This is a genomic window from Dermacoccus sp. NHGro5 (assembly GCF_017565385.1).
Lineage (GTDB): Bacteria > Actinomycetota > Actinomycetes > Actinomycetales > Dermatophilaceae > Dermacoccus > Dermacoccus nishinomiyaensis.
The window spans coordinates 230,687-287,512 of sequence record NZ_JAGEKQ010000004.1; the positions used below are offsets into that span (position 1 = coordinate 230,687).

The 56,826-nt window shown below is 69.9% G+C and carries 52 protein-coding genes and 1 riboswitch (2 of these 53 only partly in view); of the genes, 4 read left to right on the plus strand and 48 right to left on the minus strand.

What is annotated here, in order from left to right; genetic code table 11:
• Positions 1-248, minus strand: partial view of an NAD(P)H-binding protein gene (locus J4Z35_RS02040; protein WP_083603773.1) — the beginning only. 451 nt of this gene lie to the left of the window's left edge; the window shows 248 of its 699 coding nt (coding positions 1-248); its start codon is at positions 246-248; its stop codon lies beyond the left edge, outside the window.
• Positions 249-882: 634 nt separating this feature from the next.
• On the opposite strand from J4Z35_RS02040, the gene J4Z35_RS14330 reads away from it, so the two are divergent.
• Positions 883-1,170, plus strand: coding sequence for a WYL domain-containing protein (locus J4Z35_RS14330; RefSeq protein ID WP_050786432.1), 288 nt, complete (start codon positions 883-885; stop codon positions 1,168-1,170).
• 99 nt (positions 1,171-1,269) lie between these two features.
• Here the strand turns inward: J4Z35_RS14330 and J4Z35_RS02050 are convergent, their stop codons facing one another.
• The gene (locus tag J4Z35_RS02050) at positions 1,270-3,090 is read right to left on the minus strand and encodes an ABC transporter ATP-binding protein (RefSeq protein WP_074039433.1); all 1,821 of its coding nucleotides are present in this window, start codon (positions 3,088-3,090) and stop codon (positions 1,270-1,272) included.
• A complete protein-coding gene (locus J4Z35_RS02055; protein WP_074039435.1) occupies positions 3,087-5,168 on the minus strand; it encodes an ABC transporter ATP-binding protein in 2,082 nt (693 codons plus the stop codon). The genes J4Z35_RS02050 and J4Z35_RS02055 overlap by 4 nt, the downstream gene beginning before the upstream one ends.
• A 47-nt stretch (positions 5,169-5,215) precedes the next feature.
• Here J4Z35_RS02055 and J4Z35_RS02060 point away from each other — a divergent pair, with 47 nt between their 5' ends.
• The gene (locus tag J4Z35_RS02060; protein ID WP_006943812.1) at positions 5,216-5,860 is read left to right on the plus strand and encodes a TIGR03085 family metal-binding protein; all 645 of its coding nucleotides are present in this window, start codon (positions 5,216-5,218) and stop codon (positions 5,858-5,860) included.
• Positions 5,861-5,881: 21 nt separating this feature from the next.
• On the opposite strand, the gene hisF is transcribed toward J4Z35_RS02060, so the two are convergent.
• Entirely contained in the window at positions 5,882-6,634 is a 753-nt protein-coding gene (hisF, locus tag J4Z35_RS02065) for an imidazole glycerol phosphate synthase subunit HisF (protein ID WP_006943747.1), read from the minus strand.
• 49 nt (positions 6,635-6,683) lie between these two features.
• Here hisF and J4Z35_RS02070 point away from each other — a divergent pair, with 49 nt between their 5' ends.
• Positions 6,684-7,298 carry an AAA family ATPase gene (locus tag J4Z35_RS02070; protein ID WP_006943823.1) on the plus strand — a complete coding sequence of 205 codons (615 nt, stop codon included), beginning with the start codon at positions 6,684-6,686 and terminating at the stop codon, positions 7,296-7,298.
• A gap of 7 nt (positions 7,299-7,305) precedes the next feature.
• Here J4Z35_RS02070 and J4Z35_RS02075 read toward each other — a convergent pair whose 3' ends face one another.
• From J4Z35_RS02075 to efp, 29 genes are all read right to left on the minus strand, one after another.
• Positions 7,306-7,779, minus strand: coding sequence for a PH domain-containing protein (locus tag J4Z35_RS02075; RefSeq protein ID WP_006943810.1), 474 nt, complete (start codon positions 7,777-7,779; stop codon positions 7,306-7,308).
• 21 nt (positions 7,780-7,800) lie between these two features.
• Complete coding sequence (hisG, locus tag J4Z35_RS02080) at positions 7,801-8,646, minus strand: ATP phosphoribosyltransferase (protein WP_006943808.1); 846 nt, start codon at positions 8,644-8,646, stop codon at positions 7,801-7,803.
• 14 nt (positions 8,647-8,660) lie between these two features.
• Positions 8,661-8,924, minus strand: a complete 264-nt coding sequence (locus J4Z35_RS02085; protein WP_006943831.1) for a phosphoribosyl-ATP diphosphatase — start codon at positions 8,922-8,924, stop codon at positions 8,661-8,663.
• Positions 8,925-8,983: 59 nt separating this feature from the next.
• Positions 8,984-9,475: a 6,7-dimethyl-8-ribityllumazine synthase gene (ribH, locus tag J4Z35_RS02090; RefSeq protein ID WP_006943795.1), complete on the minus strand. Its 492-nt coding sequence runs from the start codon at positions 9,473-9,475 to the stop codon at positions 8,984-8,986.
• Positions 9,476-9,559: 84 nt separating this feature from the next.
• Positions 9,560-10,795 (minus strand): bifunctional 3,4-dihydroxy-2-butanone-4-phosphate synthase/GTP cyclohydrolase II, encoded by a 1,236-nt coding sequence (locus tag J4Z35_RS02095; protein ID WP_074039570.1) that lies wholly within the window; start codon positions 10,793-10,795, stop codon positions 9,560-9,562.
• Positions 10,796-10,855: 60 nt separating this feature from the next.
• Entirely contained in the window at positions 10,856-11,548 is a 693-nt protein-coding gene (locus J4Z35_RS02100; protein ID WP_074039436.1) for a nicotinamide mononucleotide transporter family protein, read from the minus strand.
• A complete protein-coding gene (locus J4Z35_RS02105) occupies positions 11,545-12,201 on the minus strand; it encodes a riboflavin synthase (protein ID WP_074039440.1) in 657 nt (218 codons plus the stop codon). The genes J4Z35_RS02100 and J4Z35_RS02105 overlap by 4 nt, the downstream gene beginning before the upstream one ends.
• The gene (ribD, locus tag J4Z35_RS02110) at positions 12,201-13,223 is read right to left on the minus strand and encodes a bifunctional diaminohydroxyphosphoribosylaminopyrimidine deaminase/5-amino-6-(5-phosphoribosylamino)uracil reductase RibD (protein ID WP_074039442.1); all 1,023 of its coding nucleotides are present in this window, start codon (positions 13,221-13,223) and stop codon (positions 12,201-12,203) included. Before ribD ends, J4Z35_RS02105 begins: the two co-directional genes overlap by 1 nt.
• Before the next feature lie 189 nt (positions 13,224-13,412).
• Positions 13,413-13,543: riboswitch (FMN riboswitch) on the minus strand.
• A 92-nt stretch (positions 13,544-13,635) separates the two neighbouring features.
• The gene (rpe, locus tag J4Z35_RS02115) at positions 13,636-14,310 is read right to left on the minus strand and encodes a ribulose-phosphate 3-epimerase (protein ID WP_074039444.1); all 675 of its coding nucleotides are present in this window, start codon (positions 14,308-14,310) and stop codon (positions 13,636-13,638) included.
• Between the two features lie 5 nt (positions 14,311-14,315).
• Entirely contained in the window at positions 14,316-15,785 is a 1,470-nt protein-coding gene (locus J4Z35_RS02120) for a transcription antitermination factor NusB (protein ID WP_006943819.1), read from the minus strand.
• A 181-nt stretch (positions 15,786-15,966) separates the two neighbouring features.
• A complete protein-coding gene (gene fmt, locus J4Z35_RS02125; RefSeq protein ID WP_074039446.1) occupies positions 15,967-16,902 on the minus strand; it encodes a methionyl-tRNA formyltransferase in 936 nt (311 codons plus the stop codon).
• A 75-nt stretch (positions 16,903-16,977) separates the two neighbouring features.
• Entirely contained in the window at positions 16,978-17,823 is an 846-nt protein-coding gene (locus J4Z35_RS02130) for an HAD family phosphatase (RefSeq protein WP_235006162.1), read from the minus strand.
• A 35-nt stretch (positions 17,824-17,858) separates the two neighbouring features.
• A complete protein-coding gene (locus tag J4Z35_RS02135) occupies positions 17,859-20,291 on the minus strand; it encodes a hypothetical protein (protein WP_074039449.1) in 2,433 nt (810 codons plus the stop codon).
• 112 nt (positions 20,292-20,403) lie between these two features.
• The gene (gene metK, locus J4Z35_RS02140; protein WP_038568493.1) at positions 20,404-21,621 is read right to left on the minus strand and encodes a methionine adenosyltransferase; all 1,218 of its coding nucleotides are present in this window, start codon (positions 21,619-21,621) and stop codon (positions 20,404-20,406) included.
• A gap of 58 nt (positions 21,622-21,679) precedes the next feature.
• Positions 21,680-22,993 (minus strand): bifunctional phosphopantothenoylcysteine decarboxylase/phosphopantothenate synthase, encoded by a 1,314-nt coding sequence (locus J4Z35_RS02145; protein WP_074039451.1) that lies wholly within the window; start codon positions 22,991-22,993, stop codon positions 21,680-21,682.
• Positions 22,994-23,006: 13 nt separating this feature from the next.
• Positions 23,007-23,270 carry a DNA-directed RNA polymerase subunit omega gene (gene rpoZ, locus J4Z35_RS02150; RefSeq protein ID WP_006943764.1) on the minus strand — a complete coding sequence of 88 codons (264 nt, stop codon included), beginning with the start codon at positions 23,268-23,270 and terminating at the stop codon, positions 23,007-23,009.
• A gap of 76 nt (positions 23,271-23,346) precedes the next feature.
• Positions 23,347-23,913, minus strand: a complete 567-nt coding sequence (gene gmk, locus J4Z35_RS02155; protein WP_074039452.1) for a guanylate kinase — start codon at positions 23,911-23,913, stop codon at positions 23,347-23,349.
• Between the two features lie 182 nt (positions 23,914-24,095).
• Positions 24,096-24,980: an orotidine-5'-phosphate decarboxylase gene (pyrF, locus tag J4Z35_RS02160; protein ID WP_074039454.1), complete on the minus strand. Its 885-nt coding sequence runs from the start codon at positions 24,978-24,980 to the stop codon at positions 24,096-24,098.
• Positions 24,981-25,206: 226 nt separating this feature from the next.
• Entirely contained in the window at positions 25,207-26,145 is a 939-nt protein-coding gene (locus J4Z35_RS02165) for a hypothetical protein (protein WP_074039455.1), read from the minus strand.
• Positions 26,142-26,999: a hypothetical protein gene (locus tag J4Z35_RS02170; protein ID WP_241724445.1), complete on the minus strand. Its 858-nt coding sequence runs from the start codon at positions 26,997-26,999 to the stop codon at positions 26,142-26,144. The genes J4Z35_RS02165 and J4Z35_RS02170 overlap by 4 nt, the downstream gene beginning before the upstream one ends.
• A gap of 65 nt (positions 27,000-27,064) precedes the next feature.
• On the minus strand, positions 27,065-30,373 hold the full coding sequence (gene carB / locus J4Z35_RS02175; RefSeq protein WP_074039458.1) for a carbamoyl-phosphate synthase large subunit: 3,309 nt from the start codon (positions 30,371-30,373) through the stop codon (positions 27,065-27,067).
• A complete protein-coding gene (gene carA, locus J4Z35_RS02180) occupies positions 30,373-31,572 on the minus strand; it encodes a glutamine-hydrolyzing carbamoyl-phosphate synthase small subunit (protein WP_074039459.1) in 1,200 nt (399 codons plus the stop codon). The genes carB and carA overlap by 1 nt, the downstream gene beginning before the upstream one ends.
• Complete coding sequence (locus J4Z35_RS02185; protein ID WP_074039460.1) at positions 31,569-32,873, minus strand: dihydroorotase; 1,305 nt, start codon at positions 32,871-32,873, stop codon at positions 31,569-31,571. Before J4Z35_RS02185 ends, carA begins: the two co-directional genes overlap by 4 nt.
• A complete protein-coding gene (locus tag J4Z35_RS02190) occupies positions 32,870-33,811 on the minus strand; it encodes an aspartate carbamoyltransferase catalytic subunit (RefSeq protein ID WP_074039461.1) in 942 nt (313 codons plus the stop codon). The genes J4Z35_RS02185 and J4Z35_RS02190 overlap by 4 nt, the downstream gene beginning before the upstream one ends.
• Positions 33,808-34,434 carry a bifunctional pyr operon transcriptional regulator/uracil phosphoribosyltransferase PyrR gene (gene pyrR / locus J4Z35_RS02195; protein ID WP_074039463.1) on the minus strand — a complete coding sequence of 209 codons (627 nt, stop codon included), beginning with the start codon at positions 34,432-34,434 and terminating at the stop codon, positions 33,808-33,810. The genes J4Z35_RS02190 and pyrR overlap by 4 nt, the downstream gene beginning before the upstream one ends.
• A gap of 173 nt (positions 34,435-34,607) precedes the next feature.
• Positions 34,608-34,805, minus strand: a complete 198-nt coding sequence (locus J4Z35_RS14335; protein WP_243754763.1) for a hypothetical protein — start codon at positions 34,803-34,805, stop codon at positions 34,608-34,610.
• A 66-nt stretch (positions 34,806-34,871) separates the two neighbouring features.
• Positions 34,872-35,264: a hypothetical protein gene (locus J4Z35_RS14340; RefSeq protein ID WP_074039467.1), complete on the minus strand. Its 393-nt coding sequence runs from the start codon at positions 35,262-35,264 to the stop codon at positions 34,872-34,874.
• Positions 35,265-35,364: 100 nt separating this feature from the next.
• Positions 35,365-35,781 (minus strand): transcription antitermination factor NusB, encoded by a 417-nt coding sequence (nusB, locus tag J4Z35_RS02205; RefSeq protein WP_006943739.1) that lies wholly within the window; start codon positions 35,779-35,781, stop codon positions 35,365-35,367.
• Between the two features lie 3 nt (positions 35,782-35,784).
• Positions 35,785-36,345 carry an elongation factor P gene (gene efp, locus J4Z35_RS02210; RefSeq protein WP_006943829.1) on the minus strand — a complete coding sequence of 187 codons (561 nt, stop codon included), beginning with the start codon at positions 36,343-36,345 and terminating at the stop codon, positions 35,785-35,787.
• Positions 36,346-36,569: 224 nt separating this feature from the next.
• On the opposite strand from efp, the gene J4Z35_RS02215 reads away from it, so the two are divergent.
• A complete protein-coding gene (locus J4Z35_RS02215; RefSeq protein ID WP_074039469.1) occupies positions 36,570-38,162 on the plus strand; it encodes an FMN-binding glutamate synthase family protein in 1,593 nt (530 codons plus the stop codon).
• 10 nt (positions 38,163-38,172) lie between these two features.
• On the opposite strand, the gene aroB is transcribed toward J4Z35_RS02215, so the two are convergent.
• From aroB to J4Z35_RS02290, 15 genes are all read right to left on the minus strand, one after another.
• On the minus strand, positions 38,173-39,237 hold the full coding sequence (gene aroB, locus J4Z35_RS02220; protein WP_074039471.1) for a 3-dehydroquinate synthase: 1,065 nt from the start codon (positions 39,235-39,237) through the stop codon (positions 38,173-38,175).
• A complete protein-coding gene (locus tag J4Z35_RS02225) occupies positions 39,234-39,917 on the minus strand; it encodes a shikimate kinase (protein WP_083603774.1) in 684 nt (227 codons plus the stop codon). The genes aroB and J4Z35_RS02225 overlap by 4 nt, the downstream gene beginning before the upstream one ends.
• Entirely contained in the window at positions 39,914-41,140 is a 1,227-nt protein-coding gene (gene aroC, locus J4Z35_RS02230) for a chorismate synthase (protein WP_074039571.1), read from the minus strand. The genes J4Z35_RS02225 and aroC overlap by 4 nt, the downstream gene beginning before the upstream one ends.
• Positions 41,141-41,148: 8 nt before the next feature.
• A complete protein-coding gene (locus J4Z35_RS02235) occupies positions 41,149-41,988 on the minus strand; it encodes a shikimate dehydrogenase (protein ID WP_074039473.1) in 840 nt (279 codons plus the stop codon).
• Positions 41,988-43,253, minus strand: a complete 1,266-nt coding sequence (gene mltG, locus J4Z35_RS02240; RefSeq protein ID WP_083603775.1) for an endolytic transglycosylase MltG — start codon at positions 43,251-43,253, stop codon at positions 41,988-41,990. Before mltG ends, J4Z35_RS02235 begins: the two co-directional genes overlap by 1 nt.
• Complete coding sequence (gene ruvX, locus J4Z35_RS02245) at positions 43,246-43,758, minus strand: Holliday junction resolvase RuvX (RefSeq protein WP_038568518.1); 513 nt, start codon at positions 43,756-43,758, stop codon at positions 43,246-43,248. The genes mltG and ruvX overlap by 8 nt, the downstream gene beginning before the upstream one ends.
• An 18-nt stretch (positions 43,759-43,776) precedes the next feature.
• Positions 43,777-46,491 (minus strand): alanine--tRNA ligase, encoded by a 2,715-nt coding sequence (gene alaS, locus J4Z35_RS02250; RefSeq protein ID WP_074039475.1) that lies wholly within the window; start codon positions 46,489-46,491, stop codon positions 43,777-43,779.
• 205 nt (positions 46,492-46,696) lie between these two features.
• Positions 46,697-48,373, minus strand: coding sequence for an ABC transporter family substrate-binding protein (locus J4Z35_RS02255; protein ID WP_038568521.1), 1,677 nt, complete (start codon positions 48,371-48,373; stop codon positions 46,697-46,699).
• Positions 48,373-50,499 carry a dipeptide ABC transporter ATP-binding protein gene (locus J4Z35_RS02260; protein ID WP_171969810.1) on the minus strand — a complete coding sequence of 709 codons (2,127 nt, stop codon included), beginning with the start codon at positions 50,497-50,499 and terminating at the stop codon, positions 48,373-48,375. The genes J4Z35_RS02255 and J4Z35_RS02260 overlap by 1 nt, the downstream gene beginning before the upstream one ends.
• A complete protein-coding gene (locus tag J4Z35_RS02265) occupies positions 50,496-51,497 on the minus strand; it encodes an ABC transporter permease (protein ID WP_081873672.1) in 1,002 nt (333 codons plus the stop codon). Before J4Z35_RS02265 ends, J4Z35_RS02260 begins: the two co-directional genes overlap by 4 nt.
• A 3-nt stretch (positions 51,498-51,500) precedes the next feature.
• On the minus strand, positions 51,501-52,484 hold the full coding sequence (locus tag J4Z35_RS14800) for an ABC transporter permease (protein WP_074039476.1): 984 nt from the start codon (positions 52,482-52,484) through the stop codon (positions 51,501-51,503).
• A 160-nt stretch (positions 52,485-52,644) separates the two neighbouring features.
• On the minus strand, positions 52,645-54,723 hold the full coding sequence (locus J4Z35_RS02275) for a M3 family metallopeptidase (RefSeq protein ID WP_074039477.1): 2,079 nt from the start codon (positions 54,721-54,723) through the stop codon (positions 52,645-52,647).
• 24 nt (positions 54,724-54,747) lie between these two features.
• Complete coding sequence (locus tag J4Z35_RS02280; protein ID WP_083603776.1) at positions 54,748-55,122, minus strand: DUF948 domain-containing protein; 375 nt, start codon at positions 55,120-55,122, stop codon at positions 54,748-54,750.
• A gap of 112 nt (positions 55,123-55,234) precedes the next feature.
• A complete protein-coding gene (locus J4Z35_RS02285) occupies positions 55,235-56,308 on the minus strand; it encodes an oligopeptide/dipeptide ABC transporter ATP-binding protein (protein ID WP_083603777.1) in 1,074 nt (357 codons plus the stop codon).
• Between the two features lie 2 nt (positions 56,309-56,310).
• Positions 56,311-56,826 carry the final stretch of an ABC transporter ATP-binding protein gene (locus tag J4Z35_RS02290; RefSeq protein WP_074039478.1) on the minus strand. The gene runs 792 nt beyond the window's last position, so only the last 516 of its 1,308 coding nucleotides appear in the window; the start codon falls outside the window, past its right edge; the stop codon is at positions 56,311-56,313.

A 56,826-nucleotide genomic window follows, 5' to 3' on the forward strand; every position in this document is an offset into this window, starting at 1 on the left:
TCAGCGAGCGGATCAGCGGTCATCGGGCTCGGATTCACCCAGTACACGGCATCAATCCCGCGAGTCGCGGCGACGACCTCGTCGCGGTCCAGCGAATCCGCCTCGACGATGTCGACGAGGGGGCGCAGTTCCCGCGCGATCTGCGCGGGATGCCGTGCCAAGAGCACGGGCCGTACCCCGACTCGGACGAGCATACGAATCAGGTGGCGACCCACGTTTCCATTGGGTGTCGTGATGGCGATGCGCATCGATCACCCTTTCCTGAGCGGCGGTGTGCCCGCGCCCTCGTGGAATGACGCTAGGACCAGATGCAGACGGTTCCGGTCCTCATCTCGCACGACAATGAACGCATGTCCCACAAGCCCGTCACGAGTCCTTCGTCGCGTACCCTCGAATCGTTGGGTCTGCTCCAGACGGGCCGATGGTGCTCCGTGGCTGATCTCGCCATGCGTCTTGCCACGGGGCCGCGATCCGTCCGACGCGGTGTCGCTAGCTTGCGCAGCCTCGGTTACAGCGTGCGGTCACGCCCGGTCCCGGCGGCGGCTACCGCCTGGACTCGGGCGTCACGATCCCGCCCCTCGTACTCGACGCCGACGAGGTGTCCACCCTCGTCACGGCCCTGCTCGTGCTCGAGGGGGCAGGTCTCGAAGGAGACACCGCCGGGGCGACGGACGCCACAGTCGTGCGCGCCAAGCTCGAACGCCTGCTGCCGGGGTCGCTGCGTCGACGAGCCGTCGCGACCGCGACGGCGACCAACGTGCTGACGAGTGGGCTCGAGCCTGTCGACGCGCGCCTGCACGGTCTGCTCGTTGACACAGCCGCCCAACGTGGCATCGTGCACTTCGCCATTCCGACGGCGACGGCCGTGTCTGCGATCGACAGGTGCATCCGCTCATCTGCTTCATCCGCGAGGGCCGCTGGTACCTCCTCCGCCATGACCTGCACCGTCGCGACTGGCGCGTTTTCCGCCTCGACCGGATCACCTCCGCCGCGGCAGACCCCGCCGTCACCGGCCGGTCACCGCCAACCTTCCCCGACGAATCACTCGAGAGGTGGCTCACATCGGACTTCGACCGAGGCCCCCTGCCGGCCAACCATCTTCCGGGAGGCAACTCGGCGACGAGCCGAGGCGATGACGAATCAGCGAGCGCCGAGCAGGATGGCGGGTAACTCACGCGATGGCGAGTAGCAACCTGCCTCCGTGTGAGTTACCCGCCATCGGGCGCCCGACGCTCGGGCCACTCGGCACAGATCGCCATGGCCCAGACGTCAATGCGCGTGCGACGCCACCCAGCCGGCGTGCAGGCGCGCATAGGGCCCGTCGGCGGCGACAAGCGCCGTGTGCGCGCCTCGCTGCACGAGGCGCCCTGCGTCCATGACCCACACCTCGTCGGCACTCTCGGCGCTCGCGAGGCGGTGCGCGATGACGACGCTCGTGCGGCCGGTCATCAACTGATCGAGCGCTCGACCCACGGCGACGTCCGTCGTGGGATCGACGCTGGAGGTCGCCTCGTCGAGCACGAGCACGTCGGGGCCCGCGACGTACGTGCGCGCGAGCGCCACGAGCTGCCGCTCCCCCGCACTCAACCGCCCGCCGCGAGCGCCGACCTGCGTCAGCACTCCGGCGGGCTGCCCCGCCAACCACGCGCCGCAGCCGATGGCGTCGAACGCGGCGGCGACGTCGTCATTCGACAGGTCGGGGCGCGCGAAGCGCACGTTGTCGGCGATCGTGCCGTCGAACAAGAACCCTTCCTGCGGCAGGTACGCGACGGACGCGCGTAGCGACGCGTCGTCGAGGTCGCGCAGATCGACGCCTCCGAGACGCACGACACCGTCGGACGGATCGACGAGTCGTGTCAGCAACTTCGCGAGCGTGCTCTTGCCCGAACCGGTCTCACCGACGACGGCGACACGACGACCTGCGGCCACCGACGCCGTCAGCCCGACGATCGCGGGCTTGTCGCCCGCGCGATACGCGAACCTCACATCATCGAACTCGACCCCGACGGGCCCTCGCGGCAACGTCACCGGCTCGGTGGGCGGCTCGACCTCGAGTGGCGTGTCGAGCACCTCGATGATGCGACGCCACCCGGCGAGCGCGTTCTGCAGGTCGTTGAGCACCTCCGTCGCCGTCTGCACCGGCTGCGTGAACAGGTTCGTCAGGAACACGAACGCCGTGATCTCACCGACGCTCATCCGCCCGTGCGCCCCCTGCCACGCGCCGACGGCGAGCACGAGGACGAGCGCGAGACCCGAGATGCCCTGCCCCGACACGAACGCACCGACCGCGCGGATCTGCGCGCTGATGGCCGCCCGACGCTGACGTTCGATCGTCTCGTCCATGCGCGCCTGCGTGCGCTCCTGCACCCCGAACAACCGCACCGTCGCGGCGCCCGCGACCGACTCCGAGATCGCACTGAGCATGTCCGCGACGCGCTCACGCACGACGCCGTACGCGCGCCCGACGACGCGCTGGAAGTGCCGCAGCAGGAACACGAGCGGCACGAACGTCGCCCACACGACGGCCGTCAGCAGCGGCGAGTACCACAGCATCAGGGCCGTCGCGACGAGCAACTGCCCGATCGAGACGATGAGCATCATGCCGCCGCGCTGCACGAACATCGAGATCTGGTCGACGTCACTCGTCACGCGCGAGACCATCGAACCGCGCCGCGACGCGTTGAGCGTCAACGTCGACAGCGCGTGCACGTGCGCGAACGCCTTGACGCGCAACGTCGCGAGACCCGCCTCCGACGCCTTGAACAGCCGCACGTTCATCACGTACGAGCACAGCCCGGCGACGACGACGCCGACCACCGCGAGCGCACACGTCCAGCGCACGACACCGAGGTCGATGCCGCCCGGCGCAAGGATGCCGTCATCGATCGCGCGCTGGATCGTCATGGGGACGATGACGTTGCTCGTCGTCGCGACGAGAGCGAGCAGCAGCGTCCACCCGAGCCCACGCGTCATCTCGGGTGCGAGCTGCAGGCCGCGCCGCAGGGTGCCGCGATCACTGACGACGGGAGTCGCGCCGGCCGCCTGCGCCGTGGCGGCTGTCTCCGTGGCGGTTGTCGAGCGCCGCTTCATCGCGCCTCGCCTTCCTCGCGGACGGCATCGACGACCGACGCTTCGGATGCCGCGGTCATGGCTCCCAACGCGCCGCGTTCGTCCGCTTCACCCGATTCGTGGAACACCCCCGTCTGCCCTGCGATCCCCTGCCCCGCGGGCGCCTCGTCCGACCCCGCATGAGGCGGAGCCGATGTCGCCCCGTCCGATGCGCCGCGGTCTGAGTCGCCTTGGCCCTCGCCCTCAGACTCGTCCCCGGACGCTGAAGAGTCCTGCGTCTCGTACGCCGTGAGCAACAGCGCATAAGCCGGCTGCGTCGCCATGAGTTCTTCGTGCGTGCCTTGAGCGACGACGCGCCCGGCGTCGAGGAACGCGACCTCGTCGGCGAGCAGGATGCTCGAGCGGCGGTGCGCGATGATGACGCTCGTGCAGCCGTCCGTCGCCTCCTCGAGGGACGTGAGGATCTGCCCTTCGACCGCGGGGTCGATGGCACTCGTCGCATCGTCGAGCACGACGAGCCCTGGGCGTCCCGCGAGCACGCGCGCGAGCGCCACGCGCTGACGCTGACCGCCAGAGAGCCGCGATCCGCGCTCGCCGAGCGAAGTGTCCTCCCCCTCCGGCAGCGCCGCAACGAACCCCTTGGCGTGCGCGACACCGAGCGCCGCATCGATAGCCCCCGCATCCACACCGGCGCGCCCCAGCGCGACGTTCTCACGCGTCGACTCGTTGAACACGAACGCCTCCTGCGTCGCGAGCGCCACCCGCTCCTCGCGTGCCACGGCATGCGCGGCGGGCACGCCGTCATAGAGCACGCTGCCCGAATCGGGCGTCGTCAGCCCCGCGATGACCTGAGCGAGCGTCGTCTTGCCGGCACCCGTCGCCCCGACGACGGCGAGCGATCCGCCCGCGGGCACGCGCAGCGTCACGTCGGTCAACGCTGCGCGCCGCTCCTGAAGGCCCTCGGCCACGTCGGAACCGTCCTCCGACTCGCCCTCAGCATCAGCCCCCGCCGCCGGCCGCGCGTCGTGACGGAACGTCACGTGCTCGACCTCGACGCCGATCGGCCCACCGGGTAGCTCCAGCGTGCGCGCGGGCACCACGGTCGAGCCCGCCTCGTCGAGGATCGGCTTGACGCGCTTCCACCCGATCGCGACCTGCGGCAGGCTGAACAGGATCCAGCCGAACGCACGCACCGGCCATGCGAGCAGGTTGAACAGGTACGCCACCTCGACGACGTCGGCCGCCGTGATCGCGCCTGACGCGACCCGCTCGGCGCCGACGAGGACCACGAGCAGCGAACCGATCGTCGGCAGCGCGTTCGTCAGCGGGTCGAAGATGCCCTCGGTGCGTCCGAGCCTGACGTTGGCGTCGCGCAGCTCGCCCGCGGCGTCACCGAACCGGGACACCTCCGCGTCCGCTCGCCCGAGCGCCTTGACGACGAGTGCGCCGTCGAAGCTCTCGTCCGCGACGGCGCTGACGCGCGCTCGCGCGGCCTGAGACGCTTCCACGCGGGCGCGCATGACGACCTGGAACCAGTAGTTGATGACGATGAGCAGCGGGAACACGACGAGCGCGACGACGCCGAGCCACACGTCGACGAGGAAGATCGAGACGAACCCGAACGCCAGCATGACGGCGACGCCGAGCGCCATCGGCAGCGGCTGGAAGATGTTCCAGATCGCCTCGACGTCCGAGTTCGCGTGCGACAGCAGCTGACCCGACGGGTGCGCGAGGTGCCAGCGCATGGGCAGCAGCTGGTAGGCGCGCGTCACCTGCCGCCGCGTCGAGGCGATGAGGTTGTTGTACGCCACGCCCGCCGCGATGCGGCGCAGGATGACGGCGGCCGCGTTGAGCGCGACGACGCCGCCGAGCTGCCACACGATCTGCCAGACCATCGCACCGTCCAGGTGACGATCGCGCACCGCCGGCGTGACGACGTCCGCGACGAGGTGGCCGATGACGCGGGCGGTGAGGACGGTGAGGATGCCGTATGCCGTCGCGCCGATGACGGCGGGCGCGAACGCTCGCCACTGCTCGCGGGCGCCGGCGGCGGCCACCCGCACAGGTGAGGCGTCAGGGGCCAGGTCGGCTGAGGTCACGTGGGGTTCCTTTGCTCGCGCATTCGCGCAGGTGACAACATTGCGGCATGCGCAAGTATGCCCAAGCCGAACGTCATGCCCTGTGCGACACCGCCCTGCGCCTCGGCCCGGACGCGCCGACGCTGTGCGTCGGCTGGAATGTCAGGGATCTCATGGCACACCTCGCGATGCGTGAGCGCCGCCCGGAGGCCCTCGGTATCCTCGTGCCCCAGGTGCGCGACGCGTCCGAACGCACCCGGGAGCGCTACGCGTTGCGCCCGTTCGAGGATCTCGTCGACATGGTGCGCAAGGGTCCGCACGAGTTCTCGCCGTTCCGCATCCCCGCCGTCGATGCGCACGCGAACCTGCAGGAGTACTTCATCCACCACGAGGACATCCTGCGCGCTCAGCTGCCGGCCGCCGACCAGGACGGCGTCCGCGTGCTGGGCGCCGACCTGCAGAACGCGCTCTACGACGCATTGCCCACGGCCGCACGGATGACGCTGCGCCGCTCGGCGATGCGCGTCGCGGCGCTGTGCCCGGGGCACGCGCCGCTGGCGCTCAACTCGCCGTCGGAGCCGATCGGCGAGTTCATCGTCGCCGGCCAGCCGAGCGAGGTGCTGCTGCACCTGGCCGGGCGGATGAGCTTCGTCGAGTTCGAGGGCGAGCCCGACGACATCAACCGGTTCGTCGCCGAACCGCGCGGCATCTGAGCGTCAGCGCACGACGGAGCGTCAGCGCACCGGGTGCCCCGCCGCCGCAAGGGCACCCTTGACGTCACCGATCGTCAGCTCGCCGTAGTGGAACACCGACGCGGCGAGCACCGCGTCAGCGCCGTGCGCGACGGCCGGCTCGAAGTGCTCGACGGCGCCCGCGCCGCCGCTCGCGATGAGCGGGACGCTGACCTCGCGGCGCACGGCGTCGACGAGGTCGAGGTCGAAGCCGGCCTTCGTGCCGTCGGCGTCCATCGAGTTGAGCAGAATCTCCCCGGCGCCCAGCGCCTCCGCGCGAGCACACCATTCGACGGCGTCGAGGTCGCTCGCGCGACGCCCACCGTGCGTCGTCACGACGTAGTGGCCATCGACGCGGCGCACGTCGGCCGACAGGACGAGCACCTGCGCGCCGAACCGGTCGGCGATCTCCCCGATGACCGCGGGGCGGGCGATGGCGCCCGTGTTGATGCCGACCTTGTCGGCGCCGGCGCGCAGCAACCGGTCGACGTCGTCGACCGTGCGCACGCCTCCCCCGACCGTCAGCGGGATGAAGACCTGCTCCGCGGTGCGCGAGACGACGTCGTACGTCGTCGAACGATCCGAGGAGCTCGCCGTCACGTCGAGGAACGTCAACTCGTCGGCGCCCTGGGCGCCGTACTTCGCGGCGAGCTCGACGGGGTCGCCCGCGTCGCGCAGGTTCTCGAAGTTGACGCCCTTGACGACGCGGCCGGCGTCGACGTCGAGGCACGGGATGACACGCACGGCAACAGTCATGGCACCAGATTAGAGGCCACGGCGGACGCGGCGCCGATAGGTTTGATCCGTGGATGACGCACGCGCCGGCTCGCTCTCGGCCCCCGTGCGTCCCGAGGCCGCCGCCCTCGCGTGCGTGCCGCACGTCGAACACGACGACGCCCTCGCGCACGTCGAGGCGCGGATGACGCGCCCGCGCTGGCTCGTCACGATCGACGGCCGCTCCGGCTCGGGCAAGACGCAGCTCGCCGGCGCTCTGCACGATCGTCACGTGGACGCCCAGATCGTCCACCTCGACGATCTGTACCGCGACTGGGACGGGCTGTCGGCGGGGCTCGTGCGGGCCCGTCACATCGCCGAGCAGTGGTCACGCCACAACGCGAGCACCTACCTGCCGACCCACTGGCCGGGCACGGCGGCGCGAGGACGCGTCACAATCACACCCGATCGTCCGCTCATCGTCGAAGGCGTCGGCGCGACCTGGGTCGGACGGTCGCTCGCCCACGCCGCCCTGTGGCTGGAGGCCGAGCGCGAGACACGCAAGCGGCGCGCGCTGGAGCGCGACGGCGAGACGTTCGTGCCCTACTGGCTCGCGTGGGAGTTGCAGGAGGACGCCTGGTTCGCGGCGCACCCACCGCGCCCCGACGCGCTCGTTCGCGTGCCGGACGACCCCATTCGGGGCTGAACGAGCGTCAGTCGTGCGCGCCCGCCGCGGCTGCGGCACGCTGACGAGCGACCTCGACGAGGGCCGCGAGGCGCGAGGCCTCCGCCTCGGCCGACGGGCCGTCAGCGCGCTGGATGGCCATGACGGCGAGCTGCTCGGTGTCGGCGAGGTCGAGCGTCGCCCAGGCCCGCCCGCCGCCGAACTGGACGCCGAGGATCTCGGCCCACTCGATCTCACGCGTGAGGATGAGGTTGCGCACCTTGAGACCGCGCTCGTTCGGCACGGCCTTGACCAGCCCCCAGCGCGACAGCATCCAGCCGATCGCACACCCGAGGAAGAACAACGACCACTTGTCCATCGTCGTCCACCCCGTCGCACCGCCACCGGGCACGAGGACGAACGCGACGATGCCGAACACGACGACGGACAGCGCCGCCGCGGTGAACGCCATCGCCCGCCCGCGTCGCGGGACGAAGGGACGGTAGGCGTCGACGTCACTCATGATTGCTCCTCGCGGGCTCGACTACAGGCGGCAGGCTGCGATGTCGGTGACGAGGATGGCACGCGCGCCGAGCGCGTACAGCTCGTCCATCACGTGGTTGATGACCTTGCGGTTGACCATCGCGCGCACCGCGACCTTGTTCGGGTCGTGCAGCGGCGAGACGGTCGGCGACTCGAGCCCCGGCGTCAGCGCCGCGGCGCGTTCGACGAGGGAAGCTTCGATGTCATAGTCCATCATGACGAAGTTGCGGGCCGTGAGGACACCTTCGAGGCGACGCACGAGCGTCAGTGCGGCGTCACCGACTTCACGCGCGTCCGGGCGGATGAGGACGGCCTCACTCGTGAGGATCGGCTCGCCGAAGACCTCGAGGCCCGCGTTGCGCAGCGTCGTGCCGGTCTCGACGACGTCGGCGATGACGTCGGCGACGCCGAGCGTCACGGCCGTCTCGACGGCGCCGTCGAGACGTACGACCTCGGCCTCGACGCCGTTCTTGGCGAGATCGGCCCGCACGAGGCCGGCGAACGACGTCGCGATGCGGCGCCCCACCAGCTCGCTGACGGACGTCGCGACACCCGGGCGGCCGGCGTAGCGGAACGTCGAACCGCCGAAGCCGAGCTGCAGGTGTTCGACGGCGCTCGAGCCGGAATCGAGCAGCAGGTCACGCCCGGTGATGCCGAGGTCGAGGGTGCCCGAACCGACGTAGACGGCGATGTCCTTGGGGCGCAGGAAGAAGAACTCGACGTCGTTGTCGCGGTCGACGACGACGAGTTCCTTCGACTCGCGACGCCCGCGGTAGCCCGCTTCCTTGAGCATCGACGCGGCGGATTCGGACAGGGCGCCCTTGTTGGGCACGGCAACGCGCAGCATGGAGGACCCTTCGATCACAGGTGGGAGTAGACGTCGTCGAGCGTGATGCCGCGCTCGAGCATGAGCACCTGCAGGTGGTACAGCAACTGGCTGATCTCCTCGGCGGCGGCGGCGTTGCCCTCGTGCTCGGCGGCCATCCACACCTCGGCGGCCTCCTCGACGATCTTCTTGCCGATGAAGTGGACGCCCGCGTCGAGCTCGGCGACGGTGCCCGACCCTTCGGGGCGCGTGGCCGCCTTCTCGCTCAGTTCTTCCCACAGTTGCTCAAAGCTCTTCACGGTGCCCAAGGCTACCGGCTGCGTTCGCGCCGGGCCGACCGCGCCCGGCGTCGCGCCGCTCACAGCGTCGCGGCCGGAAGCTGCAACGAGCGCAACGTCATCTCCGTGACGACGGCCGCCGTCGCCGCCTCGTGACCCTTGTCCTCGCTCGAACCCTCGAGGCCCGCACGATCGAGCGCCTGGGCGTCGGTGTCGCACGTGAGGACGCCGAAACCGATCGCCTTGCCGGTCGTGACGCCGATCTGCGTCAGCCCGTCCGTCGCGGCGCTGCAGACGTAGTCGAAGTGCGGAGTGCCACCGCGAATGACGACGCCGAGCGCGACGAGGACGTCGAAGTGCGGCGCGAGGCGCGCGCAGGCCGCCGTCAGCTCGAACGTGCCGGGCACGCGCACGAGTGTCACGTCGTCGTCACGGACGCCGGCGTCGGCGAGGCCGCGACGGGCGCCGTCGATGAGGCCGTTCATGACCTTCTCGTGCCAGCTCGCCGCGACGACGGCGACGCGCAGGCCCGCCGCGTCAGTGCTGAGGGTGGGGGCTCCGTGGCCGCTCATGATGTTCTCCTTCGATCGATCTGCAGTGGTGGTTCGTGCGTGCGGGTGGTGTGCCGGGCTGGTGGTTCCGATGCGACGCGCGGTTCACGCGTCGAACGTGTGCCCCATGCGCTCGCGCTTGGTGCGCAGGTAGGAGGCGTTCTGGACGGTGCGCCCCGCGATGAGCGGCACCGTCTCGACGACATCGATCCCGTGCTCGATGAGCTCGCGTACCTTGGCCGGGTTGTTCGTCAGCAGCCTCACCCGTTCGATGCCAAGGTCGCGCAGAATCGCTGCGGCGGCGCCGTATTCGCGCGCCTCGATCGGCAACCCCAGGTTCGTCTGCGCGTCGACGGTGTCGGCGCCGGCGTCCTGCTGGGCGTACGCGCGGATCTTGTTGAGCAGGCCGACGCCGCGGCCCTCCTGCCCGCGCAGGTAGACGACGACCCCGCCCTCACGCGCGACGAGCCGCTGCGCCTCGGCGAGCTGCGGCCCGCAGTCGCAGCGCAGCGAGCCGAGCGCGTCGCCCGTCAGGCATTCGGAGTGGACGCGCACGAGCGGCACGTCATCACCGTCGGTCGCCGCGACGAGCGCGAGGTGCTCGGCGCCGTTCTCCCGATCGGCGTAGGCCTCCACGCGGAACGTTCCGACCTGCGTCGGCAGGTCGGCGCTCGCGACGCGTTCGACGCGGTCGTGGCGGCGCCGCCACGCGATGAGCTGCTCGATCGTGATGACGGCGAGGCCCTCGCGCTGCGCCAGCTCGATCGCGCCGGGCAGCCGCATCATCGCGCCGTCGTCGTGGACGAGTTCGACGATCATCGCGACCGGTTCGAGCCCGGCGAGGCGGCACAGGTCGACGGAGGCCTCGGTGTGCCCGTCGCGCTCGAGGACGCCGCCCGGCTTGGCGCGCAGCGGGAAGACGTGCCCGGGGCGCGTCAGCGCGCTCGGCTCGGTGCTCGGGTCGGCGAGCAACCGCAGCGTCAGCGCGCGGTCGGCTGCGGAGATGCCGGTGTGCACGCCGCCTTTCGCGTCGACGGAGATCGTGTAGGCGGTGCCCTTCGGATCCTCGTTGCGCGACACCATCGGGGGCAGCAGGAGGCGGTCGGCGATCGCGTCCGGCATCGGCGCGCAGATGACCCCGGAGCTGTGCCGGATCGCCCACGCCATCCACTCGCGCGTCATCGTCGCGCCCGACATGACGATGTCGGCCTCGTTCTCGCGGTTCTCGTCGTCGGCGACGAGCACCGGCCGTCCGAGCCGCAGTTGCTCGAGCGCGTCCTCGATGCTCGACAGCGCCAGCGGCGTCTCCTCGGGCGTTGCGGCGCTGGGTGCGGCGCTCATCAGGCTCTCTCTCGTCTCGGTTTTCATCGTCTCGGTCTGCTTCGACGGGCTGTGCATCGCTCAGGCCGCTTCCATCTCGCGTTCGGCGACGCGGTGGGGGCGTGAGATGCGCACCCACTGCACGAATCCGACGACGACGAGGGCTGCGTAGAGCGCGTACAGCACGGCGCTCGGGTAGTACTTGGAATAGATGAGCTCGGGCACGCCGACGGCGTCGACTGCGATCCACATGAGCCAGAAGTCGTTCCAGCCGCGCGCCATCGCGAACGTCGCGAGCAGGGAGCCGACGAAGATCCAGGCGTCGCACCAGAAGTACCACCACGGCGCCGGCCAACCCGCGCCGATCAGCGTGAAGATCCAGTGCACGACGACGACGCCCGCGCCCCAGGCGAGCAGGTAGCCGATGCGCTGGCTCGTGCTCGCCCAGTGCGGCGTGACGGCCTCACCGCTCGTGCCGTCGCGGCGGCTCGCGCGCCACACCCACCAGCCGTACAGGCTCGTGATGATGAAGAAGATCTGCCGCCCGGCCTGACCGAGCATCGGCGCGCGATCGTCCATGCCGAACACGAGCCCGGCGAACACGGTGAACAGCAGCATGTTGCCGATGATGCCGACCGGCCACGCCCACACCTTGCGGCGCATGCCACCGATCGCGGACGCCATCCCGAACGCGTTGCCGATGATCTCGCGCCACGTGATCTGCGCACCGCCGATCGTCAGGTGCGCCGAGTAGGCCTGTTCCCAGATGCTCATGCGCGCCCCTCGGAGGCCGCCAGGCGGGCGTCGAGTTCCACGAGACGGATGTCGAGCGCAGCGAGGCGCGGCGCGAGCATCTGCTCGACGTACTTGGCGAGCACGTCGACCTCCACGTTGACGAGATCGCCGACGCGGGCGGCGTCGAACGTCGTCAGCTCGAGCGTCGTCGGGATGAGGCTGACGCTGAACGACGCCTCCTGGCGCGAGGCGACCGTGAGCGACACGCCGTCGAGCGTCACCGAACCCTTCTCCACGACGTAGGGCGCCAGGTCGACGGGCAGGTCGAAACGCACGACGCTCCAGCGCTCCCCCGGTTCGATGGCGGTGATGCGGACGGTCGCATCCACGTGACCCTGCACGACGTGACCGCCGAACCGTGCCTGCGCGCTCATGGCGCGTTCGAGGTTGACCCTGCTGCCCGGCACGAGCGCGCCCAGGCTCGTGCGATCGAGCGTCTCCTTCATGACGTCGACGCTGAAACGCTGCTCGTCGAACGTGGTCACCGTCAGGCACACGCCGTTGACGGCGATGCTGTCGCCGTGGTGGGCGTCGTCGAGGACTGCGGCGCCCGCGATCGTGAGGATCGCCGCGTCGGCGGTGTGCTCGATGCGCTCGAGCGTGCCGGTCGCTTCTATGATTCCGGTGAACATCAGATCTCCTTCGTGGGACGCAGGCGCAGGCGCAGGTCGGTGGCGGACGGTTCGTTCGAGGGCAGCGTCGTGGCGTCGACGAGGTCGAAGCGGCGGGCCTCCGCGATCGTCGTAATGCCGAGGTCGGCGGCCGCGGGGCGGCCCGCGCCGAGCAGGGCGGGGGCGAGATAGGCGACGATCTCGTCGACGAGCCCGGCACGCAGGAACCCCGCGGCCAGCGTCGGTCCACCTTCGAGCCAGACGGCGTGAATGCCGCGCGCGTGCAGCGCGGCGAGGACGTCGGTCGGGCTCTGCCGGGGCAGCACGAGGGTGGAAGCGGCGTCGTCGAGCACGCGGGCGGTGCCGGGGATCGGGGTGTCGCCGACGACGACGCGCAACGGTTGCTGCACCCCCGCTCGTCCCTGGGCGTCGCGGACTGTGAGCTGCGGGTCGTCGACGAGAACGGTGCCGGTGCCGACGACGATCGCGCCGTGCTCGGCACGCTGCGCGTGAACGTCGACGCGCGCGACCGGGCCGGTGATCCACTGGGACGTGCCGTCCGACGCCGCGCTGAACCCATCGAGGGTCGAGGCGTACTTCCAGCGCACGAACGGGCGCGCGTGGGTGACGGAGAACGTCCAGTCGGCGTTGAGGTCTTGGCTCGCAGCGGCGAGGGTGTCGTGCTGTTCGACGGCGACGCCTGCCTCGCGCAGGATCTGCGCTCCCCCGGCGGCCGCGCCGTTCGGGTCGGGTTGACCGAAGACAACACGGGCGACGCCGGCGCGGATCAGAGCGCGCGCACACGACGGGGTGCGCCCGGTGTGCGCGCAGGGTTCGAGGGTGACGTACGCCGTCGCGCTACGCAGGTCGACGCCCGTCGCGATCGCTTCGTTGATGGCCGCGGCCTCGGCGTGCCACGTGCCCGCGCCGCGGTGGTAGCCCTCTGCGAGGATGACGCCGTCAGCGTCGACGACGACGCACCCGACACGAGGATTGGGGTCGACACGCGGCGACAGCGCAGCCAGCTGCGCGGCGCGCTCCATGGCGCTATGACGCTCGAGTCTCACGAGATGCCTTCCGGTCCGATCGAACAACCGATCACCGGGGCACGAGAAAGCTGACGCCCGCCGCACGCCACGAAGGCGCCGACGACATCGGCCGAGACGCCACGCGCGATGCCCTCAGTCACGCCGCAGCGGCTCGTCGGCCGCCCGCGCAGAGCGCGAACAACCGCGTGCAACCTCCCATCCGGACTTTAACCGTCGGTCTCGGAATCTCACCGAGTCAACCGACCCCTGTCGAAGCGGGCCGGGTCGCGGACTTTCACCGCCGGCTAGGAATTTCACCTACCCCGGGTACACGCCAGACATGTTACTCCTTCGCGCTCTTCTGCGCGTCTTCCGGCGCCCTTCCCCCGCAAGCTCAGCCACCCCGCTCGGTGCGACACACGTCAGTTCAGTGCGCGTGCCCCGCAGCCAGGGCACGCAGCTGATCGATCGCGGCGGCAGCGGACTCGGCACCGTAGACGGCCGATCCCGCGACGAAGGTGTCGGCACCGGCTTCGGCGCACTGCTCGATCGTCTTGGCCGAGACGCCGCCGTCGACCTGCACCCACACGTCACCGCCGTGCGTGCGGATGCTCTCGCGCACCGCGCGCACCTTCGGCATCTGCTCCGCCATGAACGACTGGCCACCGAAGCCGGGCTCGACCGTCATGACGAGCACCATGTCGAGCTCGGGCAGCAGATCCGCGTACGGCTCCCACGGCGTGTTCGGCTTGATCGCCATCGACGCGCGAGCTCCGGCCGCGCGGATGTCGCGTGCGAGCTTTTTCGGGTCGGCCGCGGCCTCGACGTGGAACGTCACGCTCTTGCACCCGGCCTCGGCGTAGGCGGGCGCCCAGCGGTCGGGGTCGTCGATCATGAGGTGCGCATCGAGCGGGATCGGGCTCACCTTCAGCAGCGACTCGACGACCGGCAGCCCGAGCGTCAGGTTGGGCACGAAGTGGTTGTCCATGACGTCCACGTGCGCCCAGTCGGCGTTGTTGATGGCGTCGAGCTCGCGTTCGAGGTTGGCGAAATCGGCGGAGAGGATGCTCGGCGAGATGCGGACGTCACGGGCGTCGGTCATGCGGGTCACTTCTTTCTCAGGAGGGCGAAGAACATGGCGTCGGTGCCGTGCAGATGCGGCCACAACTGGACGGACGGCAGGTCGCCGACGCGCTCGATGGGCTCGTCGAACGCGTCGCGGAACAGCGGCCAGGCGTCCTCCTGGACGACGTCGTCGCGCCGTCCGAGCACCTCCGCGACGACGGCGAGGGTCTCTGCGGGGTGCGGCGAGCACGTCGCGTATCCGATGACGCCGCCCGCACGCGTCGCGTCGATCGCGGAGTCGAGCAGTTCGACCTGCAGAGCGGAAAGCTGCGCGACGTCCGATGGTTGACGGCGCCAGCGCGACTCGGGGCGACGGCGCAGCGCGCCGAGGCCGGTGCAGGGCGCGTCGAGCAGCACGCGGTCGTAGGTGCCGGGCTCCTCACGACCGAGGTCGCGCCCGTCGCCGGTGCCGATGTAGATCTCCGCGCCGTCGTCGAGCAGCGCGCGCAGGGTGCGCCGCACGAGGTCCGTGCGGTGCTCGCTCGCCTCGTTGCAGTAGAGGACGTCGCCGCGCAGGTGCGCGACCGCGCCGAGCAGCGCGGCCTTGCCGCCGGGGCCGGCGCACAGGTCGAGCCAATCCTCGCGTGCGTCACCGCCCGATGCCGTGCGCGGCGGCACGTCAGCGTCGGCGAGTGCGAGGGCGAGCAGCTGCGAACCTTCGTCCTGCACCGCAGCCCTCGTCTGCCGGATCGCGGGAATGTTCGCGGGATCGCCGAACGGCAGCACCGCGCCGACCGGCGACAGGTCGCTCGCCTCGGCTCCGGATGCGACGAGCTCGTCGACGGTGGCAAGGCCCGGGCGGGCGACGAGGCTGACGCGCGGAGGCGTGTTGTCGGCCTCGAGCAGCGCGTCGAGTGCGTCGTCGAGGCTCGCTTGACCGTCCCCGCCCGCGGCTCTGTGGCCGCGCAGCGACTGGCGCAGCGCCGAGACGACCCAGCGCGGGTGGGAAGTCGCGACGGCGCGCACCTCGTCGGCGTCATCGACACCGCGCGTGAGGTCGGCGATCCACGTCTCATGGTCGCGCTCCCCCGCGCGTCGCAGGACGGCGTTGACGAAACCCGCCGCACCCGAGCCGGCGTGCTCGCGGGCGAGGGCGACGGTCTCCGACGTGGCGGCATGGACGGGCACGCGCATCGACAGGATCTGGTGGACGCCGAGGCGCAGCACGGCGAGCACGACCGGGTCGATCTGCGACGGCGCACGGCCCGAACCCGTCTCGATGACGCGGTCGTAGAACCCTTGTCGACGGATGGTGCCGAGGGCCAGCTCCGTGGCGAACGCCGCGTCGCGGCCACTCAGATCATGGCGCGTGAGGACCTTCGGCATCTCGAGGTTGGCGTAGGCACCGTCGTCGACGGCGCGCAGGACGGCGAGCGCCGCACTGCGGGCGGGATCACCCGTGCGCCGGCGCGCTGACGGCGCCTGCTCACTGCGGTGGCCCGCGCCGCGCAAGCGCGCATCCGAACGCTGACGGCCCCGCGCGTCACGGCGATCGTCGCGTGGAGGTTGTTCTCCATGACCGGCGCTCCGCTGCGCGCCTCGGCCGTCGCGCCCGGGGCCGCCCGTACGTCGTTCGTCACGGCCGCCCTGTCCGCCACTCTGGCGGCTGGAGCCGCTGCCGCCGCGTCGTTCGTCACTCACCGAAGCTCTCCCCTTCGTTCAAACGCAGCCCGCGGGCCCAGTCGGCGGCACGCATGACCTTCTTGCCGTGCGGCTGCACCTCGAGCAGTTCGACGACGCCGCCGAGTGCGCCGGCGAACACCTGCTTCTTCGTGGCGTGCAGCTCGCCGGGTGTCAGCGGCGGGCACCCGTCGGCGTCGGCGAGGCGGCTGCGCAGCAGCTTGACGCGCTCACCACGCAGCATCGCCCACCCCCCGGGCGCCGGAGACGCGCCGCGGATACGGCGGTCGACGGCGAACGCGGGCACCGAGAAGTCGAGACGCACGTCGTCGACCTGGATCTTGGGCGCGAGCGAGACACCGTCGCGAGGTTGCGGAATCGGCGTCACGTCACCGTTCGCGAGGGCGTCGAGCGTCGACACGAGCAGGGACGCACCACCTTCGGCGAGGCGTGTCAGCAGGTCGCCGGAGGTGTCGGTGGGGCCGATCGCCTCCGTCATCGTGCCGAAGACGGGCCCGGTGTCAAGCCCCTCCTCGAGCAGGAACGTCGAGGCGCCCGTCACGTCGTCACCGGCCATGAGGGCGTGCTGCACGGGTGCGGCGCCACGCCAGGCGGGCAGCAGCGAGAAGTGCAGGTTGATCCAGCCGTGCCGCGGAATCGCGAGCACCGACGGCGGGATGAGCCCGCCGTACGCGACGATCGGCGCGGCGTCGGGCTCGAGTTCGCGCAGCCGCGCGACGAAGTCGTCGTCGGACGGTTTCGTCGGCGTCAGCACCTCGAGGCCTGCCTCGAGCGCGAGCTCGTGCACCGGCGACGGCGACGTCTTGCGCCCGCGCCCCTGACGCGCCTCGGGGCGCGTCACGACGGCGACGACCTCGTGGGCCGAATCGAGCAGGGCCCGCAACGACGGCAGAGCCGCCTCCGGGGTTCCGGCGAAAACTACGCGCATCGGCTGGTGGGCCCTTCGTCGGTTCGAGCGGGCGGCTCGCGCAGCTCCGCAGGGGGTGAGTCGTGAGGAATCAGTCTAGTGCTGAGCCGCGCCGGCCCCGGCGGTGCCGTCGGGCGTCTCGGACACGCCGGCACTCGTCTGGCGCGGGCCGGCTGACGGCTCCAACGGCAGCCCGCGCAGGCGCAGATCGTCGCGCAGGGTGTCGGGGTCGGTGAACAGGATCGCGTCGAGGCCGGCTTGCTCGGCCCCCATGACGTTGGCGGCTGAGTCGTCGATGAAGACGGCGTCGCTCAACCCGCCGCGGTGGCGCGTCACCTCTTCGAGGATCTCCCAGATCTCCGGGTCGGGCTTCGTCACGCCCTCCTCGCCGGAGACGATGATCTCCTCGAACAGGTCGAGCACGTCGCCGTGCAGCGAACGGGCGACCTCGAACAGCTCGGCGCTGAAGTTGGTCAGCGCGAACAGTGGCACACCCGCCTCAGCGAGTTCGCGCACCATGGCGACGCTGCCCGCGATCGGCTCGGCGATGGCGAGGTGGAAGTTGTCGATGTAGGCCTGCGCCGCGGCCGTGTGGTGCGGGTGTCGCTCGTCGATCTCGGCGACGATCTCGCGCCACGCGCGCCCGCCGTCAGCGGCGAGGTTGTGTGCGAAGAAGTCGAGTTCGGGGTCGGTGAGCAGCGCTGTCGCCGCGTCCTCGCCGACGGCGTCGAGCAGTGCCGCGCGCGGCTCCCAGCGCACGAGCACGTTGCCGATGTCGAACACGACCATGTCGACCGGGCTCGGCTGCGGCGCGTCACCCAGGTCGGCGAGGCTCGCGAGGTCGCCGGCGTCGGGGCCGTCGAGGTCGTCGAGGTCGATCGCCCGGGCGCGGCGGCCGGCACTCGAGGTGAGGCCGCTCGTGAGGTTAGGTCCAGACATCATGGCGCCACCGTAGCGGGCGGAGCGGCTCGGGCTCGTCATGCCAGGCCGTCCAGGAGTGGGTCGAGGCGCACCGTGACGACGGGTTCGCGCGCGGCTGAGCGTGACGCGGTGAGGGCGCGCAGCAGCGCCGGGACGTCTGCATCGGTCGGGTCGTTCCACCGCGCGAGGAAGCGCACGAGCGACTCGTCGTCGTCCGACGACGTGGCCTGACGCTGGGGCGTCGCCCGGTCGAACACGTGCCGGCGCCGCAGCGGCAGCGGGCCGAGTACGTCGACGCTGACGTCGTGCTCGCGCGCCGCCTTCTCGAGCGCTTCGGCGTACCGAGCGGCCGCGCGTCGCGGGCCCTCGAGCGCTGCCATCCGCGTGGCGGGTGGCAGCATCACCTCGGCGCGCTCGGCGAGTTCACGAGCCGCGAACCACCGCGGCGCCCAACGCACGAGCGCCTCGGCGGCGGGAAACGGCACGTGCCGGGGCACGCCCGCAAGGTAGACGACGCCGCCCGTCGACGCCGGGCGCACGAGGCCCGCCGCGGCGCACCAGTGCGTGAGGGCACGCTGACCGGCGTCGAGCCCGCCCCGGTCGAGCAGGGCCCATGCGTCGAGCAGGATCGCGGCGCTGTACCCGTTCTCGGCGACGGGTTCAGCACCGGGGGTGCAGATGACGAGCGCGGGCTCGTCGGCCACGCTCGCGAGCACGTCCGGCGCCCCGGAACGCCGCACCGGCACCCCGGGAAACGCACGGCCCAGTTCTTCGGCGGTGCGTCCGGCCCCGATCGTCAGCGACCGGATCTCGTGGCTGCCGCACTCGGGGCAGGTCAGCACGTGCGCGACGTGGCCGCACCACCGGCAGGTCGGGGCGCTGTGCTCGCCGTCGAGCCCGAGCGGCCCGTGGCACACGTCGCAGGTCGACTTCGTGCGGCACCGGGCGCACGCGATCGTCGGGATGTACCCGCGGCGCGGCACCTGGACGAGCACCGGCCCGTCCTGCAACGCGCGGGTCGCGCCCTGCCATGCCTCGGCGGGGATGCGCGCGCGGGCTGCGGCGCCGTGACGCTCGACGCTGCGGTCGTCGCCCGTGACGACGACGCGCGCGCTCGTGCGTTCGACGGGGTCGACGGGGACACTGACACCAGCCTCGACCTGGGCCTGCACCCGCACCGACGGCATGGCGCCCGCGCTCAACAGGGCGGCCGGGGCGAGGTCGGCGCGAGTCTCGAGCACGGCTCCGACGTGCGGATACGGCGCGTGCGGGTCGACGTGGAGGGTGTCGGCGTCGTCCCACCACACGACGAGGCCGAGGTCGGGCACCGGAGCGAACATCGCCGCGCGCGTTCCGACGACGACGTCGGCGAGGCCGCGCAGCGCCTTGAGAAACGCGGTGTAGCGGGCCTGCGGACCCATGTCCGCCGTGAGGGTGACGACCTGATCGTCGCCCAACCGGGCCGAACACGCCGCGGCGACGCGATCGACATCCCGCCCGTCGGGCACGACGACGACGGTGCAACGCCCAGAATCGCGCACCGCTGCCGCGGCGTCCGCGACGGCGGCAGGCCAGGCATCCGGGCCGAACAGCCCGGGCGCGACATCCCAGGAACCACGCGGGTTCTCCCCCGCGGCAAGATGCGTGAGCAGGCTCAATCCCCCGGCGTAGTGACGCCACGCGCTGAGCGGCGCCGGCGCACTGGCCGCCACCGCGCCGCTCGTCGCATGACTCGTCGAGGCCATATCATCGCCCGGTGCAGGCCCGTCGGCCGCAACCGCGCCGCTGGACGTCGCGCTCGTCGAGGCATGCCCGCCGCACGACGCGAGCGCCTCGCCAGGAGCAGCCTCGTTATCAGCGACAGCCGCACCATCATGGGCAGCAGCGCCGCCCGTGACAGCCGAAGCCTCGTCGTCAGGATCAGCCGGCACAGCCGAAGCGGCGTCAGGACCAGCGTTCCCGGCCTCAGCCACCTCGGGCATCGATCGATCCGCCGCCGACGCCTTCGCCATCCGCTCGTCGAGTGCCTTCTCGGCGCGTGCGTGCCGCGGTGGGATCGCGAGGCGCAGGACGTCGGAGACGGTGCCGCCCATGCGAGCGGCAACGGCGTGCGCCACCTGCCAGATGTGCTCGGTGAGCACGGCCTCGGGCGACACGACGGCGAGCAGCGGGCTCAGCGTGCCGGTGAACTCGGGGGTCTCGCGCACGCCGACGACGTACCCGGTGATGCGCTTGCCGTGGAAACGCACCTTGACGGCGACGCCGAAGCGCACGTCATCGGCCAGTTCGGCGGGGATGCGGTACTCGAACTCGCGGTCGAGGTGCGGCACCTCGAGCATCGGCCAGACGACGGCGACCCGTTCGCTCCCCCCGTCGCCCGTAGCAGCCTTCGCGCTGCCGGCATCGTCCCCGCGTGCCTTGGCGCGCACGGCGTCGCGCAGCAGCGCGAGTTGTTCGCTGCTCGCGGCGTGCACGTCGTCGCTCGTCATGACCTCATCTCTACACGAGTGCTCCGACAACCCCGGCATCCCGGGAGTTTCGGGGCCTGAACGCAACCGTGCCGCGGCCCGATCGAGCGGGTCACGGCACGGATCACGCCTCTCAGCCGGCCGCGCGCTGCAGCTCTTCGATGCGGTTCGTCTGCTCCCACGTGAAGGGGTTCTCGACGCCGTCGGCGCTCGTGCGACCGAAGTGGCCGTACGCGGCCGTCGGCTGGTAGATGGGGCGCAGCAGGTCGAGCGCGTCGACGATAGCGGCCGGACGCAGGTCGAACGTGTCCGCGATGGCCTTCTGGATGACGTCGAGCGGCTTCGTCTCCGTGCCGAAGCACTCGACGTAGAGGCCGACGGGCTGCGCCTTGCCGATGGCGTACGCGACCTGCACCTCGCAGCGCTTCGCGAGGCCCGCAGCGACGACGTTCTTCGCCACCCAGCGCATCGCGTACGCAGCCGAACGGTCGACCTTCGACGGGTCCTTCCCGGAGAAGGCGCCGCCGCCATGGCGGGCCATGCCGCCGTAGGTGTCGACGATGATCTTGCGGCCGGTGAGGCCCGCGTCGCCCATCGGGCCACCGATGACGAACTTGCCGGTCGGGTTGATGAGCTGACGCATCTCGTTCGTGTCGAGTGTGACGCCGCTCGCCGCGAGCTCCGCGATGATGGGCTCGATGACGTGACGCGTGATGTCGGGCGCGAGCTGGCCGTCCAGGTCGATGCCGGCGTCGTGCTGCGTCGACAGCACGAGCGTGTCGAGCGCGACGGCCTTGTCACCGTCGTAGGAGATCGTCACCTGCGTCTTGCCGTCGGGGCGCAGGTAGTCGAGGTCGCCGTTCTTGCGGACGCTCGTCAGGCGTTCGGAGAGGCGGTGCGCGAGGTGGATCGGCAGCGGCATGAACTCGGGCGTGTCGTCGCACGCGTAGCCGAACATCAGGCCCTGGTCACCCGCGCCCTGGCTGTCGAGGGGGTCCTCGCCGCCGCCGACGCGGTGCTCGTGAGCGCTGTCCACGCCCTGCGCGATGTCCTCGGACTGAGCGCCGATCGAGACGGAGATGCCGCAGCTGTGGCCGTCGAAACCCTTTTCGGACGAGTCGTAGCCGACGTTCGTGATCACCTTGCGCACGAGCTTCGCGACGTCCGTGTACCCCTCGGTGCGCACCTCACCGGCGACGTGGACGAGACCCGTCGTCACCATCGTCTCGACGGCCACGCGGGCCTGAGGGTCCTGACGCAGCATGTCGTCGAGAATCGCGTCACTGATCTGGTCGCAGATCTTGTCGGGGTGGCCCTCGGTGACGGATTCGGACGTGAAGAGACGAGACAACGGAATGACTCCTTAAGGCAGCGGCTGCTGGCTGGGTGCGACGCACCCGTCGGTGATTTTACTGAGGCAGGACGAGATCGGCGACGAGATCGAGCAGCGCCGCCGCGATGTGAGACTTGGGCGCAGGGCCGACCGTGACGACGTCGTCACTGCCGCGGCGCAGCAGGTGAGCCGTCGACGAATCCTGACCGAACGTCACGCCGTCACCCACCTCGTTCGCGACGAGGACGTCGCAGCCCTTGCGGGCCAGTTTCGCGCGGGCGTGGTGGAGAACATCGCCGTCAGCGTCACCCGTCTCGGCCGCGAAGCCGACGATGACACGGCTCGACACGTTCGTCGACGCGGCTGTCGGCTGAAGCTCTGCATCACGCTGACGCACCGCCTCGGCGAGGATGTCCGGGTTGCGTACGAGGGTGATGACGGGCGCCGAGTCGTCGCCGTGGGTCTTCTTGATCTTGGCGTCCGCGACGTGGTCGGGACGGAAGTCGGCGACCGCGGCCGCCATGACGAGGACGTCGGGCGTCGCCGCGAGCACCGCGTCACGCATCTGAAGGGCGCTCTCCACGCTGACGACGCGGACGCGCTGCGCGAGGTCGGCCGGGGGCTGCATCGTCGTGACGAACGTGACGTCGGCGCCACGATCGGCGGCCGCCGCCGCGATGGCGAAACCCATCTTGCCGCTGCTGCGGTTGCCGAGGTAACGCACCGGGTCGATGGCCTCGCGCGTGCCGCCGGCGGTGACGAGCACGGTCCGGCCGGCCAGAGCGCCTGACGGGGTGACGGCGTCCTCCGCGCGCCCGGTGGTCTCGGCCAAGCCACCCGCGGTGGCGCCGCCACGTCGCTCTCCGCTCGCCGCAGCCGCGAGGGCCGCGTCACGGATGGCGTCGGGGTCGGGCAGGCGCCCGGCGCCGGTGTCGGCGCCCGTCAGCCGCCCGGACGCGGGCTCGACGATCGTCGCGCCACGCGAGCGCAGCGTCGCGACGTTCGCCTGCGTCGCGGGGTGCAGCCACATCTCGGTGTGCATCGCCGGCGCCATGACGACGGGGCAGCGCGCCGTCAGCAGGGTGTTGGTGAGCAGGTCGTTCGCCATGCCGGCCGCGGCCTTGGCGAGGACGTCGGCCGTCGCGGGGGCGACGACGACGAGGTCGGCGTTCTGCCCGAGCCGGACGTGCGGAACCTGCGCGACGTTCTCGAACACGCCTGTCTGCACGGGCTTGCCGGAGAGTGCCTCCCACGTCGGGGCGCCGACGAACTCGAGCGCTGACGCGGTGGGCACGACCGTCACGTCGTGGCCGGCTTCTGTGAAAAGACGAAGGAGCAACGCCGCCTTGTAGGCAGCGATGCCCCCTGTCACACCGAGAACGATGCGCATGTGCGAGATCGACTCAGGCTTCGAGCTTCTCGATGGAGAGCAGGCCCTCGTTCATCTCGCGCAGCGCGATGGAGAGCGGCTTGTCCTGCGGCTGGGCGTCGACGAGCGGGCCGACGTTGTCGAGCAGGCCGTCGGCGAGCTGGCTGTAGTAGCCGTTGATCTGACGGGCGCGCTTGCTCGCGTACGTGACGAGGGCGTACTTGCTGTCCGCGATCTCGAGCAGGTCGTCGATGGGCGGATTGGTGATGCCGATGGGCTCGGCCTTCGTGCCGGACATGTGTCCCTCTTCTCCTCGGGGCGCGTGGCCGCCGTCGCTGCGCGTGATGCGCGGCGCGCGGGCAGGCGAACGTGCCTCAGTGTTCAGGTGTTCTCATCAATGATACGAGTTCTTCGGAGGCACGCCGAACATCGTCGTTGACGATGACGTGGTCGAACTCGCTCTGCGCCGCGAGTTCGACCTTCGCGGTCTCGAGGCGGCGCTCACGCTCTTCGGGGGTTTCGGTGCCGCGGCCGACGAGTCGGCGAACGAGTTCGTCCCAGCTCGGCGGCGCGAGGAAGACGAAGAACGCATCGGGGGCGTTCTGCTTGACCTGACGCGCGCCCTGCAGGTCGATCTCGAGCAGCGGGAGGCGGCCGTCGGCGATGGCCTGCTCCACGGGCGCCTTCGGCGTGCCGTACGACGCCCGACCGTGGACGATGGCGTGCTCGAGGAAACCACCGTTCGCGGCCATCTCGGCGAACTCGTCGTCCGTCATGAAGTAGTAGTGGACACCGTCCACCTCACCCGGACGTGGCGGGCGCGTCGTCGCTGACACCGACAGCCACACCTCGGGATAGTGCTCGCGGATGTACGCGGCCACCGTCCCCTTGCCGACAGCCGTCGGCCCGGCCAGAACGACCAGTCGTGTACTCACCGCCATGCCCTTTCGTCAACGCCCGCCCCGATCAGCGGTTCGCTCATCCTTTCACATGGGTGCGCGCACCACACGAGCGTCATCTCAGGTCGCACCGACGCCGCCGATCTGCCGATCGGTGCGGTTCTGCACCGTCTGGGGAGCGCCGGCACAAGTCGGCCCGGGCGCCTCGCGATGCCTGTCTCCGCTCAGCGGAGGCCGGCCACCGACTCACGCGTGCGCTCGACGGCGGCGACGAGCCCGTCGACGGAGGGGCCAGCCTTGAGGACGTCGCGTGACGTCGTCGGGATGACGCGTGAGATGGACTCGCCGAACACCGATCGCATCGACTCGACGGTGCCGCCCTGTGCGCCGAAACCGGGCGCGAGGATCGGCGCGTTCGAGGCAGCGAGAGCGCCACCCAGACCGAGGTCGTCGAGGGCCGAACCGATCGTCGCGCCCATGACGAACCCGATGTGGCCCCACTCCCCTCGCGCTGCCGCGTCGGCGTTGTCGCGCGTCGCGGCGGCGACGATGTCGCCCGCCACGGTGCCGCCCGGCGTGACGGCGTGCTGCACGCCCGCACCCTCCGGGTTCGACGTCAGCGCGAGCACGAACACGCCGCGCCCGGTGTCACGCGCGAGATCGAGCGCCGGCCGCAGCGACTCGTATCCGAGGTACGGGCTCACGGTGATGGCATCCGCGGGTTCCGGCGCATCCTTGCCGAGGAACGCCTCGCCGTACGCCGTCATCGTCGTGCCGATGTCGCCGCGCTTCACGTCGAGGATGACGAGCGTTCCCGCCGCGCGCAGCTCTGCGGTCGCGCGCTCCAGCAGCGCCACCCCCCGCGCGCCGAACACCTCGAAGAACGCGGACTGCGGTTTCACCGATGCGACCCGCCCACCGAACGCCTCGACGCACGTCAGCGCGAACCGCTCGACACCGGAGTAGGAGTAATCGAGCCCCCACGACTCGACGAGCGAGCGGTGCGGGTCGATGCCGACGCACGCCGGCCCGAAGCGCGCCTGCGCCGCCGCGAGCCGAGCGCCGAAACCAGCACCGTCAAGTGCAGCGGGTTCAGCAGATGTGGTCATGGGAACCTCCGTGAAGATGAAACATGAACAGGAAAGGACTTCGGCCCTGGCTGCCTCGCGCACGAGCCCGGCCGCCGTGGGCCGTTCGAGGATGAGGCCCAGCGCGCCTGGATGACATGGTTGGCGGCGTCACGCACGAGCCGAACCGCCGTCGATCGCACAAGCGGAATGCGCGCGCTTCCATGGGTGGCGGTCGCTCTCGTGCACGACCACACGGCGCGTCACGTCACGCATGCGCCGCCCCGACGAGCCCGGCGACGGTGAGATCGCGCTCGGCGAGGAAACCGGCAAGCCCGTCCCGCAGCGTCACCCCGGCGCGCGGATCGCGGAACAGCGCCGAACCCACCTGGACGGCCGAAGCTCCCGCGGCGAGCGCCTGCACGACGGCGTCGACGCTCGCGATACCTCCCCCGGCGATGATGGGTGCCGTCGGCAACCGACCGGCCACCATGGCGGCCTTCACCTCGAACACGCCACCGACCGTCAGCGGCAGCAACGCCGGCCCGGCCATCGCAGCACGGGTGCCCGCGCGCGGGCGCAGCGTCGTCACGTCGATGCTGGAGGCGACCGGAGCGTGCCCGAGCACGAGTGCGTCAGCACCCGACTTGAGGCAGGCGCGCGACAACTCGACGAGGTCGGTACCGAGCGTCAGCTTCGCCGCGAGCATGACGTTGCGCGGCAGGTGCTCCCGCACGCGCGCGATCACCTTCGTCACTGCGTACTCGTCGCCGGCGAACGCTCGCCCGTTGTTCGCCTCGTTGGCGACCGAAAGATTGACCTCGACGCCGAGGACCCCACGCAGCGCCGTCCGTCGCCGTACGGCCGCGGCCGCGTCGGCGAAGTCGCCGCTCGTCGCACCCGCGATGGAGACGATGACGGGTGTCGGCGCCGTCACCTCCCACGGCAGACGCGTCGCGCTGAGCGAGTTCGCGCCGACGTTGGGCGTGTCGTGCGGGTGCACGATCCCTGACGGCGATTCGACGATGACGCGTTCGCGCGACGCGTCCTGCGCCTCCACCGTCAGCGACGGCGTGACGAGTGCACCGAACGCGCCGAGCCCACCCCAGCGCACGAGTTCGTGCCCGTACCCCGCACACCCAGAAGCCGCGATGAAGGGTGAGTCGAGCTTGTTCAACCCCAGCGTCGTCGAGAGTGCCCCGCTCATGCCGAGACCTCGAGCAACTGCGCCCACGCCATCCGATCGGCGGGCAGGACGGGCCCTTCGGTGCAGCAACGCACGGGCGTCACCTCCCCGGCCGCGTTCGCGACGGGCAGCGCGCACGCCCTGCACAACCCGGTTCCACAGGGCATCGGCACGCCGAACGCGGCCTGCACGGGAACCGAATGCCGTTGCGCCGCAGCGGTGATCGCGGCCAAGGACGTCACGTCGCCACTCGCATACACGAGGGCCGTCTCGTGCTGACGCAGCGTCGCATCCAGCGCCACCTGCATGCGGTACGCGAGGTCCTCCCCCGCGCCCGCGTCGGGCACCACCGTCGTGACGCTGCCGACGAGCCGTCGCGCCTCGATGACGCCGAGGAGCCGACGCTCGTCCTCACCGCCGATGACGACCCGCGGTACCTGGCAGCCCGCGCGGCGCAGCGTCTCGACGAGCCACACGGTCGACGCCGCGCCCGCCCCGACCGCTGCGACGACGACGGGCACCGGGTTCGTCGGAATCGGGAAACCCCGTCCGAGCGGGCCGAGGATGCTCACCTCGTCGTGCAGGCGCCGCGCAGCCAGCCACGCCGAACCGGCGTCCGCATCGGGGTCGACGACGACCTCGACGGTGCCGCCGTACGTGCCGCTCGGCGTCACCGAGCGAAGCGGCAGGGCACGGCGCGTCACGATGGCGGAGGCGTCATCCCCGACGGCGAGCGAGACGAGCTGCCCCGGTCGCGCGAGTTCGGCGATGCCCGCCGCGACGAACGTGTGCGCGACGAACGCGCCGACACGTCGCGTCGAGATGAGTTCACCGGTGACGGCGACGACGTCCTTGGGCTCTCGGGAGCCACTCACGGCACCCTCGTCACCCGAGGTCGTCGCAGCCGTCACCGGCGTCGATCCGGCGATGTCGACCTGCCTCAGCGCGTGCCGTACATGTCGAGGCCGCGTGCGTGCTCCTGCAGCGACTTCACCGCGTACGAGCCGTGCATGCTGGCCTCGATGGCCTGCACGGCGGCCGCGAGCTCCTGCACCGTCGTGAGGATCGGCGCGTTCATCGACGTCCCTGCCGCGCGGATCGCGTAGCCGTCAGCGCGTGCATCCGACCCGGACGGCGTGTTGACGATCATCGCGACCTCGCCGTCGAGGATCTGCGACACGATCGTCTTCTCCCCGTCCGGCCCGGGGCCTTCGGAGTGCTTGCGCACCACGGTCGAGGCGATTCCGTTGCGGCGCAGCACATCCGACGTCCCGGGCGTCGCGAGGATCTCGAAGCCGAGGTCGACGAGACGCTTGATCGGGAACAGCATCGCGCGCTTGTCGCGGTTCGCGCACGAGACGAACACGGTGCCTGACGTCGGCAGCCCCTGCCCTGCGCCGAGCTGCGCCTTGGCGAACGACGTGGCGAAGTCGGCGTCGATGCCCATGACCTCACCCGTGGAGCGCATCTCCGGCCCGAGCAGCGAGTCGACGACCTGCCCCTCGGCGGTGCGGAAGCGCTGGAAGGGCAGCACGGCCTCCTTGACCGCGACGGGCGCGTCCATCGGCAGCTTCGCGCCGTCGCCGCTCGGCGGTAGCAGCCCTTCGGTGCGCAGGTCGGCGATCGAGGCGCCGAGCATGACGCGCGCCGCGGCCTTCGCGAGCGGCACAGACGTCGCCTTCGCGACGAACGGGACGGTGCGCGAGGCACGCGGGTTGGCCTCGAGGACGTAGAGCACGTCTTGCGCGAGCGCGAACTGCACGTTCATCAGGCCGCGCACGCCGATGCCCTGCGCGAGCGCCAGCGTCGAGGCGCGCACGCGCTCGAGCTCTTCGGTGCCGAGGGTCGCGGGCGGCAGGACGCACGCGGAGTCACCGGAGTGGATGCCGGCCTCCTCGACGTGCTCCATGATGCCGCCGAGGTACATGTCCTCGCCGTCGAAGAGCGCGTCGACGTCGATCTCGATCGCCTCGTCGAGGAAGCGGTCCACGAGCACGGGGTGCTCCGGCGACGCCGTCGTCGCGCGCGTGACGTAGCCGCGCAGCGTCTCGTCGTCGTAGACGATCTCCATGCCGCGCCCGCCGAGCACGTAGCTCGGGCGCACGAGCACGGGGTAGCCGATCTCGCGGGCGACCTCGATGGCCTCCTCGGCCGAGAAGGCGATGCCGTGACGCGGCGCGGGCAGCTTCGCGTCGGCGAGCACGCGCCCGAACGCGCCGCGGTCCTCCGCCAGGTCGATGGCCTCCGGCGAGGTGCCGACGATCGGCACCCCCTCGTCCTTGAGCGCCTTCGCGAGCCCGAGCGGCGTCTGACCGCCCAGCTGGACGATGACGCCCGCGATCGGGCCGGCCTCGCTCTCGGCGTGGACGACCTCGAGCACGTCCTCGAGCGTCAGCGGCTCGAAGTACAGGCGCGAGCTCGTGTCGTAGTCCGTCGAGACGGTCTCGGGGTTGCAGTTGACCATGATCGTGTCGTACCCGGCGTCACGCAGCGCGAACGAGGCGTGCACGCACGAGTAGTCGAACTCGATGCCCTGACCGATGCGGTTCGGGCCCGATCCGAGGATGATGACGGCCGGCTTCTCGCGCGACAGCACCTCGCTCTCCTCGTCGTAGGAGGAGTAGTAGTACGGCGTCTGGGCGGCGAACTCGGCGGCGCACGTGTCGACCGTCTTGTAGACCGGGCGCACGCCGAGGGCATGACGCACGCCGCGCACGACGTCCTGCTTCATGCCCGTCAGCTGCGCGATCTGGGCGTCGGAGAAACCGTGCTTCTTCGCCAGGCGCAGCAGGTCGGGCGTCAGCTGGGGCGCCGCCGCGATCTCGGACGCGACGTCGTTGATGAGCTGCATCTGGTCGAGGAACCACGGGTCGATCTTCGTCGCCTCGTGCACCTCCTCGACGCTGAGGCCCGCGCGCAGCGCCTGCTGCACGAGGACGATGCGTCCGTCCGTCGGCTGCTTGGAGCGCTCGAGGATCTCGAGTGCCTCGTCGCGGCTCGTCACCTCGCTCGCCGGATCCCAGTGGAACTGGCCGTCGCTGCGTTCGATCGAGCGCAGCGCCTTCTGCAGCGCCTCGGTGAAGTTGCGGCCCAGCGCCATCGCCTCGCCGACGGACTTCATCGTCGTCGTCAGCGTGCGGTCGGCGGCGGGGAACTTCTCGAACGCGAAGCGCGGCACCTTGACGACGATGTAATCGAGCGTCGGCTCGAAGCTCGCCGGGGTCTCGGCGGTGATGTCGTTCGGCACCTCGTCGAGCGAGTAACCGATGGCCATCTTCGCGGCGATCTTCGCGATCGGGAAGCCGGTCGCCTTCGACGCGAGCGCCGAGGAACGCGACACGCGCGGGTTCATCTCGATGACGATCATGCGCCCGTCGGCCGGGTTGATGGCGAACTGGATGTTGCAGCCACCGGTGTCGACGCCGACCTCGCGGATGACGGCGATGCCGACGTCGCGCATGCGCTGGTACTCGCGGTCGGTGAGCGTCAGAGCGGGAGCCACGGTGATCGAGTCACCGGTGTGCACGCCCATCGGGTCGAAGTTCTCGATCGAGCAGACGACGACGACGTTGTCGGCGTGGTCGCGCATGACCTCGAGCTCGTACTCCTTCCACCCGAGGATCGACTCCTCGAGCAGCACCTCGGTCACGGGGCTCGCCTGCAGGCCCGCGCCGGCCATGCGGCGCAGATCGGTCTCGTCGTAGGCGAAGCCGGAACCGAGGCCGCCCATCGTGAACGACGGGCGCACGACGACGGGGTAGCCGAGGTCGTCGGCGGCGGCGAGCACCTCGTCCATCGTGTGGCAGATGTGGCTCTTGGCCGATTCGGCGCCACAGCGCTCGACGACGCCCTTGAACTTCTCACGGTCCTCGCCGAGCTCGATCGCCTCGACGTTGGCGCCGATGAGCGGGCAGCCGTACTTCTCGAGGACGCCGTTCTTGTGCAGCGCGATCGCGGTGTTGAGCGCGGTCTGACCACCGAGGGTCGCGAGCACCGCGTCCGGGCGCTCCTTGGCGATGATCGATTCCACGATCTCCGGCGTGATCGGCTCGACGTACGTGACGTCGGCCGTCTCCGGGTCGGTCATGATCGTCGCCGGGTTCGAGTTGACGAGGATGACGCGCAGGCCCTCCTCGCGCAGGACGCGGCAGGCCTGCGTCCCCGAGTAGTCGAACTCGGCGGCCTGACCGATGACGATCGGGCCGGAGCCGATGACGAGGACGCTCTTGATGTCGGTGTTCTTGGGCATCAGGCGTTCACCTTCTGGTTGTCGCTCATCATCTCGACGAAGCGGTCGAACAGGTACGCCGCGTCGTGCGGGCCGGCCGCGGCTTCGGGGTGGTACTGGACGGAGAACGCCGGGATGTCGAGGCAACGCAGGCCTTCGACGACGTCGTCGTTGAGGCACACGTGCGAGACCTCGACGCGCCCGAAGCTCGTGCCGTGTTCGGCGTCGCTGGGCGCCTGCGTCGATCCCTCGATCGGGGCGTCGACGGCGAAGCCGTGGTTCTGCGCGGTGATCTCGACGGTGCCGCTCGCCTTGTCGAGCACCGGCACGTTGATGCCGCGGTGGCCGTACTTCAGCTTGTACGTGCCGAACCCGAGCGCGCGCCCGAGCAGCTGGTTGCCGAAGCAGATGCCGAAGTACGGGATGCCGGCCGCGAGCACGTCGCGCAGCAGCTCGACCTGCGGCGCCGTCGCCGGGTCGCCGGGGCCGTTCGAGAAGAACACGCCGTCGGGGTTGATCGCCGTGATGTCGTCGAGCGCCACCGTCGCCGGCAGCACGTGCACCTCGATGCCACGCTCGCTCATCATCCGCGGCGTGTTCGACTTGATACCGAGGTCGACGGCCGCGACGGTGAACTTCTTCTCACCCTTCGCCTCGACGACGTATGCCTCCTTCGTCGCGACCTCGGATGCGAGCTCGGAGCCCTCCATCTGCGGGGCGTTCTTCACCGCGTCGAGCAGGTCGGCGTCGCTGTTCGCGGCGTCCGCACCCGAGAACACACCGACGCGCATCGCGCCGCGCTCGCGCAGGTGGCGCGTCAGGGCGCGTGTGTCGATGTCGCAGATACCGACGATGCCCTGCTCGGCGAGGTCGTCCTCGAGGGTGCGCACCGAGCGCCAGTTCGACGGGCGGATGGCGGGGTCGCGCACGACGTAGCCGGCCACCCAGATCTTGCCCGACTCGTAGTCCTCGTCGTTCATGCCCGTGTTGCCGACGTGCGGGGCCGTCATGACGACGACCTGCTTGTGGTAGCTCGGGTCCGTCAGCGTCTCCTGGTAGCCGGACATGCCGGTCGAGAACACGGCCTCACCGAACGTCGTGCCGATCGCGCCGTAGCTGCGGCCGCGGAAGATGCGTCCGTCCTCGAGGACGAGGCAGGCCGGTTCGCGCGAGACGAACGCACTGGCGCGCTTCGTCGTGGCGGGGGTGGTGTCGTTCACTGCTGAACCTCTCCGTCGTGGAAGGTGCGACGTCCGCGCAGGTACGTCGAGACCACAGCGCCCTCGAGCGTGTGGCCGTGCCAGGGGTTGTTGCGGGAAAGCGACTTCGAGTCGTCCTTGTTCACCGTGACGGTGACGGACGGGTCGAAGAGCGTGATGTTGGCGGGTGCGCCGGCGACGAGGCCCTGGCCGTGCGAGCCCAGCCGGGCGATCGCGGCGGGCTTCGTCGACATCGCATCGGCGACCTGTTGCCACGTCATGCGGCCCGTGGCGACCATCGTCGTGTGGACGACGGCGAGCGCCTGCTCGAGGCCGAGCATGCCGAACACGGCGTCCGCGAACGCGTGCTCCTTGTCGTGGCGCGCGTGCGGCGCGTGGTCGGTCGCGACGATGTCGATCGTGCCGTCGGCGAGCGCCTCGCGCACGGCCTCGATGTCCTCGCTCGGGCGTAGCGGCGGGTTGACCTTGTAGACCGGGTCGTAGCTCTCGACGAGGTCCGTCGGCAGCATGAGGTGGTGTGGGGTGGCCTCCGCGGTCACGGCGATGCCGAGCGACTTCGCCCAGCGCAGCACCTCGACGGTGCCCGCCGTCGACGCGTGCGCGACGTGGACGCGGCTGCCGGTGTGGCGCGCGAGCATGACGTCACGCGCGACGATGACCTCCTCCGCGACGCCGGGCCAGCCTGGCAGGCCGAGGCGTCCGGAGATCTCACCCTCGTGGCAGCAGGCCTGGCCGTCCGCGAGGTTCGGGTCCTGCGCATGCTGGCTGACGACGCCGTCGAACGCCTTGACGTACTCGAGCGCGCGACGCATGAGGCGGCTGTCGTGCACGCACTTGCCGTCGTCGGAGAAGACCCGGACGGCGGCGCGCGAGCGGGCCATGAGGCCGAGCTCGGCGAGTTCCTCGCCGGCGAGGTTCTTCGTCACGGCGCCGATGGGGTGGACGTCGACGAGCCCGACGCGCTCCCCCAGCTCGGCGATGCGCTCCGAGGCCTCGGCGGTGTCCGTCGCGGGGTTCGTGTTGGCCATCGCGAAGACGGACGTGAAGCCGCCGGCTGCGGCAGCCGCCGAACCCGTCGCGATCGTCTCGGCGTCCTCGCGGCCCGGTTCGCGCAGGTGGGTGTGGAGGTCGACGAGGCCGGGCAGCGCGACGAGTCCGTCTGCGTCGACGCGCGTCGCGCCGGCGGCGTCGAGGTTCGTACCGATCTCGGCGATGGCGCCGTCACGCACGAGGATGTCGGCCGCGCCGGTGCCGACGACGTCGGCGCCGGTGATGAGAACGGGGCCTGCGTGGTCGCTCATGCCTGAGCTCCTTCCGTCGAGTTCGAGGCGAGCAGGTGGTACAGGACGCTCATGCGCACGGCGACACCGGCGCTCACCTGGTCGAGCACCCTCGAGCGTGCTTCATCGGCGGCGTCGGGGCTGATCTCGAGGCCGCGGTTCATCGGGCCCGGGTGGCAGATGACGGCATGCTGCGGCAGCAGCGCGAGGCGGTCGCGCGTCAGGCCGTACCCGACGGTGTACTCGCGCGGCGTCGGGAAGTAGCCGCCGGACATGCGTTCGCGCTGCACGCGCAGCATCATGACGGCGTCGACGTGCGGCAGCACCGCGTCGAGGTCGTAGCTGACGTCGAAGCCGTCGCGCGCAGCCCAGGCGGCGATGCCGGACGGCATGAGCGTCGGCGGCGCGACGAGCGTGACGTGCGCGCCGAGGGTCTTGAGCAGGATGAGGTTGGAGCGCACGACGCGACTGTGCGTGAGGTCACCGACGATCGCGACGTGCTTGCCCTCGAGCGTGCCGAGCTGCGCCTGCATCGTGTAGGCGTCGAGCAGCGCCTGCGTCGGGTGCTCGTGGGTGCCGTCGCCGGCGTTGACCACCATGCAGTCGACCCACTGGCTCACCTGCAGCGGCGCCCCGCTGCGGTTGTGGCGGATGACGAGGCCATCGACGCCCATGGCCGCGACCGTCATCACGGTGTCGCGTAGCGACTCGCCCTTGCTGACGCTCGAGCCCTTCGCACTGACGTTGATGACGTCCGCAGACAGCCATTTCCCGGCGATCTCGAAGGAGCTGCGGGTGCGCGTCGAGTCCTCGAAGAACAGGTTGACGACGGTGCGTCCGCGCAGCGCGGGCAGTTTCTTGACCTCGCGGTTCTGCACGTCGTGCATGGCGGCGGCCGTCTCGAGGATCATCTCGGCGTCGTCGTGGGTGAGGTCGGCGGCCGACAGCAGGTGCTTCACGACGCGTCCTTTCGCTGCTGCGGCGCGGCGGGGCCGCTGATGCGCACCTCGTCGCTGCCGTCGGTCTCGGCGACGCGCACGCGCACGTGCTCGCTCGTCGCCGTCGGCAGGTTCTTGCCGACGTGGTCAGCGCGGATCGGCAGTTCGCGGTGGCCGCGGTCGACGAGGACGGCGAGGCGGACGGCCTTGGGGCGCCCGAGGTCGCCGAGCGCATCGAGGGCGGCGCGCACGGTGCGTCCGGAGAAGAGCACGTCGTCGACGAGGACGATGGTTCGCCCATCGATGCCGGCTGCGGGGATGTCGCTCTGATGCGCCACGCGGGCGGGGTTGGCACGCAGGTCATCGCGGTACATCGTGACGTCGAGCGTGCCGACGGGGATGTCGATGCCTTCGACGTCCTTGAGCGCGTCGGCCAGGCGGCGGGCGAGGTGCGCGCCACGCGTCGGGATGCCAAGCAGGACGAGGTCGTCCGCGCCCTTGTTGCGTTCGAGGATCTCGTGAGAGATGCGGCGCAGAGCGCGACCGATCTCGGGGGCCGACAGGACCACGCGGCCGTCGTCAGGAGTGGTTCGTGATGTCGAGACGTCCCCGTCACCGGGTACGCCGAGAGCGTCGCGCGTCATGCGCAGGCCTCCTTCGCCGCCTCACAGGACGGATCGTTAAAGGATGATTCCGCTGCCCACCTTATCGCGCCTCGCCGGCCACGCCTGACCGGCGTCGTCCTGTTGGGACCCCGGCACTCGGCCTGGTGACCTGCTCTTGGCAGTCTCCGAGGTCGGACACCGTGAATGAGCGTTCAGAACTCGACGAAGCGCGCCGCGTCGTCACGGGCCGGGACGGGCAGGTCATCGATGCCGCCGTGCCGCAGCGCTGCTTCTCGCGACGCGGCCCCGATGTTGTCTAGCTCCAGCGACTGGACGAGCCGGTCGAACTCGCGCGGATGCGTCAGCCGCAGCACGGGCACCCCCTCCGGCGCAGCCTCCCAACGGCGCATGCGCTCGCGTTTGCGCGCGAACGATGAGAAGTGCCACCGCACGATTGAGTTGCGCGAGAACAGCTGTCACACGTTCTCCGTGTTCCCGTTGCACACGGGCGTGCGAGTGGTGAGGCGATGGACGCAGCGGCGCACGAGGCGGGAGAGGGTGAGGGCACGCGAGTAGTCGAGCGCGATGACGACCTGCGCCCGCTCGAGCATGACGTCCCTCCAGGCGCCGTACGCCGAATCGACGACCCAGCCCTCTGCGCTCGCCATCTGGTGCGCCAGAGCCCGCTGCTCGTCCTGCGGACGCTCGACCCAGCCGGGCAGCCACCCGACCTCGTCGTCGACGAGGTGGACGGGCAGCCCCAGGGCAGCGCCGAGCCGCGCCGCGGCCGTCGACTTGCCCGATCCCGTGACGCCGTACAACAGCACTCGCTGCGCGTGTTCGACATCGGAGAGGGAGGCGACGGGCATGATCCGAGCATATCGGGGCACTCAGGCCCACGCGAGCGACATGACACGACCCACCCGCGCGAACGGGTGGGTCGTGTCATGTGAGTGGTGGACGGGGCCGTCAGTCGACGATGCTCGACTTCACTTCGGACAGCTTGGTCAGCAGACCACCGATGAACTGCGGCGAGTTGTCGGTCGACAGCTCGGTCGCGAGGTTCTTGGCCTCGGAGACGGCGACGCCGTCGGGCACGTCGTCGACGTAGAGCACCTCGTAGGCCGCGACGCGCAGCAGGGCGCGGTCGACGGCAGGCATGCGATCGAGCGTCCAACCGCGTGCGTACGTCTCGAGCGCTTCGTTGATCGTGCGCCAGTGGTCGACGACGCCGCGCACGAGCACCGCGGTGTACTCCGGCAACGGAGCCGGCGTCACGGGCGCGAGGACGCGCTCGTCGAGCAGGTCCTTCGCGTTGATCTCACGCTGCTCGGCTTCGAACAACAGGTCGAGGGCGCGCTTGCGCGCCTTGGTGCGAGCACCCATCGATCAGGAGACGCGGCCGAGGTAGGAGCCGTCGCGCGTGTCGACCTTGACCTTCGTGCCCTGCTCGAGGAACAGCGGCACCTGGATCTCGGCGCCCGTCTCGAGCGTCGCGGGCTTCGTCCCACCGGTGGAGCGGTCGCCCTGCAGGCCCGGCTCGGTGTGCGTGATCTCCAGGACGACGGACGCAGGCAGCTCGACGTAGAGGACGGTGCCGTCGTTCTGCGCGACGATCGCCTCTTGGTTCTCGAGCAGGAAGTTCGCGGCGTCACCGACGGCGGTGGCCGGGATGTTGATCTGGTCGTACGTCTTCGTGTCCATGAACACGTAGTCGTCGCCGTCCTTGTAGAGGTACTGCATGTCGGAGCGGTCGACGTTGGCCGTCTCGACCTTGACGCCGGCGTTGAACGTCTTGTCGACGATCTTGCCGCTCATGACGTTCTTGAGCTTCGTGCGGACGAAGGCCGGGCCCTTGCCGGGCTTGACGTGCTGGAACTCGACGACGGACCACAGCCCGTTGTCGATCTTGAGAACCATGCCGTTCTTGAGGTCGTTCGTGCTCGCCATGGAGATCCGCCTTCGTTCATCGGGCAGCGCCAGGGCTCGTCGGCCCCGTGAACGCGCACCCGGGTGATGCCGCTGCGGACGGTGATCCGCGCGGCCGGTCAACAATCGCCCGCGCAGGCGCACGGGCATCAAAATCAAGTCTATCGTGTGAGCGCACCTCCCCCGATCGACGTTCCACACCTGCGCGTGATGCATTTCACGTCGAGCCTCGCCATACTTGGCGCATGAAGTGGACTCGCCTCGTAGCCGCCCTGCCCGCACTCGGCACGGCCGGTGTCGCCGCCTACGACCTCACGCAGAAGAACCACTCGCTGCTGCGCAACTTCCCCGTCCTCGGCCACGCGCGCTACGCGATCGAGCTGATCGGCCCCGAGATGCGGCAGTACATCGTCGCCGGCAACGACGAGGAGCGCCCGTTCAGCCGCGACCAGCGCGCCTGGATCTACCGCTCGGCCAAGGGCGTCAACAACTACGTCGGCTTCGGCACCGACAACGACCTCGAGTGCAACGAGGGCTACCCGATCGTCAAGCACCGCACGTTCGCGCAGTCGCATGCCGCGGAGACCGACGACCACGCCATCCCCTGTGCGAAGGTGCTCGGCGGCGCCCGCGGACGCGCCAAGGCGTTCCGTCCGCGCTCGGTCGTCAACGTCTCCGCGATGAGCTTCGGCTCGCTCTCCGGCGCGGCGATCACCGCGCTCAACAAGGGCGTCGCACTCGCCGGGGCGATGCACAACACCGGCGAGGGCGGGTTGTCCACCTATCACCGAAGCGGCGGCGACCTCATCCTGCAGATCGGCACCGGCTACTTCGGCTGCCGTGCCGAAGACGGCCACTTGGACCTCGACAAGCTCGTCACCGTCGTCGAGTCGGCGCCCGTCAGGGCCATCGAGATCAAGCTCTCCCAAGGCGCCAAACCGGGCCTCGGCGGCGTCCTGCCCGGCGCGAAGGTGACGAAGGAGATCGCCGACATCCGCGGCGTCCCGCAGGGCGAGACCGTCGTCTCGCCGTCACGGCACACCGCGTTCCACGACATCGACTCGATGCTCGACCTCGTCGAGACGATCGCCGAGCGCACCGGCCTGCCCGTGGGCATCAAGTCGGCCGTCGGCGAGATGGGTTTCTGGCAGCAGCTGACGGCAGCGATGTCGAGCGTCGACGGCCCGCGCCGCGGAGTCGACTTCGTGACGATCGACGGCGGCGAGGGTGGCACGGGTGCGGCGCCCGTCGTGTTCTCCGACTCGGTCGCGCTCCCCTGGGCCGTCGGCTTCTCGCGCGTCTACGCCCTGTTTGCGGAGGCCGGCCTCACCGACGACGTCGTGTTCATCGCCTCCGGCAAGCTCGGCCTGCCGATCACGGCGGCGCAGGCGTTCGCGATGGGGGCTGACATGATCAACGTCGCGCGCGAGGCGATGCTGTCGATCGGCTGCCTGCAGACGCAGAAGTGCCACGAGGACACCTGCCCGACGGGCGTCGCGACGCAGAACGCGTGGCTCGCGCACGGCCTCGACCCCGAGCTCAAGAAGGTGCGCCTCGCGAACTATCTCGTCGCGCTGCGCAAGGACCTGCTGAAGATCAGTGACGCCGTCGGCGTCGCGCACCCCGGTCTGCTGACGCCCGACGACGTCGAACTGCTCGACGGGATGCGCAAGGGCACCGGCCTCGCCGACGTCTTCGGCTACCAGCCCGACTGGGGGCGCCTCGGCGACGAACTGGCGCGCGAGATCACCGACATCATGGTCGCCGGCGACTTCGAGAACGCCGGCACCGCCGCCGGTGACCGCGAGACGGCGAAGAAGGAGCAGCCGACGCGCTGAACGGTGCGTCTCAGCCAGTCACCGCGTCGAAGGCTGCGCGCAGCTGCTCGCGCGTCGGGCCTTCGAGGCGGTGGACGTCGCCGATGCCGTTCAGGACGACGAAGCGCAGCGTCGTGCCGCGCGTCTTCTTGTCACGCCCCATGACGGTGAGCATCTCGTCGAAGTCACCGCCCGCGTACGTCGTCGGCAGCCCGAGCGAGGTGATGACGGCGCGCTGCCGCTCCACATCGTTGCGCCCGAGCACGCCTGCCGCGCAGGCCAGTTCGGCGGCGAACACGCAGCCGACGGCGACGGCGTCACCGTGGCGCCAGGTGTAGTTCTCGCGCTGCTCGATGGCGTGCGCGAACGTGTGGCCGTAGTTGAGGATCTCGCGCAGGTTCGATTCCTTGAGGTCGGCCGCCACGACCGAGGCCTTGACGCTGATGGCCCGCTCGACGAGTTCGACGAGCTGCGGGCTCGTCACGTCGAGGCATGCAGCCGGGTCGGCCTCGACGAGTTCGAGGATCCGCTCGTCGCGGATGAAACCGCACTTGACGACCTCCGCGAGCCCGGCCGCGACGTCGCGTTCGGGTAGCGTCCGCACCGTGGCGAGGTCGGCGAACACGGCGAGCGGCTCGTGGAACGCGCCGACGAGGTTCTTGCCCTCGGCGATGTTGATGCCGGTCTTGCCGCCGACCGCCGCGTCGACCATCGCGAGCACCGTCGTCGGCACCTGGATGACGCCCACGCCGCGCAGCCACGACGCGGCAACCCAGCCGGCGAGGTCGGTCACCGCTCCCCCGCCGACGCCGACGACGACGTCGGTGCGCGTGAAGCCGGCTCGCGCCATGACACCCCACAGGCGCGCGCTCACCTCGATCGTCTTGGCAGCCTCGCCGTCGGGCACGACCTCGCGCACGACGGCGATGCCGCGGCCACGCAGCGCTTCTTCGACGCGGTCGGCAATCGCCGTCACAGCCGCCTGCTCGACGATCAGTGCCCGCGCCACCCCGGCCGGGACGGCGCCCGCGAGGTCTTGCAGCACCCCCTCGCCGATGTGCACGGCATACGCGGTTCCCACACTGATGATGCTCATGGCGTCTCTCCTTCGTCGCGGCGCGTCCGGCCGCCTCGTGTGGCCCCGAGGATGCGTCGTCGCGCGATCGTCGCCGCCACCGAAGACGGCAACGGGCGCTTTCCACCGGTCGAGACGGGTGTCTCGTGCTCGGCCGCGACGAGCGCCTCGATGATGCGCGTGGCCGACGCACCCGTCGTCCCGCGCGAGGTGTCGACGGTGACCGTCGCGACCTCCTCGTACAGCCGTCGGCGTTCGGCGAAGATGCGCCGCCACGTGTCGATGCCACCGTTCGCGAGGATCGGGCGCGTCACGTCGCCGCGGATGCGGTAGCCGGCGTTGCGTTCGTCGACGGTCAGGTAGACGACGGTGTGCTCGCGCAGCGCCGCCCGCGTCGAGTCGTCGAGCACCGCCCCGCCACCGAGCGCGAGGACTCCGTCGAACGTGCCGAGCTGCTCGGTGATGACGTCGCGCTCGACCTCGCGGAACGCGGCCTCGCCGTGCGTCGCGAAGTAGTCACTGATCGAGCAGCCGAGGCGTTCGACGATGAGCGCGTCGCTGTCGCGCAGTTCGACGCCCCAGCGCGCCGCGAGGGAGCGCCCGACGGACGACTTGCCGGACGCCATCGGCCCGACGAGCACGGCGCGGGGACGCGGGTGGTGGCGCTCGGCGTCAGCCGCTGGCGTCGCTGGCGCGCTCACTCCCACGTCGTGAGCAGATCGGGGATGTTGGCGAGGTAGCTCTCGAGGTTGCGCCGCGTCTCGGCGACCGAGTCTCCACCGAACTTCTCGACGCACGCCTCGGCGAGTACGAGCGCGACCATCGCCTCCGCGACGACGCCAGCCGCCGGAACGGCGCAGACGTCGGAACGCTGGTGGATCGCCGTCGCGGCCTCACCCGTCGCGACGTCGACGGTCGCGAGCGCCCGCGGCACCGTCGAGATGGGCTTCATCGCGGCGCGCACCCGCAGCACGTCACCGGTCGACATGCCGCCCTCGGTGCCACCGGCACGGTTCGACTGGCGACGGATGACGCCGTCGACACCGCGCACCATCTCGTCGTGAGCGGCCGAACCGCGGCGCGCGGCCGTCTTGAACCCGTCACCGATCTCGACACCCTTGATCGCCTGGATGCCCATCATCGCGGCGGCGAGGCGCGCGTCGAGGCGGCGGTCCCAATGTACGTGCGAGCCGAGGCCCGGGGGCAGACCGTAGGCGCAGACCTCGACGACGCCGCCGAGCGTGTCGCCCGCCTTCTTCGCCGCGTCGATCTCGGCGACCATGCGCGCCGAGCCGTCGGCGTCGAGGGTGCGCACGGGGTCGGCGTCGAGGGCCGCGACGTCGTCGGGGTGCGGCAGCGGTGAGTCGTCGGCGACGGCGGCCGTCCCGACGGCGACGGTGTGCGAGACGAGCCGGATGCCGTAGGCCTGCTCGAGGAAGCGCGCGGCGACCTCACCGAGGGCGACGCGCGCCGCGGTCTCGCGCGCGGAGGCGCGTTCGAGGACGGGGCGGGCGTCGGCGAAGCCGTACTTCTGCATGCCGACGAGGTCGGCGTGGCCGGGGCGCGGGCGCGTCAACGGCTTGTTGCGCGCGATCTCCTTCTCGGCGTTGACGTCGTTCGACGCCTCGTACGCGGATGCCTCGACCGGATCGGACGACATGACGGTCTCCCATTTCGGCCATTCGCTGTTGCCGATCTGCAGCGCGAGCGGCGAACCGAGCGTCACGCCGTGACGCAGGCCGCCGACGAACGTCACGACGTCCTGCTCGAACTTCATGCGGGCGCCGCGCCCGTAGCCGAGGCGACGGCGCGCGAGAGCGTCGGAGATGTTCTGCGACGTCACCTCGACGCCGGCGGGCAGCCCCTCGATGACGCCCATGAGGGCCGGGCCGTGCGATTCACCTGCGGTCAACCAACGAAGCATGCGGCCGATCATTTCACGGCGGCGCGCCCGGCCTCCATCATGTCCGCGATGGGGGCAGCGTGGCCGGTGAACAGCTCGAACTGTGCCGCGGCCTGGTGCACGAGCATGTCGAGGCCGCTGACGACGGTCGCACCGCGCGCACTCATCGTGCGGGCGAATGCCGTCGGCCAGTCGGCGTAGACGACGTCGAGGACGAACGGCCCGCCGGCCGCGCCGATGCGCAACGACGGGGCGTCGACGACGCGCGCAGCGAGGGCGTCCGCGCCCCCGGCCGGGGACGTCTGGACGACGAGCAGCGCCATGCCGACCGCCCACGCCGCGTCCTCGTCGTCCTCGCGCACGACGCGGGTGCTCATGCCCAGCGAGCGCGCCAGTGCCAGCGTCTCGGGGCGCGCCTGCGCGCGCACGACGAACATCACCTCGCGCACGCCGAGACGCGACAGAGCGGCGACGACGGAACGTGCCGTCGCGCCCGAGCCGATGACGACGGCGCCCCGGCCACCCGCGCACCCGGCGGCGCGCAGGGCTTCGACGACGCCGTGGACGTCGGTGTTGTCGGCGAACCAACCACCGTCACGCCGCACGAGCGTGTTGGCCGCGCCGACGTCACCAGCGAGCGCCGACGCCTCGTCAGCCACAGCCAACGCCGCTTCCTTGCACGGCATCGTCACCGACAGTCCGACGACATCGTGGTCGAGCCTGGCCACGAATGCGCGCACCTCATCAGCGACGACCTCGGCACGTGCGTACGACCAGTCGTCCAGGCCCGCCGCTCGATACCCCGCCTCGTGCAGCGTAGGCGAGAGCGAATGGTCGATCGGCGAGCCGACGACGAGTGCGCGGGGCATCAGCAGCCGCGTCCGGGGTTGGCCTTGCACCAGGCCTGGAACTTCTTCTCGTTCTCGAGCTGCTGGTCGTAGGTGTCCGCGAACAGCGTCTCGCCCGTGTCGAGGTTGACGGCGACGAAGTACTTCCACGTGCCCGGCGTCGGGTTCGCGGCGGCCTTGATCGCGTCGAGACCGGGGCTGTTGTACGGCGTCGGCGGCAGACCCGCGTGCACGTACGAGTTGTACGGGCTCGGGTTGGCGCGGTCGGCGTCGGTCGTCGTCACCGTGCCGCGCTTGTGGATGACGTAGTGGACGCTCGAGTCCATCTGCAGTTTCATCCCGCTCGACAGGCGGTTGTCGATGACGCGGGCCACCTTGCCGTCGTTCGCCGCGTTGGGCGACTCGGCCTGCACGATGCTGGCCTTCGTCAGCACCTTCTGGATCTGGTCGGCCGGGATGTTGAGCGAGTTGATCTGCTCCTTGGTGTTCGTCACCATCGTCTGCAGCTGCTGCTTCGCCGACATCGACTTGTCGAAGTCGTACGTCGAGGGGAACAGCCAGCCCTCGAGCTTGCCGTTCATCGTGCTCGGCAGGCCGAGCTGCGCGGGCGTCACGGCCTCGTACTCACTGACGGGGTGGCCGGTGCCCTTCGACAGCTTCGCGAAGATCTCGCTCTGCCACAGGCCCTCTTGGATGACGATGCCGCCGCCGACGCGGTTCTTCGGGTCCTGCAGCGCGGAGAGCGCCGAATCGGCGCTCTGCTTCTTCCTGAGTTTGTAGACGCCGGGCGTCAGGTTGACGTTCGGTGACGCCGCCATCGCCTCGACGAAGGCCGACGTCGACTTCGTCACCCCGGCCGCGACGAGCGCTGAACCGATCGTGCTGCCCGCGTCACCCTTGTTGATCTTGACCTGGGCGGTCTCGTTCTCCCCCGTGCCCGAGTAGTCGCCCCCTGAGCTGCTGAACGACGGCAGGCTCAGCCCCAGGGTGCGCCACGCGAAGGATCCGGCGGCGACGACGAGGACGAGCGCGAGCGCCAGGGTCACGAGACCGCGGCGCTTGTTCGGGTTGTAGTCGACCTCGCTCGCGCCGGCTGGGCGGAGAGCCTGGGCCTCGCGTTGCGCATCAGCGCGGGCGCGATGTTCGCGTCGCGACTGCAGCCGTCGTGCCTGTGGCAGCTCTGCCCGAGTGGGTGCGCTGCGTTCGCCGTCGCGACGGACGCTCTGGCTGGGGTCGACCTCGTCGTTGCCGCTCCCGAAGAGACGCTCGCGGGGAGAATCAGGCATCGTGGGTGTCACCTTCGCTTGTCCGTCGTCGCGCACGGGGCTTGCGGCCCCCCACCTCGAGGCCGGGCGGCCTTCCGGTGCCACGCTCGGTCTCGAGTGCGGCCTGCAGGATGAGCACGGCGGCTTGCTGGTCGACGTGCTGCCTGTGCTTGCGCCCGGCCACCCCACTGGCGTGGAGCGATTGGTGCGCGGACACAGATGTTAGACGCTCATCGACGAGAATGACGCGAAGCGCGGGCCGAAGACGCTTCAGCGTGTTGGCCCAGGCGCGAGCGGCCTGTGTCGACGCGGTGTCCTCACCCTTCATGTTGAGGGGCAGGCCGACGACGACCTCGAGGGCACGAGCGTCGTCCGCGAGCTCGGCCACGCGCTGCACATCCTTGTCGCTCGCGCTCGCGCGCGCGAGGGTCTCGACGGGCGTCGCCATGATGCCGCCAGGGTCGCTGACGGCGACGCCGACACGCACGGTGCCGACGTCGACGCCCAACCTGATCCCCTCACGCATGACGAGCCCGCCGCACCTTCAGTTCGTGACCGTGCGGCCGACGGTGTGCTCGACCTCGGCGATCGCGGCGCCGAGCTTCGAGGCGTCCTGGCCACCACCCTGTGCGAGGTCCGGCTTGCCGCCGCCACCGCCACCGAGCACGCCGGCCGCGACCTTGACGAGGTCACCGGCCTTGACACGCCACTCGCGTGCCGGCGCGTTCGTCGCGATGACGATGACGGGGCGGCCCTTGCTCACGCCGCCGACTGCGACGACGCTCGGCGTCGCGTCGCCGAGCTTGGCGCGCAGGTCCGTCGCCATCGCCCGGGCCGCGTCGGCGTCGATCGCGTCGTCGTGATGACCGATGAAGCGCACCCCGAAGACGTCCTTGGCCTGCTCGACGAGGGAGCCGGCCGCAGCGGCCATCTGCTGCTGCTTGAGGCGCGCGAGCTCGCGCTCGGCGTCCTTGATGCGCGTCAGCATCTCGGAGATCTTGTCCTTGAGCTCACCCGGCTGCGCCTTCGTCATCGACGTGAGGTCGGCGACGAGGGCGCGCTCCTTCGCGAGGTAGCGCATCGCGTCGATCCCGACGAACGCCTCGAGACGGCGCACGCCCGAACCGACGGACGACTCGCCGGTGAGCGTGAGCGCACCGATCTGCGAGCTGTGCGCGACGTGCGTGCCACCACAGAGCTCTCGCGACCAGGGGCCGCCGATCTCGATGACGCGCACCTGCTCGTCGTAGGTCTCGCCGAACAGGGCGATCGCGCCCCACTCCTTTGCCTCGGGCAGCGTCATGTACTGCGCGGCGACAGGCAGGTCACGACGCAGGGCGAGGTTGGAGACCTCCTCGATCTCGCTGCGCGTCTCGGGCGACAGGGCCGAGTTCCACGCGAAGTCGAGACGCAGGTAACCGGGCTTGTTGTACGAGCCGCTCTGCAGCGCCGACGGGCCGAGCACCTCGCGCAGCGCGGCGTGCACGACGTGCGTGCCCGAGTGCGCCTGGCAGGCGGAGATGCGCCATTCGGGGTCGACCTGCGTCTGGACGCCCTCGCCGACGCGGACGGGCCCGTCGAGCACCTCGACCGTGTGCGCGATGAGGCCCTTGACCGGGCGCTGCACATCGACGACCTTGAGGCGACCGGCGGGCGTGACGATGATGCCTTCGTCAGCGATCTGACCACCGGATTCGGCGTAGAACGACGTGCGGTCGAGCACGACCTGGCCGCTCTGACCGGGCTCGAGCTGTTCGACGGCCGAGCCGTTCGCGACGAGGCCGCGCACGCTCGCCTCGGCCTGCAGCGTCTCGTAGGCGAGGAACTCGGTGGCCCCGGCCTCGCGCAGCTGCGTCCAGACGGCGACGTCACCGTGGCCGGCCTTCTTCGCCTTGGCGTCGGCCTTGGCGCGCTGACGCTGCTCGTCCATGAGGCGACGGAAACCGGCCTCGTCGACGCTGACTCCCTGCTCGGCCGCCATCTCGAGGGTGAGGTCGATCGGGAAGCCGTACGTGTCGTGGAGGCTGAACGCCTGGTCGCCGGTGAGGACGGGCTTGTCGCTGCCCGCCTGCTGGTCCGTCGCCTGCTTCGCCTTCGCGACCGCGGTGTCGAGGATCGTCGTACCAGCGACGAGGGTGCGGCGGAATGCCTCCTCCTCGGCGTACGCGATCTGCGAGATGCGCGCGAAGTCGGTCTTGAGCTCGGGGTACGACTGCGACATCCGCTCCATCGAGATCGGGACCAGGTGCGGCAGCGCCGGGTCGGCGTAGCCGAGCAGGCGCATCGCGCGCACCGCGCGGCGCAGCATGCGGCGCAGGACGTACCCGCGCCCCTCGTTGCCCGGCGTCACGCCGTCACCGATGAGCATGAGCGAGCTGCGCACGTGGTCGGCGACGACGCGCAGGTGGACGTCGTCAGGGTGGCTGCTCGCGGCCGACTGGCCCGAGTTCGCGCCGTAGCGCTTGCCCGTCATCTCGGCGGCCATGTCGAGGACGGGGTAGACCTCGTCGATCTCGTAGAGGTTGTCGACGCCCTGCAGCACCGACGCCATGCGCTCCAGGCCCATGCCGGTGTCGATGTTGCGGCGCGGCAGTTCGCCGGCGACGTCGAAGTCAGCCTTGCTGCGCACGGCGGACAGCTCGTACTGCATGAAGACCAGGTTCCAGATCTCCATGTAGCGGTCCTCGTCGACCGCCGGGCCACCCTCGACGCCGTACTCGGCGCCGCGGTCGAAGAAGATCTCCGAGCACGGCCCACCGGGGCCGGGCACGCCCATGCTCCAGTAGTTGTCGTTCGCGTCGCGGCGCGTGATGCGCGCGGCGTCGACGCCGATGACGTCCTTCCAGATCGCGTAGGCCTCGTCGTCGCTCTCGAACACCGTCGGCCACAAACGGTCGGCGTCGAGACCGTACCCGCCCTGGCTCTGATGCGTCGTGAGCAGCTCCCACGCGAACTTGATCGCGTCTTCCTTGAAGTAGTCACCGAAGCTGAAGTTGCCGTTCATCTGGAAGAACGTGCCGTGACGGCTCGTCTTGCCGACCTCTTCGATGTCACCCGTGCGCACGCACTTCTGCACGCTGGTCGCGCGCGTGAACGTCGGCGTGGCCTGACCGAGGAAGTACGGCTTGAACGGCACCATGCCGGCGTTGACGAAGAGCAGGTTGGGGTCGTCGTAGATGAGTGGTGCGCTCGGGACGACCGTGTGGCCCTTGCCTTCGAAGAACTGCAGCCAGCGGCGCCTGATCTCGGCGGTTTCCATCAATCGCCCTCATTCGTGAGAAGTCGTACGGGTGTGCGTCGCTCATCATCCCACGAGTGCGCGCCATTTCCCCATCGTGGCGGGCGGCCCCGTGACCGGCCGGGCGGTGCGAGGCACCGCGGCGCGCGAACGAACGGACGAGGCCCGGCCCCCTGTGCGGGAACCGGGCCTCGCCCGTCATGTCAGACGCGCATCGGCGCTGACGTCACTTCTGCCAACCGATGGTCTCCGGGAACGGGAAGGCGAACACGGACGCACCGACGTTCGCGAGCCCCTTCTTCGTCGCCATGATGACCGGGCCGTTCGTCAGCGGCAGGATGCCGTACTGGTCCATGGCCTGCTTCTCCAGCTTGTTGGCCTCGGCGATCTGCTTGTCCTTGTCGCCGATCTTCGTCAGGTCCTTGAACTTCGGGTCGAGCGACTTGTCCGCGACACCGGACTGGTTCAGGCCAGAGTCCGAGCACCACACCTGGCAGGCGTACGCCACACCGTAAGGGTCGGAGGAGCTGAAGCCCATCGGGAAGAGGTCGAAGTCCTTCTTCGTGATGACGTTCGAGAACTCCGAGGAGGCGCGCTGGTCGATCTTCATGTCGACGCCGATGCCCTTGAGCATCGCCTGCATCGCCGTGGCCTGGGCCTTGTTGACCGGGTCATCACCGAGGTTGACATAGCTGAGGGTCAGCTTCTTGCCGTCCTTGGAACGGACGCCGTCCGAACCGGCCTTCCAGCCCGCCGCGTCGAGGTCCTTCTTCGCCTGCTCGGCGTCGAACTTCGTCGAGACGTTGTTCTCGTAGCCCTTCTGGAAGCTGAAGAGCAGGAACGAGCCGGGCAGCTCCTCCTTGTAGTCGAGACCGTTGAACTCGATCTCGGCGAGCTTGCTGCGGTCGACGCCTTCCATGATGGCCTTGCGAACGGCCTTGTCCGCGAGCAGCGGGCTCTTGCCGTTGAGGGTGAGCAGGCTGTTCGAGGGGTAGGAACCGCGGCGCAGCTCGGTGTTGGGAACATCCTTCACCTGCTGCAGACGGTCCTTGGTCGTCGCGCTCGTCGAGTCGATCTGCCCGTTCTTGAACGCGTTGATGGACGCCGAGGCCTCCATCGTGATGAACGTGCGCTTGTCCAGCTTGCCCTTGTCGCCCCACCACTTCTCGTTGCGGACGAACGAGATGGTGCCGGCCTTCGAGTCGTACTTCTCGATCTTGTACGGGCCCGCGCCGAGCTCGGCGTGCGGGTTGTTCAGGTAGAACTTGTTGAACTGGTCCGCGGAGCTCACCTTCGGGTTGAGCAGGAAGTCGAACAGACCTTCCCACCACACGCCCGGCTGACTGAACGTGATGACGGCCTCGTGGTCGTCCTTGCCCTTCGCCACGGACTCGATGGCCGAGAAGCCATCCGTCGAACTGGGCAGGAACGCCTTGTCCTTGCCGCTGTTGGCCTTCCACGTGTTCTCGAAGGACTTCCAGTCGATCGGCGAACCGTCGTTGTACTTCGCCTTCGGGTTCATCGTGTAGGTGACGACGAGCTTGTCACCCTTGACCTCGCTCTTGGCGCCCTCGATGTAGGCCTTGTTCCAGATGACCTTGCTGCCGTCAGCCGAGTACGTCTTGAGGACGGGGTTGTACCAGCGCCACACGTCCGAGGTGTAGCGGGTGCCGTCCTGCTGGAACGGGTTGAACTGCGGAGAGACCTCGGTCGTGGCGGTGGTGTACGTGCCACCATCCTTGAGGGCCGACGCCGGCTGCTCGTTGTAGCTCTTCTGCAACGAGGTGTTCGTCGTCTTCTTGCTGTCGTCGCCCTTGTCGTCCGACGAGCCCCCGGAACACCCGGTGAGCAGCAGAGCGCTGGCGAGAACGAAGGCGCCGGACGCCGTCTTCATCGACTTCATCAGTGAACTTCCTTTGTGTCGGCCCCGCCTGCGAAGTGACAGGCGTGGGCATGATCGGCGCCGGTCACAGACATGAGCTCGGGCGTCGTGTCCCGGCACAGCTGCTGCTTCGCGTCGTCGAGGGTCTTATACAAAGGGCACCGCGAGACGAAGCGGCACCCGGGCTCTGAGGAGGTCGGGCTGGGCAGGTCGCCCGTGAGCAGGATCCGCTCACGGCTACGTTCGACCACCGGGTCCGGCACGGGGATGGCGGACAGGAGCGCCTTGGTGTAGGGGTGCATCGGGCGCTCGAACACGTCGTCGACGGCACCGACCTCGACGATCTTGCCGAGGTACATGACCGCGACCCGATCCGAGATGTGACGCACGACGGCGAGGTCGTGGGCGACGATGAGGTAGCTGAGGCCGAGACGGGCCTTCAGCTCGGCGAGCAGGTTGATGACGCCGGCCTGGATCGACACGTCGAGCGCGGAGACCGGCTCGTCGAGCACGACCGTCTTCGGGTTCGTGGCGAGCGCACGGGCGATGCCGATGCGCTGACGCTGTCCGCCGGAGAAGGCTGCTGGGAAACGGTCGGAGTGCTGCGGGTTGAGCCCGACGAGCGCCATGAGCTCCTCGACCCGCTCGTCGATCTCGTGCTTGCTCGACCCACCGAGCGCGACGAGCGGTTCGCTGATGATGCCGTGCACAGTCATGCGCGGGTCGAGGGCACCCATCGGGTCCTGGAAGACCATCTGGATGTCGCGACGCAGATCCTTGCGCTGCGACCTCGAGGCGTTCTTGATGCTCTGCCCGGCGATCTCGATGTCGCCCGTCTCGGGCTGACCCATCCGCATGATCTCCATGAGGGTGGTCGTCTTGCCCGAGCCGGACTCCCCGACGAGACCGAGGGTCTCCCCCTCGCGCAGGTCGAGGTCGATGCCGGCGACGGCGTAGACCGAGCCGACGCGACGCTTGAGCACGGCGCCCTTCATGAGCGGAAACGTCTTCGTCACGTCGTCCAGGCGCAGGACGCTCGCGCGCTCCTCGCGGGGGATGCCGGCGGCGGGATCCTCGATGACGGGTCGGGGGAAGATGGGTTCGGAGCCGATGAAGCCCCGCCCGGAGATCTCGTCGGCGCGGATGCAGGCCGCACGATGCGTTGCGGAGCCGACGGGACGCAGGGCCGGTTCGCCGTTGCCGCACTCCGCGGTCGCGATCGGGCAGCGCGGGATGAGCGGGCACGCGTCCGGGAGGTCGACGAGCAACGGCGGCGTGCCCTTGATCGGTGCGAGCGCCTCACGCCCCGTCGCGTCGACGCGGGGCACGGCCCCGAGCAGGCCGATCGTGTACGGCATCCGCGGTGCGGCGAAGACGTCGTCCGCCGTCCCCGTCTCGATGAGGCGGCCGGCGTACATGACGCCGACGCGGTCGGCCTGACCGGCGACGACGCCCAGGTCGTGCGTGATCATGAGCACGGCGGCGCCCGTCTCACGCTGGGCCTTCTTGAGCACCTCGAGCACCTGGGCCTGCACCGTCACATCGAGTGCGGTGGTCGGCTCGTCCGCGATGATGAGGTCCGGGTTGTTCGCGATGGCCAGGGCGATGACGACACGCTGACGCATACCGCCGGAGAACTCGTGCGGGAACGACTTCGCACGGGTCTTCGGGTTGGGGATGCCGACGAGGTCGAGCAGCGCGACGGCCTGCTCCCACGCCTTCGCCTTGGTGATGTCCTGATGGATGAGGATCGCTTCGACGATCTGGTCACCGACGGTGAAGATCGGCGTCAGCGCCGACAGGGGATCCTGAAACACCATGCCAATGCGCTTGCCGCGCACCTTCGACATCTCCTTGTCGGTGCGTCCCAGCAGCTCTTCACCGTCGAGGGTGATGCTGCCGTCCACCTTCGCGTAGCTCGGCAGCAGACCCATGATGGCCGTGGACGTGACGGACTTGCCCGAGCCGGACTCGCCGACGATGCCGAGCGTCTCACCGCGTGCGATGTCGAAGCTGACGCCGCGCACCGCGTCGACACGCCCCGCTTCGGAGGGGAAGGACACCGCGAGATCCTTGACCGAGATCAGCGGGCTGCTGCCCGCCTTGTCCAGCATGCCGCCACCGGAGACGGAGATCGGGGTGCTCATGCGTTGCCACCAGCCTTGGAGTTCGGGTCGAGCGCGTCACGCAGGCCGTCACCGATGAGTGCCATCGAGACGGTGAGCATGACGAGGAGCAGAGAGGGGAAGGCGAACAGCCACGGCGCGGAGTAGACCGAATTCGCACCGTCGGCGAGCATCGAACCGAGCGACACGTCGGGCTGCTTGATGCCGAACCCGAGGAAGGACAGGCCGGTCTCGCTCATGATGGTGGAGACGACGCCGAGGGTGAAGTTCACGATGAGCAGCGACCCGATGTTCGGGATGACGTGGCGAAGCACCACCTTCGTCGTCGGCACTCCCATGAACTCGGCGGCCGCGACGTATTCGCGTTCGCGCACGGATGTCGAGATCGTCCACACGATGCGGGCCGAGAACACCCAGCCGAAGAGGGTCAGCACGAAGATGAGGACGCGCCAGTCGCCCTGGAAATAGGTGGAGATGAGCGCCAGGATGAGGAAGCTCGGCACCACGAGGAGGAAGTGGATGAGACCGAGCGTCAATTTCTCCAGACGCCCACCCACGTAGGCGGCCCAGGCTCCGACGATCGCCGAGATGATCGTCGTCAGCGCCGACACGCTCACACCGATGATGATGGATCGCTGCAGACCGTGGACGGCCTGGGCGTAGGTGTCGTTGCCGGCCTGGTTGGTGCCGAAGAAGTGGCTACCGCCCGGACCCTGCTGCAGCGTGAGGAAGTCGGGGTCGGTGTAGTTCCACTGCGTGAAGAACCCGCCGACGATCGAGAACACGATGAGACCCAGGAGGATGACGAGACCCAGGACGCCGCCCTTGTTGCGCATGAAACGGCGCATGTAGAGCTTTCGGCGGGTGAGCGGAGCGGCGGCGCCGTCGCGCTTGGGGTCGCCCTCGGTCAGCTCAGGGGTGGGCGAACCGTCCGGTAGGCGCGTCTCGCGGACCGTCTCCGGCGAGATGGCGGCCTGTTCGACGCTTTCGGGCTCGATGGGGTTGAAGTCGTTCGTCATGGCTCAGCTCACCCGCACTCGGGGGTCGAGGGCGACGGTCGCGAGGTCCGCGAGGATCGCGCCGATGGCCGTCATGAGGGCGCCGAACGCCGCGATGGCGACGGTGCCGTGGATGTCGTTCTGCCCGATGGTCTGGGTGAAGTACTGCCCCATGCCCTTCCAGGCGAAGATCGTCTCTGTCATGATCGCGCCGGTGAACATCGCAGGGATGGAGAACGCGAGCTGGGCGGCCGTCGGAATGAGCGACGTGCGCAGTCCGTGGCGGCGGATGGCCTCCTGGCGCGTGAGCCCCTTGGCCCGGGCGGTGCGCACGAAGTCCGCGTCCACGGTGTCGAGCAGGAGCGTGCGCTGAGTCATGTGGTAGCTGGCGTAACCCACGAGGATGAGGGTGATCGACGGCAGCACGAGGTGTGCCAGGCGGCTGACGAGCGTCGCCCAGAACCCACTGACGTTCGGATCTTGCGCACCGGCGACGTAGAAGACGGTGTGACCGAGCTTCTGGTTGGCCCAGATGCCGAGGAACACGACGCACAGCGCCGCCACCGGCAGGGGGATGTTGAGCGTGATGATCGACGTCGCCTGGGCCACGCGGTCGCCGAAGCGGTACTGGCGAGCTGCGCTGTAGACGGCCAGCGCGATGCCGAGGACCGCACTGAGGATCGTCGCGCCGAGCACGAGCTGGGCGCTGATGGCGGCCCGGTAGGCGACCTCGGAGTTGACGTCGACACCCGTCGGCGACTGACCCCAGTCCCAGTGGAAGAACACGCCCTGGAACCACGTCCACCACTTCGTGAAGACCGATTCGTCGGGGTTCAGGTTGTACTGGTCCAGGGAGCGAACGATCTGGTCGTGGCTGAGCGGGGGTCGCCGCGCCAGATAGTTCGACTCGGGCTTCAGGAAGAAGGAAGCCAGGAAGAACGTCAGGTTGGTGGCCACGAAGATCATGACCACCCACCCCAGCGCTTTTCGGAGGATGTAGCGAAGCACGCGGGCGTGTCTCCTTCACGAGACGGTGATGGACGCTGGTCGGAAGGTCTTTCCTTCAGCGGCGATTGAAGAATATGTGGTGGGCGCCGATGATGAACGGCTGGGGGACGGCCCGTGACGACATCGTTACTCACGAAACAAGGACGACATCTGGCCGACATCAGCGCGACCCGGAACTCCTGGCCTCGAGGCCGCGACGGCGGAACATCGGCCCCGGCGACGGCGCCCGGCCGCGGAAGCTCTCGTACGCCCCCATGGGGTCTGCGCCACCGCCCACGCCGAGGATCCGTTCGGCGAACCGCCGTCCGTTCTCGCGCGTCGCTCCCCCGTTCTCGACGAACCACTCGCATGCGTCCGCATCGAGCACCTCCGACCACAGGTAGCCGTAGTACCCCGCCGAGTACCCACCGGAGAAGACGTGCTGAAAGTAGGGCGCGGCATAGCGGGAGGGCACGGCGTCGATGTCCAGTCCGTACCGGCGCCGTACCGTCTCGGCCATCTGCTCGACGGACGGCACCTCGTCCTGCTCGGTGAGCAGGTGCCAGGAGAAGTCGAGCAATGCGGCGCCCACCAGCTCACTGGTGGCGAAGCCCTGGTTACAGGTCGCCGAGGCCTCGAGGCGATCACGCACCGCCTCCGGCAGCGTCTCCCCCGTCTCGACGTGCTGGGCGTAGCGCTCGACGACGCTCGGCCACAGCATCCACATCTCGTTGACCTGGCTGGGGAACTCGACGAAGTCCCGTTCGACGTTGGGCCCCGAGACCGACGGGTGACGCACCTGCGACAGCAGCCCGTGCAGGGCATGGCCGAACTCGTGGAAGAACGTCTCCACCTCGTCGAACGTCATGAGGGTGGGCTCCCCCTGCGACGGCCGCGTCACGTTGAGGTTGTTACAGACGACGGGGGCCTGGCCGAGGAGGTCGTTCTGCTCGACGAGCGAATGCATCCACGCGCCGCCGCGCTTGCTCGGGCGGGCGTACGGATCGAGCAGGTACAGGCCGACGGCGCCCTCGTCCTCGTCGTGCACCTCGAACACGCGCGTGTCCGCGTTCCAGCCCCGCAGATCGGCTCGCGGGGTGAACGTGAGGCCGTACAGCTGCTCGGCCGCGGCGAACACGCCCCGCTCGAGAACACGTTCGAGCTCGAAGTAGGGACGCAGGGCCTCCAGGTCGACGTCGTGATCTCGCGCTCTGACCTGCTCGGCGTAGTACGCGTGATCCCACGACTCGATCGTGTCCACCCCGTCCTCGCGCGCCGTGGCGGCTAGCACCTCGATCTCGGCGCGGGCGTTCTCGCCGGCGGCACGCGCGATGGGAGCGAGCATGTCGAGCACCGCCTGAGGCGTCCTGGCCGTGCTGTCCGCCGTCGCCCACGCGGCGTGGCTGTCGAAGCCAAGCAGCGCGGCTCGACGGGCACGCAGGCGGGCGATGTCCCGAACCAGTTCCCGCGTGTCGTTCTCGTCGCCGCGACTGCACCGCGCCGTCGACGCCGTCATGATGCGTCGACGCAGGTCACGATCACGCAGACGCGCGAGGTAGGGATGTCCCGTCGGATACGTGAGAGGGATGACGTAGCCGCCGCCGTCCTGCTCGGGCCGTGCCAGGGCGTCGATCTCGGCGTCGTCGAGGCCTGCGAGGCTCGAACGCTCCTCGACGACGACGGCCAGGGCCGCGGTGTCGGCCAGCAGGCGGCGGTCGAACTCGGCGCCGAGTGTCGCGAGCTCGCCGTTGATCGCCTTGACCTGCTCGGCAGCCTCCGGGGTGAGCGCCGCGCCGGCAAGCGTCATCGCCTTGATCCGGCGCTCGACGACGTGGCTCTGCTCGGGGCTCATCGTGGCGTCGCCGGCTCGAACCTCGCGCAGCTTCTCGAGCAGGGCAGCATCGACGTCGACGAGGTCCGCCAGGGCGGCGACGCGCGGTGCGAGCTCGTCCTCGAGGGCCTGCAACGGCGGTGTCGTGTCAGAACCGGTCAGGGTGTAAAGCGGCGCCAACACGCGTTCGGTGGCCGCGTGATCGCGTTCCAACGGCTCGACGACGTCGACGAACGTCGCTGGTGTCTGCGGCTGCGTGATGTCCGCGAGGGTGCGCCGCACCTGCTGCTCGAGATGCTCGAAGGCCGGGACGAAGTGCTCGGCGCGGATGCGTTCGAAGGGCGGCAACTCGAACGGCAGGTCGCTGCGCGTCAGCAACGGATTGGTGGAAGCGTCGTCCGTGACGGGGTCGGTCGTGATCTGGTTCATGGGGTGACCCTAGCCGCGCAGCACTCAGAATCGGCGCGGCGTCCCCGGGGTCTTTCCGCTCATTGCCGTCTTGATGGTGTAACCGACGGAGGCGACCTTCAGCATGGGGCGCCCGACCGTCGCCACGGTCAGCGACGTCAGGGCGTTGAGGTTATTCGTCATCGTCGCGAGGTTGGCCGTGATTGCATCGAGGCGCTCGACCTGGGTGTTCGCGGCTGCGACGGTCGAGGTCATCTCGGTGATGAGCGGCAACGTCTCGTCGCTCACCTTGCGCACCGCTGCGCTCGCCTCGTCGAGAACGGCACCAGCCTTGCCGATGACGCTGCCGAGGCGCCACACGAGCACGGCGAACGCGACGGCGGCGATGAATCCGGCGATCTGTCCGAGCGTCAGCTCCACGTCATCTCCTTCTCCGAGCGCGCATGTCGCGCTGCCACCAGATTACGGGGTGCACACGGCCGTCAGGCCCGCCCCGGTGCGGGACGGGCCTGACGGCTTCGAGCGGGTGACGTCACACGACGTCGGCGCGCACCTCCGGGAAATGGCACGCGACGCGGTGGCCGGGCGCGACCTCGACGGGCTCGGGCACGACCTGAGCGCACAGATCCTGTGCCTTTGGGCAACGCGTGCGGAACACGCAACCCGACGGCGGGTTCTGCGGGCTCGGCAGGTCGCCCTTGAGCAGGATGCGCTCGCGCTTGCCCTTGAGCGTCGGGTCCGGGATCGGCACGGCCGACAGCAGCGCGTGCGTGTACGGGTGCTGCGGGCGCTCGTACAACGTGTCGCGGTCGGCGTCCTCCATGACCTTGCCGAGGTACATGACGACGACGCGGTCGGAGATGTGACGCACGACGGACAAGTCGTGGGCGACGAAGACGTACGCCATCTTGTCGCTGTCCTGGATCTCCTCGAGCAGGTTGACGACCTGCGCCTGGATCGACACGTCGAGCGCCGAGACCGGCTCGTCGCAGACGATGACCTGCGGCTTGAGGGCGATCGCTCGCGCGACACCGATGCGCTGACGCTGACCACCGGAGAACTCGTGCGGGTAGCGGTTGTAGTGCTCGGGGTTGAGCCCTACGCGCGACATGAGCTCCTGCACCGCGTTCTTCACGCCGCCCTCGGGCTTGACGCCCTGGATCTCGAACGGCGCCGAGATGATCTTGCCGACGGTGTGACGCGGGTTGAGCGAGCCGTGCGGGTCCTGGAACACCATCTGCAGTTCACGACGAATGCGCCGCAGGTCGCCGCCCTTGAAGTCGGTGATGTCCTCACCGGCGAACTCGATCCGGCCGCCCGTGGGCTCGAGGAGCTTGAGCATCGTGCGACCGGCGGTCGACTTGCCACAGCCCGACTCGCCGACGAGGCCGACCGTCTCACCGCGGTGGACGACGAGGTCGATGCCGTCGACGGCCTTGACGGGGTTGTCGGGGCGCCGGATGAGGCCCGCCTTCTTCTGCGGGAAGTGCTTCTGCAGCCCGGTGACGCGCAGCACCTCTTCTCCGACGGCGACCTGGGTCGCGCCGGCGAGAGCGTCCTCGGGTCCCGGCGTCACGCTCGTCGCGTGCGTGTCTGCGTTGGTCATGCTCAGTCTCCAACCTTGGTCGCGCCGTGGGCGTCCGCGGCGCCGGCAGTCCCGGCGTGGGCCGCACCGGTCGTGGAAGCCGCGTCGGCGCCGTCGATCGTGCGGGTCTGCGCGGGCTTCATGTGCTCGGCCTTCTGCTCTGCGGTCAGGAAGCAGCGGGCTTCCTGGTCGCCGAAGTGGCGCAGATCGGGCATCTCGGTGTCGCAGCGATCGCCCGGCACGAGGTGCTTGAACGCGCAACGCGGCGCGAACGAGCAACCCCTCGGCAGGTTGATGAGCGACGGCGGGTTGCCGGGGATGGGGTCGAGCTGCTCGCGACGTGCCTCGTCGAGACGGGGCATCGAGTTGAGCAGACCCACGGTGTACGGGTGCTGCGGCGTCGCGAACGTGTCGTAGACGTCACCCTTCTCGACCGGACGCCCGGCGTACATGACGAGCAGGTCGTCCGCGACGTCGGCGACCACGCCGAGGTCGTGGGTGATGATGATGATCGCGGACTTGAACTCCTGCTGCAGGTC

What these genes read in the sequence shown, in the direction of transcription:
- J4Z35_RS02050 (WP_074039433.1), bottom strand. Translation starts at nt 3,090, where the DNA reads ATGAAGCGGCGCTCGACAACCGCCACGGAGACAGCCGCCACGGCGCAG.
- J4Z35_RS02060 (WP_006943812.1), top strand. Translation starts at nt 5,216, where the DNA reads ATGCGCAAGTATGCCCAAGCCGAACGTCATGCCCTGTGCGACACCGCC.
- hisF (WP_006943747.1), bottom strand. Translation starts at nt 6,634, where the DNA reads ATGACTGTTGCCGTGCGTGTCATCCCGTGCCTCGACGTCGACGCCGGC.
- J4Z35_RS02075 (WP_006943810.1), bottom strand. Translation starts at nt 7,779, where the DNA reads ATGAGTGACGTCGACGCCTACCGTCCCTTCGTCCCGCGACGCGGGCGG.
- hisG (WP_006943808.1), bottom strand. Translation starts at nt 8,646, where the DNA reads ATGCTGCGCGTTGCCGTGCCCAACAAGGGCGCCCTGTCCGAATCCGCC.
- ribH (WP_006943795.1), bottom strand. Translation starts at nt 9,475, where the DNA reads ATGAGCGGCCACGGAGCCCCCACCCTCAGCACTGACGCGGCGGGCCTG.
- J4Z35_RS02095 (WP_074039570.1), bottom strand. Translation starts at nt 10,795, where the DNA reads ATGAGCGCCGCACCCAGCGCCGCAACGCCCGAGGAGACGCCGCTGGCG.
- J4Z35_RS02100 (WP_074039436.1), bottom strand. Translation starts at nt 11,548, where the DNA reads ATGAGCATCTGGGAACAGGCCTACTCGGCGCACCTGACGATCGGCGGT.
- J4Z35_RS02105 (WP_074039440.1), bottom strand. Translation starts at nt 12,201, where the DNA reads ATGTTCACCGGAATCATAGAAGCGACCGGCACGCTCGAGCGCATCGAG.
- ribD (WP_074039442.1), bottom strand. Translation starts at nt 13,223, where the DNA reads ATGGAGCGCGCCGCGCAGCTGGCTGCGCTGTCGCCGCGTGTCGACCCC.
- rpe (WP_074039444.1), bottom strand. Translation starts at nt 14,310, where the DNA reads ATGACCGACGCCCGTGACGTCCGCATCTCGCCGAGCATCCTCTCCGCC.
- fmt (WP_074039446.1), bottom strand. Translation starts at nt 16,902, where the DNA reads ATGCGCGTAGTTTTCGCCGGAACCCCGGAGGCGGCTCTGCCGTCGTTG.
- J4Z35_RS02130 (WP_235006162.1), bottom strand. Translation starts at nt 17,823, where the DNA reads ATGATGTCTGGACCTAACCTCACGAGCGGCCTCACCTCGAGTGCCGGC.
- J4Z35_RS02135 (WP_074039449.1), bottom strand. Translation starts at nt 20,291, where the DNA reads ATGACGAGCGACGACGTGCACGCCGCGAGCAGCGAACAACTCGCGCTG.
- J4Z35_RS02145 (WP_074039451.1), bottom strand. Translation starts at nt 22,993, where the DNA reads ATGCGCATCGTTCTCGGTGTGACAGGGGGCATCGCTGCCTACAAGGCG.
- rpoZ (WP_006943764.1), bottom strand. Translation starts at nt 23,270, where the DNA reads ATGTCCGGCACGAAGGCCGAGCCCATCGGCATCACCAATCCGCCCATC.
- gmk (WP_074039452.1), bottom strand. Translation starts at nt 23,913, where the DNA reads ATGGCGGTGAGTACACGACTGGTCGTTCTGGCCGGGCCGACGGCTGTC.
- pyrF (WP_074039454.1), bottom strand. Translation starts at nt 24,980, where the DNA reads ATGACCACATCTGCTGAACCCGCTGCACTTGACGGTGCTGGTTTCGGC.
- J4Z35_RS02165 (WP_074039455.1), bottom strand. Translation starts at nt 26,145, where the DNA reads ATGAGCGGGGCACTCTCGACGACGCTGGGGTTGAACAAGCTCGACTCA.
- carB (WP_074039458.1), bottom strand. Translation starts at nt 30,373, where the DNA reads ATGCCCAAGAACACCGACATCAAGAGCGTCCTCGTCATCGGCTCCGGC.
- J4Z35_RS02185 (WP_074039460.1), bottom strand. Translation starts at nt 32,873, where the DNA reads ATGAGCGACCACGCAGGCCCCGTTCTCATCACCGGCGCCGACGTCGTC.
- pyrR (WP_074039463.1), bottom strand. Translation starts at nt 34,434, where the DNA reads ATGACGCGCGACGCTCTCGGCGTACCCGGTGACGGGGACGTCTCGACA.
- J4Z35_RS14335 (WP_243754763.1), bottom strand. Translation starts at nt 34,805, where the DNA reads ATGCGCCGTTGGGAGGCTGCGCCGGAGGGGGTGCCCGTGCTGCGGCTG.
- J4Z35_RS14340 (WP_074039467.1), bottom strand. Translation starts at nt 35,264, where the DNA reads ATGCCCGTCGCCTCCCTCTCCGATGTCGAACACGCGCAGCGAGTGCTG.
- nusB (WP_006943739.1), bottom strand. Translation starts at nt 35,781, where the DNA reads ATGGGTGCTCGCACCAAGGCGCGCAAGCGCGCCCTCGACCTGTTGTTC.
- efp (WP_006943829.1), bottom strand. Translation starts at nt 36,345, where the DNA reads ATGGCGAGCACGAACGACCTCAAGAACGGCATGGTTCTCAAGATCGAC.
- J4Z35_RS02215 (WP_074039469.1), top strand. Translation starts at nt 36,570, where the DNA reads ATGAAGTGGACTCGCCTCGTAGCCGCCCTGCCCGCACTCGGCACGGCC.
- aroB (WP_074039471.1), bottom strand. Translation starts at nt 39,237, where the DNA reads ATGAGCATCATCAGTGTGGGAACCGCGTATGCCGTGCACATCGGCGAG.
- aroC (WP_074039571.1), bottom strand. Translation starts at nt 41,140, where the DNA reads ATGCTTCGTTGGTTGACCGCAGGTGAATCGCACGGCCCGGCCCTCATG.
- J4Z35_RS02235 (WP_074039473.1), bottom strand. Translation starts at nt 41,988, where the DNA reads ATGCCCCGCGCACTCGTCGTCGGCTCGCCGATCGACCATTCGCTCTCG.
- mltG (WP_083603775.1), bottom strand. Translation starts at nt 43,253, where the DNA reads ATGCCTGATTCTCCCCGCGAGCGTCTCTTCGGGAGCGGCAACGACGAG.
- ruvX (WP_038568518.1), bottom strand. Translation starts at nt 43,758, where the DNA reads ATGCGTGAGGGGATCAGGTTGGGCGTCGACGTCGGCACCGTGCGTGTC.
- alaS (WP_074039475.1), bottom strand. Translation starts at nt 46,491, where the DNA reads ATGGAAACCGCCGAGATCAGGCGCCGCTGGCTGCAGTTCTTCGAAGGC.
- J4Z35_RS02255 (WP_038568521.1), bottom strand. Translation starts at nt 48,373, where the DNA reads ATGAAGTCGATGAAGACGGCGTCCGGCGCCTTCGTTCTCGCCAGCGCT.
- J4Z35_RS02260 (WP_171969810.1), bottom strand. Translation starts at nt 50,499, where the DNA reads ATGAGCACCCCGATCTCCGTCTCCGGTGGCGGCATGCTGGACAAGGCG.
- J4Z35_RS02265 (WP_081873672.1), bottom strand. Translation starts at nt 51,497, where the DNA reads ATGACGAACGACTTCAACCCCATCGAGCCCGAAAGCGTCGAACAGGCC.
- J4Z35_RS02275 (WP_074039477.1), bottom strand. Translation starts at nt 54,723, where the DNA reads ATGAACCAGATCACGACCGACCCCGTCACGGACGACGCTTCCACCAAT.
- J4Z35_RS02285 (WP_083603777.1), bottom strand. Translation starts at nt 56,308, where the DNA reads ATGACCAACGCAGACACGCACGCGACGAGCGTGACGCCGGGACCCGAG.